40 protein-coding genes and 7 pseudogenes (1 of these 47 running past the window's edge) are annotated in these 57671 nt (G+C 63.2%); 26 read left to right on the plus strand and 21 right to left on the minus strand.

All coding sequences use genetic code 11. The features are described from left to right. Positions 1-184 precede the first annotated feature (184 nt). The 3 genes and pseudogenes from HWX55_RS04020 to HWX55_RS04030 all read left to right on the plus strand — a co-directional run. Positions 185-337 (plus strand): annotated as a pseudogene (locus HWX55_RS04020) (integrase core domain-containing protein); the annotation flags it as partial. A 6-nt stretch (positions 338-343) separates the two neighbouring features. Next, positions 344-475 (plus strand): annotated as a pseudogene (locus HWX55_RS04025) (IS5/IS1182 family transposase); the annotation flags it as partial. Positions 476-1061: 586 nt separating this feature from the next. Then, positions 1062-1730: a response regulator transcription factor gene (locus HWX55_RS04030; RefSeq protein WP_175974162.1), complete on the plus strand. Its 669-nt coding sequence runs from the start codon at positions 1062-1064 to the stop codon at positions 1728-1730. Between the two features lie 49 nt (positions 1731-1779). Here HWX55_RS04030 and HWX55_RS04035 read toward each other — a convergent pair whose 3' ends face one another. Beyond that, complete coding sequence (locus HWX55_RS04035; protein WP_347879623.1) at positions 1780-2169, minus strand: response regulator; 390 nt, start codon at positions 2167-2169, stop codon at positions 1780-1782. Positions 2170-2711: 542 nt separating this feature from the next. Here HWX55_RS04035 and HWX55_RS04040 point away from each other — a divergent pair. The 4 genes and pseudogenes from HWX55_RS04040 to HWX55_RS35990 form a co-directional block, all read left to right on the plus strand. Next, on the plus strand, positions 2712-8225 hold the full coding sequence (locus HWX55_RS04040) for an AAA family ATPase (RefSeq protein ID WP_175974166.1): 5514 nt from the start codon (positions 2712-2714) through the stop codon (positions 8223-8225). Between the two features lie 745 nt (positions 8226-8970). Next, a pseudogene (locus tag HWX55_RS04045) lies at positions 8971-9485 on the plus strand (alpha/beta hydrolase); the annotation flags it as partial. Positions 9486-9650: 165 nt separating this feature from the next. Further along, on the plus strand, positions 9651-10661 hold the full coding sequence (locus HWX55_RS04050) for a bestrophin family ion channel (RefSeq protein ID WP_175974169.1): 1011 nt from the start codon (positions 9651-9653) through the stop codon (positions 10659-10661). Positions 10662-10800: 139 nt separating this feature from the next. Next, positions 10801-11064: pseudogene (locus HWX55_RS35990) on the plus strand (IS3 family transposase); the annotation flags it as partial. Between the two features lie 309 nt (positions 11065-11373). Here the strand turns inward: HWX55_RS35990 and HWX55_RS04055 are convergent. The 13 genes and pseudogenes from HWX55_RS04055 to HWX55_RS04115 all read right to left on the minus strand — a co-directional run bounded on the left by HWX55_RS04055 (position 11374) and on the right by HWX55_RS04115 (position 24537). Next, entirely contained in the window at positions 11374-12477 is a 1104-nt protein-coding gene (locus tag HWX55_RS04055) for an FUSC family protein (protein ID WP_175974171.1), read from the minus strand. A gap of 112 nt (positions 12478-12589) precedes the next feature. After that, a pseudogene (locus HWX55_RS04060) lies at positions 12590-13682 on the minus strand (IS630 family transposase). 224 nt (positions 13683-13906) lie between these two features. After that, positions 13907-14695 carry a c-type cytochrome gene (locus HWX55_RS04065; protein ID WP_175974173.1) on the minus strand — a complete coding sequence of 263 codons (789 nt, stop codon included), beginning with the start codon at positions 14693-14695 and terminating at the stop codon, positions 13907-13909. After that, a complete protein-coding gene (locus HWX55_RS04070; protein WP_175974175.1) occupies positions 14692-16317 on the minus strand; it encodes a b(o/a)3-type cytochrome-c oxidase subunit 1 in 1626 nt (541 codons plus the stop codon). The genes HWX55_RS04065 and HWX55_RS04070 overlap by 4 nt, the downstream gene beginning before the upstream one ends. Next, on the minus strand, positions 16307-16885 hold the full coding sequence (locus HWX55_RS04075) for a cytochrome C oxidase subunit II (protein ID WP_175974177.1): 579 nt from the start codon (positions 16883-16885) through the stop codon (positions 16307-16309). Before HWX55_RS04075 ends, HWX55_RS04070 begins: the two co-directional genes overlap by 11 nt. A 52-nt stretch (positions 16886-16937) precedes the next feature. Further along, positions 16938-17120 carry a hypothetical protein gene (locus HWX55_RS04080; RefSeq protein WP_175974179.1) on the minus strand — a complete coding sequence of 61 codons (183 nt, stop codon included), beginning with the start codon at positions 17118-17120 and terminating at the stop codon, positions 16938-16940. A 41-nt stretch (positions 17121-17161) separates the two neighbouring features. Beyond that, positions 17162-18373 (minus strand): c-type cytochrome, encoded by a 1212-nt coding sequence (locus HWX55_RS04085; RefSeq protein ID WP_244140499.1) that lies wholly within the window; start codon positions 18371-18373, stop codon positions 17162-17164. Between the two features lie 118 nt (positions 18374-18491). Further along, on the minus strand, positions 18492-19097 hold the full coding sequence (locus HWX55_RS04090; protein ID WP_175974726.1) for a c-type cytochrome: 606 nt from the start codon (positions 19095-19097) through the stop codon (positions 18492-18494). A 949-nt stretch (positions 19098-20046) separates the two neighbouring features. Further along, positions 20047-20316, minus strand: a pseudogene (locus HWX55_RS04095) (IS3 family transposase); the annotation flags it as partial. 186 nt (positions 20317-20502) lie between these two features. Then, on the minus strand, positions 20503-21003 hold the full coding sequence (locus tag HWX55_RS04100) for an Ohr family peroxiredoxin (protein ID WP_175974181.1): 501 nt from the start codon (positions 21001-21003) through the stop codon (positions 20503-20505). A gap of 99 nt (positions 21004-21102) precedes the next feature. Then, entirely contained in the window at positions 21103-22104 is a 1002-nt protein-coding gene (locus tag HWX55_RS04105) for a bestrophin family ion channel (RefSeq protein WP_175974183.1), read from the minus strand. Between the two features lie 121 nt (positions 22105-22225). Next, complete coding sequence (locus HWX55_RS04110; RefSeq protein ID WP_175974185.1) at positions 22226-22726, minus strand: Ohr family peroxiredoxin; 501 nt, start codon at positions 22724-22726, stop codon at positions 22226-22228. A gap of 311 nt (positions 22727-23037) precedes the next feature. Beyond that, entirely contained in the window at positions 23038-24537 is a 1500-nt protein-coding gene (locus tag HWX55_RS04115) for a PLP-dependent aminotransferase family protein (protein ID WP_175974188.1), read from the minus strand. Positions 24538-24742: 205 nt separating this feature from the next. Between HWX55_RS04115 and HWX55_RS04120 the strand changes: the two genes are divergently transcribed. After that, entirely contained in the window at positions 24743-25486 is a 744-nt protein-coding gene (locus HWX55_RS04120) for an SDR family oxidoreductase (RefSeq protein ID WP_175974190.1), read from the plus strand. 80 nt (positions 25487-25566) lie between these two features. After that, the gene (locus HWX55_RS04125) at positions 25567-26610 is read left to right on the plus strand and encodes a LysR family transcriptional regulator (RefSeq protein ID WP_175974192.1); all 1044 of its coding nucleotides are present in this window, start codon (positions 25567-25569) and stop codon (positions 26608-26610) included. A gap of 775 nt (positions 26611-27385) precedes the next feature. On the opposite strand, the pseudogene HWX55_RS04130 reads toward HWX55_RS04125, so the two are convergent. Continuing rightward, a pseudogene (locus tag HWX55_RS04130) lies at positions 27386-27715 on the minus strand (transposase); the annotation flags it as partial. A 215-nt stretch (positions 27716-27930) separates the two neighbouring features. Next, a complete protein-coding gene (locus HWX55_RS04135) occupies positions 27931-29370 on the minus strand; it encodes an integrase family protein (RefSeq protein ID WP_175974194.1) in 1440 nt (479 codons plus the stop codon). A gap of 1009 nt (positions 29371-30379) precedes the next feature. Between HWX55_RS04135 and HWX55_RS04140 the strand changes: the two genes are divergently transcribed. The 16 genes from HWX55_RS04140 (at position 30380) to HWX55_RS04210 (ending at position 49030) form a co-directional block, all read left to right on the plus strand. After that, on the plus strand, positions 30380-31525 hold the full coding sequence (locus tag HWX55_RS04140; protein WP_244140481.1) for an ABC transporter substrate-binding protein: 1146 nt from the start codon (positions 30380-30382) through the stop codon (positions 31523-31525). A gap of 42 nt (positions 31526-31567) precedes the next feature. Next, complete coding sequence (locus tag HWX55_RS04145) at positions 31568-35257, plus strand: response regulator (RefSeq protein ID WP_175974197.1); 3690 nt, start codon at positions 31568-31570, stop codon at positions 35255-35257. 61 nt (positions 35258-35318) lie between these two features. Continuing rightward, a complete protein-coding gene (locus HWX55_RS35995) occupies positions 35319-36014 on the plus strand; it encodes a response regulator (protein ID WP_244140482.1) in 696 nt (231 codons plus the stop codon). 48 nt (positions 36015-36062) lie between these two features. Next, a complete protein-coding gene (locus tag HWX55_RS04150) occupies positions 36063-37898 on the plus strand; it encodes an EAL domain-containing protein (protein ID WP_244140483.1) in 1836 nt (611 codons plus the stop codon). 556 nt (positions 37899-38454) lie between these two features. After that, positions 38455-38637 (plus strand): Flp family type IVb pilin, encoded by a 183-nt coding sequence (locus HWX55_RS04155; RefSeq protein ID WP_050013708.1) that lies wholly within the window; start codon positions 38455-38457, stop codon positions 38635-38637. Positions 38638-38726: 89 nt separating this feature from the next. Continuing rightward, entirely contained in the window at positions 38727-39209 is a 483-nt protein-coding gene (locus HWX55_RS04160) for a prepilin peptidase (protein WP_175974199.1), read from the plus strand. Positions 39210-39226: 17 nt separating this feature from the next. Next, positions 39227-40258, plus strand: coding sequence for a Flp pilus assembly protein CpaB (cpaB, locus tag HWX55_RS04165; protein WP_175974201.1), 1032 nt, complete (start codon positions 39227-39229; stop codon positions 40256-40258). A gap of 71 nt (positions 40259-40329) precedes the next feature. Next, a complete protein-coding gene (locus HWX55_RS04170; protein WP_175974203.1) occupies positions 40330-41712 on the plus strand; it encodes a type II and III secretion system protein family protein in 1383 nt (460 codons plus the stop codon). A 14-nt stretch (positions 41713-41726) separates the two neighbouring features. Next, the gene (locus HWX55_RS04175) at positions 41727-42110 is read left to right on the plus strand and encodes a CpaD family pilus assembly lipoprotein (RefSeq protein ID WP_175974205.1); all 384 of its coding nucleotides are present in this window, start codon (positions 41727-41729) and stop codon (positions 42108-42110) included. Between the two features lie 21 nt (positions 42111-42131). Beyond that, positions 42132-43355 (plus strand): AAA family ATPase, encoded by a 1224-nt coding sequence (locus HWX55_RS04180; RefSeq protein WP_175974207.1) that lies wholly within the window; start codon positions 42132-42134, stop codon positions 43353-43355. Beyond that, complete coding sequence (locus tag HWX55_RS04185; protein WP_175974209.1) at positions 43352-44803, plus strand: CpaF family protein; 1452 nt, start codon at positions 43352-43354, stop codon at positions 44801-44803. The genes HWX55_RS04180 and HWX55_RS04185 overlap by 4 nt, the downstream gene beginning before the upstream one ends. After that, positions 44800-45777, plus strand: a complete 978-nt coding sequence (locus HWX55_RS04190) for a type II secretion system F family protein (protein ID WP_175974211.1) — start codon at positions 44800-44802, stop codon at positions 45775-45777. The genes HWX55_RS04185 and HWX55_RS04190 overlap by 4 nt, the downstream gene beginning before the upstream one ends. Then, on the plus strand, positions 45774-46718 hold the full coding sequence (locus HWX55_RS04195) for a type II secretion system F family protein (RefSeq protein WP_050013715.1): 945 nt from the start codon (positions 45774-45776) through the stop codon (positions 46716-46718). The genes HWX55_RS04190 and HWX55_RS04195 overlap by 4 nt, the downstream gene beginning before the upstream one ends. Then, complete coding sequence (locus tag HWX55_RS04200; protein WP_175974213.1) at positions 46715-47572, plus strand: tetratricopeptide repeat protein; 858 nt, start codon at positions 46715-46717, stop codon at positions 47570-47572. The genes HWX55_RS04195 and HWX55_RS04200 overlap by 4 nt, the downstream gene beginning before the upstream one ends. Further along, entirely contained in the window at positions 47569-47997 is a 429-nt protein-coding gene (locus HWX55_RS04205; protein WP_050013717.1) for a TadE family protein, read from the plus strand. The genes HWX55_RS04200 and HWX55_RS04205 overlap by 4 nt, the downstream gene beginning before the upstream one ends. After that, a complete protein-coding gene (locus HWX55_RS04210) occupies positions 47990-49030 on the plus strand; it encodes a TadG family pilus assembly protein (RefSeq protein ID WP_175974215.1) in 1041 nt (346 codons plus the stop codon). Before HWX55_RS04205 ends, HWX55_RS04210 begins: the two co-directional genes overlap by 8 nt. Here the strand turns inward: HWX55_RS04210 and HWX55_RS04215 are convergent. Then, on the minus strand, positions 48994-50181 hold the full coding sequence (locus HWX55_RS04215) for a glycosyltransferase family 87 protein (RefSeq protein ID WP_175974728.1): 1188 nt from the start codon (positions 50179-50181) through the stop codon (positions 48994-48996). The two genes, HWX55_RS04210 and HWX55_RS04215, sit on opposite strands and share 37 nt — an antisense overlap. Positions 50182-50287: 106 nt before the next feature. Then, a complete protein-coding gene (locus HWX55_RS04220) occupies positions 50288-51364 on the minus strand; it encodes a glycosyltransferase family 2 protein (protein WP_175974217.1) in 1077 nt (358 codons plus the stop codon). 610 nt (positions 51365-51974) lie between these two features. On the opposite strand from HWX55_RS04220, the gene HWX55_RS04225 reads away from it, so the two are divergent. Next, positions 51975-52334, plus strand: coding sequence for an avidin/streptavidin family protein (locus HWX55_RS04225; protein ID WP_175974219.1), 360 nt, complete (start codon positions 51975-51977; stop codon positions 52332-52334). 173 nt (positions 52335-52507) lie between these two features. Here the strand turns inward: HWX55_RS04225 and glmS are convergent, their stop codons facing one another. The 3 genes from glmS to HWX55_RS04240 form a co-directional block, all read right to left on the minus strand. After that, a complete protein-coding gene (gene glmS / locus HWX55_RS04230; RefSeq protein ID WP_175974220.1) occupies positions 52508-54325 on the minus strand; it encodes a glutamine--fructose-6-phosphate transaminase (isomerizing) in 1818 nt (605 codons plus the stop codon). Positions 54326-54374: 49 nt separating this feature from the next. Continuing rightward, the gene (locus HWX55_RS04235; protein WP_175974223.1) at positions 54375-55463 is read right to left on the minus strand and encodes a hypothetical protein; all 1089 of its coding nucleotides are present in this window, start codon (positions 55461-55463) and stop codon (positions 54375-54377) included. A 92-nt stretch (positions 55464-55555) separates the two neighbouring features. Further along, a protein-coding gene (locus HWX55_RS04240) for a hypothetical protein (protein ID WP_175974225.1) crosses the window boundary here: on the minus strand, positions 55556-57671 show its 3' portion. The gene runs 32 nt beyond the window's last position; only the last 2116 of its 2148 coding nucleotides appear in the window; the start codon falls outside the window, past its right edge — the gene reads right to left on this strand; the stop codon is at positions 55556-55558.

Here is a 57671-nt window from a genome sequence, read left to right on the forward strand (position 1 = left end):
GAAGCTGAGGCAAACTACTACAGGCAACTCAGAAATGCGGCTGAAGTGCCTGCATTAACTTAAACCAACCGACCTCCACGATTCCCGGTGCGGTTCAAATTCGTCTCAATGCGCCACGCCAAGCGGCTGATTGAGGAATGGCGTATCGAGTACAACACCGAGCGGCCTCATAGTTCGCTCGGCTAACGCCAAGCGGCTGATTGAGGAATGGCGTATCGAGTACAACACCGAGCGGCCTCATAGTTCGCTCGGCTATCTGACGCCTGTGCAGTTCGCCCGGGCGCACGACGCGAAGCAGCAGTTTTTAACCTCGGACTCTAACTGCAGTCCGGACTAAAACCGGGGGCAGGTCAGACAGACCGCGTATCGCGGCATCAAGCGAGTCGACCAGCACTTCAAGCTGACGATGCTGGCGAGCAACCTGACTCGAATGGCTCGAATACTGCCAGCGGTGCCGCAAGGAGTAACGCGATGAGCCGCCCAAGTGCGATCGCCGCGCGGCGACGTATCGGGCAACCCGATCGCCAGCGGGGCATCCGGCACGATACGTCTGCAACTCGGCCGCTAATCGCATACGAAATCCTTTTAAACACTGCCTCGGTTGTCAAAACGAGGCGCTTTTCAACAGCCTGCTAAGGCCTAGGCTTAAATTTGTCTGTCGGTCGCAGAAGGATTCAGGCGCCGAATATCTGCAACCTAGCGGTACTGGCTGCCGACGCGGAGCAACGACCAGACTAGGTTCGTCGTGACGATAGTTCTTGAGCTTTGCCTGCCGCCAAGATGCTGCAAGGCAGACTTGCTGCGTGCCGGATAGGTCCGGTTAGTCGACGGAACACGCCACCCCTGCTGAAAGTTGCGGATCTTGGCGTCCAGGACATGCCCAAAACGGCACTTCATTGTGGCGGCTAGCGGCACGATTCTTACGAAGGAGGTGCAGTACAATCCTGCCCTACATAATCTCGTATGGTTTTTGTAATTTCAAGTGGTAGGCTACCAACCACATGGGGGGAGGTAGCAGGTGGTTTTGCTTACTCACGGCAACGCAGGGCAAGGAGAGGGAAATGAGTTCACGGGCGCATTCGACGTTGCCCCAGTATCACGAAGACCGCATGGACCCGGTGGCTTACGTGGTTGATGACGACGAGTCAATGCGCCAGGCGCTCGACGCTTTGCTGCGCTCCATCGGGCTTCGCGTAGAGACATTTGAGTCAGCACAGGAATTTCTCGCGTTCCCGAAATACCGTGTCCCGAGTTGCCTGATTCTCGATGTCAGGCTCCGCGGAGAAAGCGGTCTAGCGTTTCAGGAGCAGATCGCAAGCAGTGACCTGCGAGTGCCGATCATATTCATGACAGGCCATGGCGATATTGCTATGACGGTCAAGGCGATGAAAGCGGGGGCCATTGATTTCCTGCCCAAACCGTTTCGCGACCAAGACATGCTGGACGCTGTTGCCAATGCGTTGGCGCGAGACGGGCAACGGCTGGCAACTGAGCAGTCAGGTGCGGCGCTTCGTGACGCCTATGCTTCGCTGACGCCGCGAGAAAGACAAGTTATGGAACTTGTTGTCGCGGGCTTGAAGAACAAGCAAATAGCCTTCGAGTTGAACCTCAGTGAGGTCACGGTGAAGATTCATCGCGGGCAGGTCATGAGGAAGATGGTGGTACGGTCAGTTGCCGATCTCGTTAGAACGGCAGAATCGTTGGGCGTTAGTTCGAAGCCGAAGAAGTAGTTGAGAGATGAACTCCTGGCGGAGTGCTTGCGCAACGATTGGCGGTCTGCTATGGCTGGTTCAGTGCTACGTTGAGCCAATGCTCGAGGGCGTCGGGGTCAATTGGCTTACCAAGCACCACCAGCGCGCCGGCGTCGAGGGACTTTGCTTTTAGGGCTGCAGTTGGAAACGACGTGATGAATATGGTCGGTGTGACGTGATCCAGTGCCAGAATCTGAAGCAACATCTCGACTCCTGACATGCCAGGCATCATAACGTCGGAGATCAGGCATGATGTTTCGGCGAGCTTTCCAGAATTGAGAAACTCTTCAGCAGACGCGAACAGGCGTGTTTGCCTTCCGAACGAACGCACAAGACTCCCTGTCGCGAGTCGGAAGGCTTCGTCATCGTCAACTATCGAAACTATCTGAGTGGCACACAAGTGTTCGACCTCGTACATCGGGGAAGGGGCAGCATACGCCGGAGCGTAGCTTGAGCGTCGGCTTTTGCTTTGATGGTGGTCAGCGTATATCCCATACTCCTGATGGGAAATAGTACCTATGTATTAGTTGGCCTGGCTGTCGGTGAATTCGTTCAAGTACTGGGAATTGTTCTCGTTCTGCCGGCATCAGTTGGATGCGCGGCGAGGTTTGCACTGGGTAGGGTGTGCCCCTTGTTGGACGGTGCGCGAGCGGAGTTGCGCCCCTAAGGGGCGGCAGGATGAGCGGCGTGAATCGTGATCGTGCATATGAGTTTCGATCCTCGAATTAGAGGGATGTCGCCCAGATCGCAATTGCGTGTTGCTGGCGGCAACCTGAAATGGCTGCGGTATCATGCTAGCCGCGTACTTGTTTTCGCGATAATTTGTCAACGCAGAGCTGACTGGCTTTCGGCATGTGTCGTGTCGGACTTCGCGATGGGAGCGGGGTTCAGCCGTATTGTTGAACCAAAGCTTGACGGCAGCATGCGGCAGATCAAGATCTACTTAAGGCTCCAGTTCCGATGGGTGAGAGACTTCAGGTTCTATGGGACGATGGTGAGCGCATTGTCTCGCGAGGAACGCGCCAGGGTGGGGATGGCGACGGCAGCGTCCTATATGCGTACCCTTCTGCTGAGCGTCCATTACCTTCCAGCGTAGAGCGGCTCACTCACGAATTCGGCCTGAAAGACCATCTCGATGGTGCGTGGGCGGTGCGGCCGCTAAAGCTGCTTCGCGCCGATAATCGCACAATGCTGATGCTCGAGGACCCCGGCGGCGAGCCGCTGACGCGCCTAATCGGTGCCCCCATGGAGACGGGGGTTTTCTTACGGATCGCTGTAGCGATATCTGAGGCGCTGGTCAAGCTTCACAAGCATGGGCTCCATCATAAGGATCTAAAACCCCCCCATATTCTGGTGAACTGCGCCGACGGGCGGGCGCGTCTTACTGGATTTGGTCTTGCTTCTCGGGTGCCCCGAGAACGACTGGCACCGGAGCCTCCCGAGACCATCGCCGGCTCGCTGGCCTATATGGCACCCGAACAGACGGGACGTATGAATCGTTCTGTTGACTCGCGCAGCGATCTTTACGCACTCGGCGTCACTTTCTATCAGATGCTCACTGGCACACTTCCATTCAGTGCGACCGACGCCATGGAATGGGTACATTGCCATATCGCCAGAAGACCGGTGCCGCCGAGCGGGCGCGTTAGCGTTCCAGCAACACTCTCCCATATCATCATGAAGTTGCTCGCCAAGACAGCAGAGGATCGCTATCAGACGGCTGCCGGTCTCGCGCACGATCTTCAGCGCTGCATGGCCGACTGGGATCGTCAGCGCTGGGTAGATGATTTCCGGCTGGACGAGCATGGCACGCTGGACCGACTCCTGATTCCCGAGAGATTGTACGGACGAGAGCGCGAAGTCGATACTATGTGCGCTGCGTTCGAACGCGTAGTCAACACCAGTTTTCCCGAACTGATGCTGGTCTCGGGCTATTCTGGTATCGGTAAATCTTCCGTCGTCAACGAGTTGCATCGAGTACTAGTGCCGCCACGCGGGCTCTTCGCGTCGGGCAAGTTCGATCAGTACAAACGCCATATTCCCTATTCGACTCTTGTGCAGGCTTTCCAAAGCCTAGTGCGTACGCTGCTTTGCAAATCTGATGGCGATCTGGCGAAGTGGCGAGGTGCATTACGGGATGCACTCGAGCCCAATGCGGCGCTCATGACCGACCTCATCCCCGAGTTGAAGCTTATTATTGGCGAACCGCCACCCCTTCCGATGCTCGAGCCGCAACAAGCGCAGCAACGGTTTCTGCTCGTATTTCGGCGTTTCCTCGGCGTATTTGCCAAGGCGGAGCATCCGCTCGTGCTTTTCCTCGATGACTTGCAGTGGCTTGACACTGCTACTCTGGATTTGATCGAGGATCTGCTTGTCGACTCCGACTTGCGTTACCTCATGCTCATTGGAGCCTACCGCGACAACGAAGTCGATGCCACACATCCATTGACGGTCAGGCTTCAGGCCATTAGACGGGCGGGTGTCAAGATCGGCGAAATTAAGTTGGCACCACTTTCAAAAGAGCACATCGAGCAGTTGATTGCGGAGTCGTTGCATTGTGAGCCAGGGTGTATCGAGCCTCTGGCGCGATTGGTCGGGGAGAAGACCGAAGGCAACCCGTTTTTTTTGATCCAGTTCCTGCAGACGTTGGCAGATGAGGAGCTACTGACTTTCGATCATGACGCGTTGGCTTGGACTTGGGATACGGCTCGCATCCACGAAAAGGGGTACACCGATAACATTGTGGACTTGATGGTCGGCAAGCTGATCCGTTTGCCGGTTGAAACGCAGCTGGCGCTGCAGCAGCTTGCGTGTGTTGGGAACATCGCCGAGACCTCCACGCTGGCAAGCGTTTTCGGTGTTCCGGAATCCGCGGTCCCTGAGGCATTGTGGGAAGCTGTTCGTCAAGAACTGGTTGTGCGGCCGGAAGGCTCCTACGCGTTTGTTCATGACCGAGTTCACGAAGCTGCTTATTCGACGATTCCTGAAGATGCGCGCGCTGAGGCCCATCTACGAATTGGTCGAGTGCTCGCCGTGCAGACGCCGCTGGAACAGTTGGAGGAAGCGATCTTTGAGATCGTGGGACAACTCAACCGCGGTGCTGCTTTGATTACTGAGCGGGATGAGAGGGAGCAACTGGCAGAATTCAATCTGCTCGCCGGCCGACGCGCCAAGGCATCGACTGCCTACGCCTCTGCGCTTACCTATCTCACTACCGGATTGGCGCTCTTGAATGACGATTGTTGGGCGCGCAGACACGAGCTAATCTTTGCGTTGGAGCTGAGTCTTGCCGAATGTGAGTTTCTGACGGGACAGCAGTCGGCAGCCGAAGCGCGTCTGGCGGCGCTATTTAGGCGCGCCAACACGACGGTCGAGCGCGCCCAGGTCGCGTGTTGGCAAATGGATCTCCATCTGATTCTCGACCAGAGCGACGATGCAGTGGCGGTTTGCCTCGCCTTCCTTCGCGGCGTGGGGCTGGAGTGGTCACCTCATCAGGACGAGGTAACGGTCAGAAGTGAATACAAGCGAATCTGGTCATTGCTCGGGGATCGGACTATCGATGAACTCATCGATCTGCCGCCGATGCGGGACGAGGTCGCGCTAACAATCGTCGAGGCGCTGGCCAAACTGATCCCGCCTGCACTATGCACGGATCAGAACCTCGCTTGTCTGGCGATCTGCAAGGCGATCACCCTCAGCCTCGAGTATGGCAATGGTAATGCTTCGTGCGTGGCCTATGCCAATTTCCCTCGGGTTGCTGGAAGATTCTTCGGTGACGCCCCGGCTCGATTTAAATTCAGCCAGCTCGGCTGTGAGCTAGTCGAACGGCGTAGCCTCGAACGTTACAAGCCCAGTACGTATCTTTGCTTCTCCATTTTCGCTGCCCGTTGGGCAGAGCCAGTACGAACCTGCGGTGACCAACTGCGTCGAGTTTTCGACATGGCGAACAGGATTGGCGATCTCCTGTACGGTGCATTCTCACGCAATAGTCTCGTGTCGAATCTGCTTTTCATCGGCGAGCCACTGCTTGAGCTACAAAGGGAGGCGGAATCTGGCCTCGTTTACGCTAGGAAAGTTCGGTTTGGTCTCGTCATCAATTTCATCGAGAATCAGCTGGCGCTGATTCGAATGCTTCGCGGCTTGACACCGAAATTTGGCTGCTTTGACGACGGGCAATTCAATGAAGCTCAAGTCGAGCAGCAATTGGCCAATCCGTCGCTAGCGCTCGCCGCGTGCTTGTATTGGATCCGAAAACTGCAGGCATGCTGTATTGCCGGCGACTATCTGGCAGCGACACATGCTGCATCTCGAGCAAAAACGCTGCTGTGGACTTCGCACTTGTTTATCGAAGAGGGTGAATATCATTTTTACGGCGCATTGGCCCTGAGCGGGCTGTGCGATTCCGGTCCTGGTTCTCTTGAGGCTGGGCAATTGGAGGCCATGACGGTGCATTACAGGCAGCTTCAAGTCTGGACGGAACAGTGCCCGAGTAACTTTGCGGGTCATACCGCGCTTGTGGGCGCCGAAATTGCCCGGCTCGAGGGCCGGGCGATCGATGCCGAGATGCTCTACGAGCAAGCAATTGACCTGGCGCAGGAAAGCGGCTTTGTCCACATCGAGGCACTTGCTAACGAGTTCGCGTCTCGCTTTTATGTGGCCCGTGGACTAGGGAAAATCGCGCGCATGTATATGCAAGATGCGCGCTATGGTTATCAGCGTTGGGGTGCCGATGGGAAGGTACGGCAACTGGAGGAGAATAATCCATCGCTCAGTTCTTGCCGTGGGAGCGACTCGTCAAAGCTAGGACCGACGGCCACGATCGAGACGCCCGTCGAACATTTGGATCTGGCGACGGTGATCAAGGTGTCGCAGGCAGCTTCTGGCGATATCGTCCTAGAAAGGCTGATAGACATGGTTATGCGTACGGCCATTGAGCAGGCCGGCGCGGCACGAGGTTTGCTGATTCTGTCGGTCAAGGGCGAACACAGTATTGTGGCGGAGGCAACTACCAGCGAGAGTGGCATCCAGCTGAAACCGCGCGATGTACCTGTGAGCGGAGAGATGCTGCCTGAAGCGGTTCTTTACCATGTCTTGCGTACCCGAGAGAGCATCATTCTCGATGAGGCTGCTGTTGCACCGGCATTTATAAACGATCCTTACATTAGCGAGCATCGCGCCCGTTCTATCCTTTGCCTACCCTTGATGAATCAGGCGAAACTGACCGGCGCGCTCTACCTCGAAAATAATTTGACTGCGCGAGCGTTCAGCCCGGCACGTATCGCCGTGCTCAAGCTTGTGGCGTCCCAGGCTGCGATCTCGCTGGAGAATGCGCGCTTGTATCGTGATGTCGAGGAGCGGGAGGCGAAAATCAGACGCCTCGTTGATGCCAACATCATCGGAATTCTTGTCTGGAACTCCAACGGCGAAATTTTGGAGGCCAATGATGTATTTCTGCGCATTGTTGGGTATGACCGCAACGACCTCGCGACGGGTAAGTTGCGATGGAGAGATCTAACACCTATGGAAGCGCATCAAGACGCCGATCAAATACTGCGGGAACTTAGGCAGACAGGCCGCGTTGAGCCTTTCGAGAAAGAGTACTTTAGGAAGGACGGATCTCGTGTACCTGTCATTGTGGGCTTAGCCACGTTCGAAGCCCGACGTAACGAAGGCGTCGCGTTTGTGCTTGATCTGACCGAGCAAAAGCAGGCCGAGGAAAAAATTCGCGAGAGCGAGCGGCGCTATCGAGAGGTGCAGACGGAAATGGCGCATGCGAATCGTGTCGCGACTATGGGGCAGCTCGCGGCTTCGATTGCTCACGAGGTCAATCAACCGATCGCCGCGACGGTGACGAATGCTCAAGCAGCGCAGCGATGGCTCAACCTACAGCCCCCAGATATCAACGAGGCTGGTCTCGCGTTGAGCCGAATCGTTAAAGATACCAATCGCGCCTCTGATGTACTCGGTAGAATTCGGCAACTAATTAGGAAAGCGCCACCAAGGAAAGAGCCCGTCAACGTCAACGAGGCGATTCGTGAAGTGATCGAACTCACCCGAGGGGAGGCTAGGAAAAGCGGTGCGTCGGTGGAAATACACCTTACGGACGGTCTGCCGTGCGTCGAAGGTGATCGTGTGGAACTGCAGCAAGTGCTCCTCAACTTGGTTGTCAATGCCCTCGAAGCTATGAACTGTGTCGGAGATGGCGAGCGAAAATTGCACATCAGTACTCGGATTTCCGAGACTGGTAGTGTGCTGGTGACGGTGCGGGATTCGGGCCCAGGTTTTGGTCAAGATAAAACTAAAAGTGTTTTCGCGCCTTTCTACACGACGAAACCCACCGGCTTAGGGATGGGATTGTCGATCTGCCGCTCGATTATTGATGCTCACGGCGGCGAATTGTGGGCGAGCGACAATTCACCTCGTGGCGCTGTTGTTCAGTTCACGATACCCCTGCATCCGATTACGACGACGTAACGGACGAAAGGGGCCCGACTTGCGCCTAGATTTGCCGACCGCGATAAGTGCCGCTGAGCCGCGCTCAAGGTTCACGAGAATGCTTCTTTTACCTAACGTGGCGGCCTTCGACGGGAGGTAAGTCGGAGGGCGCCGAGTTGGTTCAACACGGACATGTCAATATTCATGGCATTGCTCCGAAACGGTGCTCCTATTTTTCCGGTAGTCACTTGTCGTCGGGCGTGTTGCTGCAAAGTTCACCTATATAGGGCACGACGTGTCGGAGCAACCTCCGCCGTCGTGTCCGAGCAACCTCCGCCGTCGTGGCGGAGCGCGTCATCGTGCTTGATGGCGTCGCATTGCATTCGAGTCGACGCACTTCCGTCGAGGCTTTTGGTCAGCCGTTGCCGCATTCCGTTCGTGTTTGACCCACACGATTATGGTGTGCACATTCGTAGTCCGCAACTCGCCCCTTTGTCAAGGTCAAGTGCTACACATTGGTGCCGCTTGAGCAACACGGTGAGCCTCTTTCCGTGGCTACCGTCAAGTTAATGACCGTCCTACGATTCTCGCCGTGCCGAGCGACTGCGATCGCAAGCGGCGGTCTTTCCTTTACCGCTTAGGCGCATTGGTACCTCGCCAACGATATAAGTGAATTTGCCTGGCCAATTTATTGCCCGGCATGACGATTTCTTCCGGAATTGGAGCGTATAGCATGAAACCTGATCCTTACTTGTCTCCCGACGACGCAGGTCGTCGAGATCTAATGCCGGATGGGGTCCTGGCAACTGTCGCCGCCGTGGTGCCGAATGTCGCAGCAGCGGCTACCGAACGCGCGGCAAAGTCCAATGCTACTTCCAGTCCGGTGGGAGCGAGGATTCAATCCTCGGACAGGATTACCACCAAAGACGGCGTCGTAATTTACTATAAGGACTGGGGCTCGAAGGATGATCCGGTTGTCACGCTCAGCCATGGTTGGTCCCTGTGCCGTCGCGGACATGGCAGGTCCAGCCAACCGTGGAATGGCAACGACATGGATCACTACGCTGACGACCTGGCTGCCGTCATCGAGACACTGAACCTCAAACAAGTGACTGTGATCGGCTTTTCGACCGATGGCGGTGAGGTAACCCGATAATCGGCCGCCATAGCTGCTCGCGCGTGGCGAAAGTTGGCTTGATTTCGGCGGTACCTCCACTAATGCTTCGGACCGCGGCCAACCCGAGTGAGGTTCCGATCGACGTTTTTGACAGCATCCGGGCTGGGTTGATCGCAGGCCGACATCATTTTGGAGCGCGTTGCGTCGCGGCAGTACCTTGATCTCTATGTCGCCGTTACTGTGTGCAGGGCTCGGCGATCTCTCGCCTTGGCTGAAGATTCGTTTCGCTCGAGTTGCTGTCTTAGTTTCGGCCCAAAATACCACCCCCTTGCTGTGAGGTGTACTCCATGCACCTAGGAAAATCGTACACGTTGTCCGAGTTCGTATACTGGTCGAGGCGGCAGCTTTACGCCTTACTCGCATGCGGAACGCTACCGATTGTTCTTTACCAATTTCTCGGATTGGAATGGATATCGATCCCGCTGTCGATAGTGGTGCTGCTAGGAACTGCCACGTCATTTATTGTAGGTTTCAAGAACGTGCAGACCTACAACAGGGCATCGGAAGCGCAACAGATCTGGACCGATATCCTGAACGGTAGTCGGTTCCTGGGCGTTATGAGTCGAGATTTCACGATAGGATCGGATGCGGGAAGAGAGCTGATTCTTCGGCATTGTGCATGGTTGACAGCCCTCCGGTATCAGCTTAGAACTCCGAAGATTTGGGAGAGTATGAATAAGATATCGAATGTGGAATACAGAAAGAGGCACTATCGAGTCACGGAGTGGGACGTGCCGTTGGAACAGGCACTTAGTCGGTATTTGCCGGAAACCGAGATCGGACTTCTCATGCAAGTGGAAAATAGAACGACTTGGTTACTAGCATCACAATCCGAGACGATTAAGCGTTTGCGCGAAGTGGGTGAGATTGGCGAATCATATTACATGGAATTTGCACGCTCGATCAAGAGTTTCTTCGAGCAGCAAGGACGAGCGGAGTACATAAAAAACTACCCATATCCTCGTCAATATGCAGTTATCAATACACTCTTTGTTCGCTATTTTTGCCTTCTGTTACCATTCGGAGTTTTCACTGAATTCGCGAAGATTAACGATAGTGTTTCTGGATTCATGCATAATAAGATGATTTGGCTTGTCATACCGTTCAGTGCGATGATCTCTTGGATGTATCTCGTGCTGGAGCAAGTGGGTGAGAGTACTGAAAATCCGTTTGAGGGAAGTGCAAATGACGTGCCGATTACAAAAATTTGTCAGCAGATTGAACGTGAACTCATGAGTATGCTTGGTGATACAAGTCTATCTGCTGAGTCAGTATCGAAGCAGTCGATCGTTCTTTGATGTGCGGTGGGCGTGGCTTGTGGAGAATTTTCATATGGTTGCCTCGTCCGATAATTCGTATGATTCTGACGGTAGAGAGAATCTGGCAGAAAGGAGCCGAGAGACTAACGTTTTGCCAGATTTGGTAGCTAACGTTCGCGTGAGTCGTATTTCGAAGACCGTCTATACGGCTAAGTTTCGCGACGAGGCGGTTAAGTTTGCGTTGATTGACGGAATCGGGGTATTGGAGACCTTCTGGCGACTGTCGATTCCTGTGACGGTGCTCGCGAACTGGGTGCGCAAGGCCGCTGCCGGGAACCTGGGGAGCGACCGTCATCAGTGGAATCCGCTAATAGAATTGGAAGCTGAGTTAGTACAGGTAAAACGTGAGCTAGTGGAGTTCACCGCCGATCGTGATCTGATAAATAGCCCGAGTCGTGTGGTGTGGAGGAATCGAAGTAGGGGACAACGTTATCGAAAAATTTCGGGTACTCTCCGGCGCCTCCGCGACATCGCCGGCGGATTGTATTAGCGGCGGCTATGATGTTTCACGACGAACGGCACAGAAATAGAGTTCGATTAATTGCATGCTTAATGTGCGATCCGCTCCGCAAATGTCAGTGAGGTTAGCCATCCGACGGGTCATCCGCAAGTGAGTGTCGAACATGTTGATTAGGGATCGCGGGAAGTAGATCGTTTTCCTGTTCCACTTATTTGCTGATCCGGGGATGTGTTATTTGCGAGATTGACGCGGTAACGCCAAAACCGGATAGAGAGCAACGATACCGAACAGCACGCCCAGGAAGCGTTCGAAGCCTGCGGACGTATCGCTGGCGGCATAGGTGTCGGGCACCAGCACAACGAGAAAGGCGAGTGCGAACTGCGTTCCTATGTAGTTTGCGCCCGTCCTTGAATTCTCGATATGCCGCCCAATAACGACACCGATAACGACGAAGAGTGCCATCAATGCAGGCGAATGGTGGGACACATAGAGTCCGACCGTCGCAAAGATGCCACCGACAGTGCAACCCGCGAATCGATGTGCCATGCGTCGTACGGTATAGTCGTACGCGGCTGACAATTGCGTCGTCGGAACCATTGAGACCGCGAAGATCGAGACACATGCCTGGGCGGCGGACCGCAGATGCAGCAGCGTTGCCAGAAGCGGGACGATGGCGAGAGCTAGCCCACACTTGCATGCATGCACGGCTGCAGCGTGATTCCAGCGCCTTGTGATGCCTACGCTTTTGGCAACGGGGGAAATGCAGTAATCACCAGCAAGCTGATTGCGGATAGTCGCGGTGGACAGAGCGCTGACCGTAATCCCGCACAGCGTTCCGGTCGTTACTTCAGCTACGCGCGACCAGGCGAATGCGGCAAGGTGGACCTCGGGTTGTTGCAACGCATCGTTCGTCACCATCGCGAAGGTCAGGCCCGCGAATAACCACGCGTAGCCGCTGGCTTCAGTCAGCGCGAGGTATAACGTAATCGTGCCAACGATTGCCAGCGCAACGGCAAGCTCAACCGGTGACAGGAGCTGATACCGATGCATGACATATGCGGCTGCAGAGCCGGCGGCCGTACCAACGATGCGTAACACTCCCCGGGGCACGGTTGATGCGACATGGGCCCGCATCACCATGTACGCGCTGAATGCAGCCCATCCGATGTTGTGCTCGTCGAGTAAATGTGCACAAAGAATGGCTAGCAGGACTGAGGTTACCGTCTCTATCTCATCGAGTGCGCGAGGGGCCGGTACAGGAATACGACACAAGTCGCGCGCGATGTCGGCTGCGAGTAACCGCAGATCGTCGAGAAATCGCGATTCAGGCTTCATCGGTAGCTCTTTCCGGCACGGGGCCGCCACCTCGTACGGGCAAGTAGAGGATGGGCGGCGTGTTGATTGACCTTAAATCCATGTGTCGGCGCGACAACGGGTGGGCGATTTGCTAGTGTCCTGTTCCGCTGATTCGCGAGCAAAGTGGACGCAGCTTTTCGAGGATGGAATCGGCTGACGCGGTCCAGGCAAACGGCTTGCAGTTTTCGTTGTAGTGGGAAACGAACTGATCGATACGCTTGATCAGTTGTTTTACTGAGCCGAACGAGCCTCTGCGGATCGCCTTGTCGGTGATCAAGGCAAAGAAGCGTTCGACCTGATTGAGTCACGAACTGTAGGTGGGAATGAAATGCATGTGCCAGCGGGGGCGTGCCGCCAGCCGCGCCTTGACCTTCAGGATGCTTGTGACTGCCATAGTTATCGACGATGCAATGCACGTCGAGTTCGGCAGGGACAGCCTTGTCGATTTCACGCGGGAACGACGGAAATTCCTGATGCCGGTGACGTGGCTTGCAAGTGGCGAGCACGGCGCCGTTGAGCACGTTCAGAGCGGCAAACAGCGCGGTGGTTCCGTGACGGACGTAATCGTGCGCGACGCCTTCAACGTAGCCGAAACCCATTGGCAGCATAGGTTGTGTGCGCTCGAGCGCCTGACATTGGTTCTTATCGTCGACGCACAGCACCAGCGCGTTCCCCGGTGGACTCAGGTACAAGCCGAACACATCGCGCAGTTTCTCGATGAAGAACCGATCGGTCGAGAGCTTGAAGCTTTCGCTGCGATGCGGTTGCAGGCCCAGCAGCTTGAAGTAATGGTGCACGCACGTCGGCGAGATGACGGTTTCCGCGGCAATCGTGCGCACGCTCCAGTGCGTGGATCCATCTGCCGGTTTCGTGTGCAGGGTCTTGTGAATCAGTTGGGCAAGCCGCTCGTCGTCGATGCTGCGCGGCTTGCCGGGACGTACTTCGTCATAGAGTCCGTTGATTCCCTGTTCCAGAAACCGCAGACGCCATTTGCCCACCGTAGCGCGCGTGAGTTGCAGGTGCTGAGCGATTGCGTTGTTGGGCTCTCCGTCGGCCGCCGCCAACACGATGTGCGCCCGCGCGACCAGCGCAGCCGAAATCGAACGAGAGCGTGCGATCGACATCAGTTGCGTACGCTCGTCTTCGCTCAGCACCAGTTCCGCCTTCGGTCGTCCCATGGCCATGCTGACGTCTCCCGTTCCGTTGGCGTCAACATGCTACGCGAACATAGTCAGTTAACAACGGAACAGGACACTAGCCCGGTTCCGAAACATGAGGTATTGGATGAGAATACCGGCCCACTGACGGTGTGAGGTCGTGGGACCAAACTGAATTGCTAGCCTTTGCAAACGCGCCAAGCTCGCACATCAAGCTTTACAGGGCCTAGTGCGATAGCGGTCAATTCTTTTTACCGATCCGATGCACCCGCATACCAAGTCGCCGCTGTGTCGATTTCCTCGGGAGTCATGTTACGTGCAATGTTGCGCATTTGCCCAAAAGTATCATTGTGGCGCGTGCCGTCCGCGAATGCAGCCAACTGGGCTTTGGTGTAGGCGGCCGGTAGGCCGTCGAGCCACGGGCTGCCCACTTTGTGATCGACGCCGCCGTGGCACGTGGCGCATGCCGAGATGTTGCGCAAAGGAGCACCCTCTGCAACGATCGCTGGCGCGTCGCTGCGAATACGTGTGATCGGTGGTAGCGAAGCGTAGTAGGCCGCGAGGTCGCGAATGTCCTGATCAGAGAGATTTTGCGCCATCGGCGACATCACTGCGTTCCTGCGTGCGCCGCTCTGAAAGTCGAGGAGCTCCTTGTAAACTACGCTTGGAAATTGCCCCGCGAGATTCGGCGAATTAGCTTCACTCATGCCGCGTGCGCCGTGGCACATCGTGCAGCGTAGAGAGAGTGTCGCGCCGCGTCCGATCGACTGGCTCGATGTATCGTCGAACATATGCGGCGTGAGTTCGACTGCGCTCGCCTTGTAGCTGGACGCGATAGTCGATTCGACTGGATGCCATTGGCGCGGCACACCCGCCGCGCTGCAGATCGCGTTCCAGATACCCTGGAACTGCGGATCGCTCTGCGCCGAAGGCAGCCACACGAAACCAATCAGCGCGGACACGACAAATGCAACGATAACCGTACCCACACTCGCGCGGAACCACGGATTGCGTAACGAGAACAAGCGTTCGTCGCTCATCGCGGTGCTCCAATCGGAACTGCGGGCACGTTGGTATCGGACCTCACGAGTAGTTGCGCGATGGGATAGCCATAGTTAGTGATAGTGAGGGCGACCATTAGCACGAGCCACAGCGCGAAGCTATTGAGAGCCGCGGGCAGCGTTGCCGATTCGTGCACGGGCGTGCTGAAGCGGTATTCCTCGGGCGTTTGAACGACGCCACGTTGTCCTTGTAGCAGCACGATAAAGAACAGGATTGCGGACGTTACGAGGATCAGCCCGCCAACGGCCGACATGGTAACGAGGCCTGCCTGCTCGGCCAGCCCGGGATTACTGTAATCGAAGTAGGCCATGCGGCGCGGCATGCCCAGAATGCCGACCAGATGCCAGGGGAACGTCAATATGATCATGCCGATGAACCATAACCACAACTGCCAACGCATCAGATTCCAGTTAGTGAGCGCGCGGCTCGTGATCTGCGGCCATAGATCGTAGGCGATGGCGAAGTACATGATGACGATCGCGCCGCCGAATATCAGATGGAAGTGGCCCGTGATCCATTGCGTGTTGTGAATCGGCTGATCGAGCTGGTAGCTCATGTTGATGAGGCCGCCCGCGCCGCCGAACCCGAGCATCACGAACGAGAACGCAACGGCGAGCATCTGCGGGTTATGCCACGGGAGCTTCGCGATCCAGCCAAACACGCCTTTGCCGCCCCGCAGCCGCCCTGCGATTTCCAGCGAGGCGCAGATCGTGAACACCGTGAGCAACGTAGGCACAGCCACGAGCGCCGTGAATACCGACTGGACGAACTTGAAGCCTGCGCCGACCTGCGGGTCGGTGAAGAGGTGGTGTAGTCCGATGGGCATGGCTACCACGAGGAACAGGATGAACGAGATACGCGCCATCGAGTCGCTGTAGAGTCGCCCTCCGATCGCGCGCGGAACGATCGTGTAGTAGCAGATATAGGCCGGCATGAGCCAGAAGTAGACGATGGCGTGCAACGTCCATGAGAAGAAGATGCGCGCGAGGCCCGCGTCGATGGTGTTGCGCCAGCCGAGCGCAACAGGCAGGATCTGGAACAGTACTTCGATTGCCGCACCCACTGCGGTCCAACCCCACAGATATGCGCCTGCAGTGGTCGCGAACATCGCGAGCGGCACTGGCTTGCTGCGGTTTTCGCGTTTCCATGCTGTGAAGTTCACAGCCATCAGCGCGACCCAGACCCACGAGCCCACCACCACGAGCACGACGCCGATGTAGTAGAACGCATTGGCTATCATCGGCGGATAGAACGTGTAGAGTACCGACGCTCGGCCTAGCGCGATCGGCACGGTAGCGGTGACGGCGCCAAGCGCGAGCAGGATGAATCCGAGCCACGCCCAGCGAACGCCGAGCAGTGGCCGTTTAAGCGAAAGCTCGGTCACGGCATAGCCGAAGCCCATGGCGATGAGCGTGGGGAACGCGTAGCCCATCACGGTGCCGTGTTCGGTGACCGAACGGTAGTAGAGCTCCGGATTGTGCAGCCACGGATGCAGTGGGCTGCGCACAAGCATCTGCCAGGCGCCGAGCAGCAGCGCGATTCCAAAGAGGACGAACGCGAGCCAGAAGTGGGCGAGCACGAGGCGCTTGTTATTTAACACAGTTCAGTCTCCGCAGTTGATTCTCCGGAAGCGTGGCCATTTGCATGAAGGCGGCGCGATCGATGACCTGAACGTGTGCCCACATGCCCTGGTGACCCGTGCCGCAATATTCGTGGCAGGGCATGAGGTGATCGCCGGGCTTGTTGAAGGTCGTGTGGAAGGTAGAGATGTAGCCGGGCTCGACCATCGAGTTGAGGTTCGTACCGGTCACCAGAAAGCCATGCACGACGTCTGCGCTGGTGGCACGGAACGTGATAGGGACGTCTGCCGGCACGACGATGCACTGTGGGGTGAATGAATACTGTTGCGCGAGCACGCGCACCGTGACGGAGCCATCGGACTCCAGTGCGCTGCCGAGGTTGGCTTCGACGAATTCGCCGGAAACGTGCAGCTTGTTCGGATTGACGACTTCGACGCGCGAAGGCGGCATCATGGCCCAGTGCAAGCCGGTGAAGATTGTCATTGCCACTAGAATGACAATGATCAACACCATGGCGGTGGCCCAGCGGCGCTCCGCGCGCGCGGCCACTTCGGCGCTGACATGGGAATCGGATGGATTCGTGGACATATGTGCAGTATGCGCAGGGGTTAAATTGAGTAGTTGCGAGGTTCTCGCAAAGTTACTGAATGACACCGCGAGGCAGGAAGACGATTAAGTAGAACGCAAACCAGAGCCCGATCACGATGGCTACGGCGATGCCGGCGAGCGCGAGTGCGCCGCCTGGGCCGTGACGTACGATATCGTCGACTTGCTCGTGCTGCGAGCGGTCATCTGGTTGTTCTGGAGCGGGAGTTTCGATCATCGCAATCTCCGTCTAAAACCTGAGAGGTTCAGCGCAGAAGTTCAGAAAAGCGGTGCCGAACGCAGCGCATTCACTTCCTGCACGGAAATTGCCGTGCCGTGATTGCCCCACGCCGTGCGGATATAGGTGACTACGGCCGCCACCTCCTCGTCGGAGAGCGACTGTGCGAACGGCGGCATGCCATACGGCATTGGATTTTTCTTGGTGCCGGGTGCATAGCCACCGTTGAGCACCATGCGGATGGGGTTGACGGCGGAATTCATCTGTATCGATTGGTTGTTTGCAAGTGGCGGGAAGTGCGGTAGCTTTCCCTGGCCTTCGGTCGCATGGCACACTGCACACTGCGCTTCGTAGATCTTCTTACCTAGCGGCGTGAGGCGATGTGCTTCCTCGGTCACGAATTGACTCTTGGGTGACTTGTCGACCTCGGTCGTGTGGCTTGGCAGCGACTTGAGATATACGGCCACGGCGCGTACGTCGTCATCGGCAACATACTGGAAACTATCGTAGACGACTTCAGCCATGGGCCCGTAGACGGCGCCGCGATTCGACACGCCGGCTTGCAGCAGGTCGACGATATCGTCGATGTTCCAGTCGCCGAGGCCCGCTTCCTTGTTCGAGGTGAGCGAGGGGGCATACCAGTTCTGCACCGGGATCAGGCCGCCCTGGAACTCCTTCGAGGTCGCATTGCCACCAAGCGCGTTGATCTGCGTGTGGCACATCGTGCAATGACCTAGACCCTGGACTAGATAGGCACCGCGGTTCCATTCCACCGACTGCTTCTGATCGGGTTTGAATTCGCCGGCGCTGAAGAACAGTGCGCGCCAGCCACGCAGCAGCTGCCGTTGGTTATACGGAAAGCGCAACGTGTGAGCGCGATTGGCCTGATGGACCGCTGGAGTGGAGAGTAGGTACGCGTAGATCGCATCGGAGTCTGCGCGCGTGACCTTCGTGTACGAGGTGAACGGCATTGCCGGATAGAGCAACGTGCCGTCACGGGACTTGCCTTCGTGCAGCATGCGATAGAAATCGTCGGCGCTCCATCTACCAATGCCATACTCCTTATCCGAGGAGATGTTGGGCGTATAGAGCGTGCCGAACGGCGTTTCCATCGGACGACCGCCACCGAACATCGTCTGCGAGGGCACTGTATGGCAGGCGATGCAGTCGCCCACGCGCGCGAGATATTCGCCGCGCATGATCGTGTTGGCATTGCTTGTGCCAGACTGGGAGGTGGCAGCGAGTGCATCGATCTGCGCGTGAGTCAAAGTGCTAAACGTGGCAAGTGAGCACAACAGCGCGGCGCACAGAGTCAGGGGCCACGCGAGCGTCAGGATGAGGGATCGAAGTCGGTACACGTCGAGGCCTCGTCTATTGGGGGACGCTGCCGCACGCGAGGGGCAAGGGCGAGCGCGGTTTGGGTGTCGAATTGGCAGGCGCGGGCTGCGCAGCGAGCCACGAGGCGATAGCGACAATGTCCTGCTCGGACAGCCGTGAGGCCACGTCGTGCATGCAGTCCGGGCTCGTAGCGCGGCGCGTGCCGTAACGGAACGCGCCTAGCTGCGCGCTGATGTACTCGGCCCGCAAGCCTACGAGTCCGGGAATAGTAGGCTCCATGCCGGTTAGTGCGGCGCCATGGCAAGCCACGCACGCGGGCACCTTGCGGCTGGACTTGCCGTTCGTGACCAGCGACTTGCCGAGCGCGAGCATTATGGCACTCACTTTGGGTGCTGTCGGCGGCGGATACGGCGGCCTCTCGTGCGCGAAGAACTCGGCGATCTGCTTGAGATAGACGTCGGGTAGATACGCGAGCAGATAGTTCATCGGTGGGTAGCTTCGGCCGCCGTCTCGAAATGCGATGAGCTGATTGTAGAGATAGCCGGCGGGCTTGCCGGCCAGGCGTGGGAAGTAGTCATTGTCGGTGCCTTCACCGTGCGCGCCGTGACACGCAGCGCACCCCATCACGCGGGCCTGCATCGTATTAGGTGCGCGCTCCGCAGGTGACGCAGCAAAGGGCGTGGCACATGGAAGCACGAGCGTAAAAGCGCAGAGGACAACGCGGATGATGCTCTTTCTCAATGATTTCCTCGTTGCGGAACATGAAGCCACAAAGATGCTGACATCGTCATCACATCCAGTCTTTCGCCATTCATCGGAAAGCCAACCGGGAAAAATGGAGATGGACTGGTCTATTAGATATCGTTATGAAAAGTGCGATCGTCAGTGACGAAGATCACCACTACCTCGAAACTAAGCATATCTAGCATCAGAGGCAGAGATGCTAGATGCGTCCGACAACTCGAATTGCGGGTGAAAATGGTGACCTTTACTGACTGTGACTTTTCCCTTTACGAGTCACCCGGAGGGACGCAGATGGCAAGCATCGATATAGTCCGGAGGGTAAGTGTAGGTCAATTAAGATGTGCTGCAGGCCCGCGCATCACGAACTGGGCTAGCGCTCAAGGCCGAGACCAGTGCGAACCGATTGCGCAAATGGGTACGGTGGCGTGAACGACGGGAGAATGTCGTCGGTGGACAAAGCGTTGTCGAGCTGCGGCCTTCGACTTTCGTGACAGTCGTCATGATCGACGACGCGCCGGAGCTGAAGCCCACAGAAACGATCCCACCAGATCCGTAACAGGCTACTGAGCTCGATAGGCTTATTCGACAGATCGGGAGATTGCTGAAAGAAGTTGACACGTTGTGTCATTGTCGCTCCTGCTGGAATGACGGGTTACATTCTCCGTAACTGCGTCGAACACCGTATAGCCCTTACTGCTTGTAAAGAATCTTAACCTTTGAGTTGATTGGCGAGTAGGGGCGGCAAGGTGCGCACTCTGTTGTCGGTCCGACACCAATCCGGCCATCACGTATGCACCGCTGTAGGTTGGAAGATCGATTGGACAGGCCAGAGTTTCATAGACACTCACGAGCCGTTTAGCGCGTAGCGCCGCTCAAACTCAATCGGTGAAAGATCGCCGGCGGAACCATGCCGACGAACCGAGTTATAAAACATTTCGATGTAATCGAACAGTTCCGAGGTCGCGGTCGCCCGACTCGGATAGATGCGCCGCTTGATTCGCTCCTTTTTTAGGGCGCTGAAGACGCTCTCGGCCACGGCATAGTCGTGGCAATTACCGCGCCGACTCATGCTTGGCACCATATGGTGCGCCTTCAGGAATGACTGCCAGTCATTGCGACATGATCCGTTCTCCTGATGTGTTGACGTGGGTACTGCTGGCCCTGCGTATCGCGATTGATCGCACGACCCGCTTGGCAGCCATCGTAATCGCGGGTCCCGCGGGCCAGTAGTACCGGGCGCGTGTGCACTCTGTTGTTGCTTCGGCACCAATCGTTCGTCACGCATGCCGGCGAGATTCAGTCACGCCGACACGGCGAGGACACTGCAGATTCCCTGCCGCGCCATCTTCGTATAGGGGCACAGGCGTTCTGTGTCGCGGACAAGACGTTCCGCGAACTGCCGGTCGATACCCGGCATGCGGACGGTGATATTGGCGATCAGCGCATATCCGCCATCCATCGGATCACGACCGAACGTGACTTCGACGGCCACGGTGGCGTCGCGAATATTGATCCGCTCGCGTCGCGCGAGCAGGCTCAGCGCGCCGTGAAAGCACGCGGCGTAGCCGGCGGCAAGAAGCTGTTCGGGATTGGTCCCGCCGCCCGGACCACCGAGCTCGGTCGGCAGCCGAAGATCGAGGGCGAGACAGCCGTCGTCGGAGCGCGCGACGCCCGAAGCACGGCCGTGCCCGGATTCGCCTCCGGAGACGGTGACCGTCGTCGTATAGAGCGGGGCGAATTCCCGCCCCGGGTATTTGTCGAGCAGCGTCAGCGGCGGAGGTTGCAACCTCTCGTTCTCCATACGTCTCCCGGTCTGTAATCGGCGAACGCGAACGTTCCGAATCTTGCGTATCCGGACGGTGCGTGGTGCGTCGACGCACATCGGCAACTGCCCGGTACCCTATAGCGCGATGATCGTGTGGTCGCACGGATGGTCGGCAGGATCTCCGAGCATCGCTTTCAGATCGCGCTCGATCGTGACGCACAGCGTCGAAATGGGAACGTCGTTCGCACCGCCTTCGAACGGATTCTCGGTGCTTTCGCCGACCGGGTCGAGCGACGTATACATCCACGACACCGCGACGCTGCATGGCACGACCAGCCATACCATGTTGCCGTGCATGAAGCCGCTCACGCCATCGTTCAGCCGGTTGAATTCGCTCAGAAGACCGAATGGAAGCGAAAGGCAGAAGAACCGGACGAACAGCGAGCTGACGGTCGCGTACTGTCGCGGATACGGGAAGTTCTTGAAACGTTCCGATCTCGACTGGAGCGCGATGAAATCCCCGATCGTCTTGTGAAGCTCAATATAGAAGCTCGCATTCAGCTGACCGGCCGCGTGAAGCGTCCTGAGCGCACTGCATTGCAGGTTCAGCACGAATGTCGCGATGGACGTAGAAGAGAGCGCCTGTGTCGTCTCAGACGGTGACAGGTATTTCAGCAACACTTCCCTGATGTCCTGTTCCCACTCCGGAACGCGATAGAACCGGCGGTACTCCGCGTTGTAGAGTTTGGTCGTGCTTTCCCAGACCCGAGGGCGACGCAGTTCGTATCGCAGCGCGGTCAGCCATCCAAGGTGTCGATCGATCAACGTGCGGGAAATCGCTTCGTCGCCGGCAAAATCGCGCGCGAGCTGGCCCCAGCGACGGCTCTTGCCCACGATTTCGGTCCAGATTTCCAGCGCGTCCGTTGCGCGGTTGTACGTCTGGACATTCTTGAAGCCGACGATGAACGACGTCGCGGTTCCGAGGAGAACCACGATCGTCAGCGGGATCGACAACCATGTGACGCACAGGAACTTGTACAGAATGACCGGCACAGTCCCGAAGACGAAAAGCGCGTAGATGTTCCAGCGTGTCCAGATCAGGAACTCCGACAACTTGTACGATTTTCCGAGATGCATTTCATTTGCCTCATCGAGGACTCGGCGCGTCCCCGAATGCACGGCGCAGCGGCCACGCGCGACAGAGCAGCAACGAAGGTCTTCAGCGGACAGGTGCCGCTACCGCCCGACGGGCGTCGCGTCAATCAACGACAGTCGCGATATTGACGGTGGCTTGTCTGGCCATCTTTGCGTACGGGCACAGGCGCTCCGCGGCTCGAACCAGTTCTTCCGCGATGTCTTGATCGACGCCGGGCATCCGGACGCGGACGTCGACGAGCAATGCATGGCCGCCGTCCATCGGATCGCGGCCAAATGAAACCCGCACCTCCACGACCGTATCGGCGGGTTCCATGCTGGCGCGTTGCTCGAGCAGGTTCAGCGCACCGTGAAAGCACGCGGCGAAGCCCGCCGCGAACAATTGCTCGGGGTTGGTCCCATTGCCGGGGCCGCCCAACTCGGTGGGCAGGCGCAGATCGACGGCGAGGTTCCCGTCGTCCGAGCGCACGACGCCGGATGCGCGGCCGTGTCCCGTCTCGCCACCGGACACGGTGACGCTCGTCGTATAGAGCGGCTGGAAATCCCGACCCCGATACCTGTCGAGGAGGGAGAGCGGAGGGGCCTGCAGCGTGTTGTCATTCATGATGCGTGCTCGAGTTCAGCGACGCTTCGATTCCCGGTCGTTCATTTGTCGAAGCGTGTTGCAAAGGTGGGCTGCACGGCTCGGGCAGATGGCGTCTTCACGAACAGGTGGAGCGAACGATCGTATGCGGAGCGCGGCGATCTTCCGGTGCAGCCCGAATCCAGGTTCGTCCATGGAGAAGGGCGTCCCTATGCTAGCGGAGCGCACCGTGCGACGGTATGGCCGTCGCGGGCGATTCAATGTTTCCCGTCGGACACCAATTGGGGCCGTGCCGCACGTCGGTGACACCCCACCGGGCTGCGGCCCGCGCGTCAGCGGCCGACGCAGGCGCGCAGCGTTGTCGCGTGACGCTGCGCTTCGTCCGCGTCGACGATGTTCGCGAACCCGATGACGAGGCCGCGCGGCGTGAGCCGCGTGTGGCTGTTCGCATACCAGATCGAGAGCGGCACGACCGCGAGCCCGGCGTCGCGCGCGCGTGCGGCGACGGCGACGTCGTCGACCGGCCCATCGGGCCCGTCGGTGAATCGCACCGCGAACTGGATGCCGCCCACCGGCAATTCGACGATCAGCCGCTCGCGGAACGCCTGACGCAACGCATGCACGATCAGCATGCGGCGCTCGCCGTACAGCGCGCGCATGCGCTTCAGATGGCGGGCAAAGTGCCCCTGTTCGATGAAATCGGCCAGCGCCGCTTGCAGGAGCGGCGGCGACCCGGCATTCATGCTGCACGCCACGCGTTCGACGCGCTCCACGGCGCGCTCCGGCACGACTGCGTAGGCGAGCCGCAAACCGGGGTACATCGCCTTGCTGAAGGTGCTGCAATAGATCACGCGATCGCGCCGGTCGAGACTCTTCAACGCGGGCAGCGGGCGGCCGAGATAGCGAAACTCGCTGTCGTAATCGTCCTCGACGATCCACCCCGACATTTTTTCGGCCCAGTCGAGCAGCGCGATGCGGCGGGGCAGCGACAGCGTATGCCCGAGCGGACTCTGATGCGACGGCGTCACCACCGCGAAGCGTGCCTGCGCGTCCAGCTGCATGCCGCGTTTGACGTCGATCCCGTCGGCGTCCACCGGCACGGGGACGAGTTGTACGCCGGTCTCGGACAGGAACCCGCGTGCGAGCAGATAGCCGGGATCCTCGAACCACACGCGCTCGTCCGCCCGTGCGAGGCTGCGCAGCATGAGTTCCAGCGTGGCGCGGTAGCCGCCGGTGACGAACACTTGTTCCGGCACGCAGGTGACGCCGCGCGACAGCGTCAGATAGGTGGCGATGTGTTCGCGCAGCGGCCGGTAACCGGCCGGATTCGGGTAGCCGAGCAGTGCGCGTTCGCTGCTGCGTGCGCGCTGCGACACGAGCCGGTGCCAGACCTTGCGCGGAAATGCGTCGAGCGCCGGGAGCCCGGGTTGCAGCGGGCGCGGCTCGCCGCTAAGCGCGACGGCGATCGGCTGCGCCCGGCGTGGCGGCGGAGTGTCGTTCGATCCGACTGACGCACGTTGCGCGTCGGTGTGTTCGGCGGGGGCGGGCGGCGGCTGCCTCAGCGAGACCGGCAGGGACGGCGAGACGAACGTGCCTGCCGCGCCGCGCATTTGCAGATAGCCCTCGTCGACCAGGATCGTGTAGGCCTGCTCAACCGTGCCGCGTGCCGTATTCAGTTGCGTCGCCAGGCCGCGCAGCGCGGGCACGCGATCGCCGGGGCGCAGATGACCGGCGGCGATCGCAGCCTTGAACCGCTCGCAAATCTGCAGATAGACGGGCAACTGGTGTTGCCGGTCGATTTCGATGGACAGCGGGGGCGTCTGCGCAGACATCACGGTCTCTCGGGTGGCGCGAACAGGACAGGGACAGATGCGGTATGGACCAGTCCGATCGACGATTCTTGGCACTTATGGATAGGACATGATTCTTCCACAATTGCGGCACGCCATGCGACGGTCATGACCGACTTTCAACGGATCCGACGCCGTCGCGTACCCCTCGCAGTCCAATGCAATCCATTCGTCGGGAGATTTTGTGATGAAGATCGTTGTAATCGGTGGTTCGGGCCTGATCGGCTCACGTGTCGTCACGCTGCTCGAAGAAGCGGGTCATCAGGCGCTGGCCGCCTCGCCGAGCACCGGCGTCAATACCGTCACGGGAGAGGGCCTGGCCGATGCACTGACGGACGCGGATGTGGTCGTGGACGTGGCGAACGCGCCGTCGTGGGAGCCGCAGGCGGTACTGGATTTCTTCCGCACGGCGGCACGCAATCTCGGCAAGGCCGAAGTGGCCGCGGGCGTGCGCCATCACGTCGCGCTGTCGATCGTCGGCTGCGACCGGATGCCGGAGAACGGCTATTTCCTCGCCAAGGTCGCGCAAGAACAGGCGATCGAAGCGGCGGGCGTGCCGTACACGATCGTGCGGGCGACGCAATTCATGGAATTCATCGGCGGCATTGCCGACTTCAGCACGCAAGACGGCACGGTCCGCATTGGCGACGGCCTGTTTCAGCCGATCGCTGCGGAAGACGTGTCGGCGCTCGTCGCGCAGATCGCGCTCGCCGCGCCGCGGAACGGCACGGTCGAGATCGCGGGCCCGGATCGCGCGCCGTTCGCGGAGGTCGTCGCGCGCTACCTGAAATCGGTCGGCGATCCGCGCGCGGTGGTGACCGACCGCGAGGCTCGCTACTACGGCGGCCGCGTCGAGGAAACCTCGCTGGTGCCGCTCGGGAATGCGCGACTCGGCCGCATCGGCCTCGACACCTGGCTTGCACGAGGCTGATTCGCGTTCGCACGTGCGACGGTTCGCGGGCACCCGCGGATAGCGGGCAATCGGGATGATCGGCATGGGGGCAGCGGGAAATGAATCATTCGGGACCATCGGAGTACGGCGTGCGGCGCGACCTGGCCGGTCGCGCCAATGCCCTGTCGGCGAGCTTCGGTGCGAGCTATGCGGGCATCCTGGCATTCGTTGCCGTGGCGAGCGAGGGAAGCTTCACGAAGGCCGCCGAACGGCTCGGCGTCGGGCGGCCGGCCGTGAGCCGGAACGTCCAGAAGCTGGAGGCGCAACTGAGCACGCGGCTGTTCCAGCGGACCACGCGCACGACCGAACTGACGTGCGAGGGACGGCGATTTTTCGAGAACTGCCATCAGGGCGTGGCGCAGATCGTGGAAGCGATGAACGACATGCTCGAGTTGCGGCAGGGGCCGCCGCGCGGCCTCATTCGCATCAGCTCGGCCGTGGGATTCGGCAGGAAGGTCGTGGCGCCGCTGCTGGCAAAATTCGCGGACGCGTACCCGGACATCGACATCGACCTGGTGCTCGACGACCGGCCGATCGACCTGGTGTCCGAGCGGATCGACGTGTCGTTCCGCAACGGGCGCATCGAGGATTCCAGCATCATCGCCCGCCAGTTGATTCCGATGCAGATGGCGCTCTGCGCGGCGCCGTCATACGTGGCGACGCATGGTCTCCCGAAGAGCCTGGAAGACCTCGATCGGCACGCGTGCATCAATTTCAGGTTCGCGAGCGGGCGCCTGTTCGAATGGGAGTTCAATGTCGACGGCCGCCTGCAGAAGTACCTGCCGACCTCGCGCCTCACGTTCAACGACGCGGACCTGGTATTGCGCGCGGTGCTGAACGGAGCGGGGATCGCGCAGATGGCCGGCTACCAGATTCGCGACCATCTCGCGTCGAACGAACTCGTCGTCGCGCTGGCGAAGCACGTGCCGGAAGATCGCGGCCACTACATCTGCTATCTCAGTCGGCAACATCTGCCGACACGTATTCGGATCTTCGTCGACTTCATGACCGAGCAGATACGCGCACTTGACCTGAACTGCATGACCCGTTTCAACCCGAACCTGGATGTCGCGGATGAATCATCGCCGGCATTAGCTGCTTGAAGGATCCAGGAAGGAAGACGTTGAGGGCGCGCGATTGATCTGTCGAGCATCGGGTACGGGTGAGCAGATGGATGTTGAGCCCGCGTCAGGTAGGAGTGACCTTGATTTCAGTGCAATTCACCGGTTAGAGCGATTCGCACTGCCAACACCGGTTCCCCGGACGACTACGTTTGCGCGACGTCAGTCCAGCCGCACCAGATTCCCGGTGCCGCGTCGCTAGCCGTTCGATCTACCGGACCGTTAGGCCCAGTCGTCCGGAAGCGCCGTCAGGCTTCAGATCCAAATCCACTACAACCTGGATTACCTTCAGACGGTCGAGTTCTCCCATGTTCAATATCACCAGTGCTGTTCGGTGAATCGCCGGCTCCATGAGCTGCCGGGGAGCCGGCAAGCTTACCGAGGTCCAAACGCGACATTACAACTTTGCTCTTACAACTAAAAAATTGCTAGACTTCATAATATAAAATGGAATCCTAATAATATGTGAACCGCGGCCCCACACCCTGACAAGGATGAGGATTGCGATGCGGACAGCGGAGACGCACATCGATCCATGGACCTCAATTTCCTAAGAGGGGCCAAATGCGAGGGATGATATGTGTAAGGCTGCACTAGACCAAACAGACAGCGTCAGATCGTGTGACTCAGTTCGGCCGAAGCTGTGTAAAAACGCCTGAACCATACAGTAGAGCACTCGTGCGAGCGCGTTTGCGTGGGGGTCGGATTGCGGGCTGGTGACCTGATCGTGCTACGCCAGTTAGGGGCGTCAACGCGTGAACTCGGCAATGGTCTTGAAGTCTGGTGCGAGCCGGCCAGTCAGCCACATCAACTCGACGTTGCGCTGGCACTCTCACTTCAGACGTCGGCTCGACTGCACGCGATTGAGATAGCCGTAGATGTAGATCTTGAGCAGCGCCGCCGGATGGTAAGAGGGCCGGCCAGTCGCCGCTGGTGTGGCGCCCGGGAATCCGAGCGAGACCAGTTCAAGCTTCTCTACAAACGCATCGATGATCCTGACTGGGTTGTCCTCGGCGATGAAGTCATCGAGACATTCTGGAAGCAATGTTACTTGATTGCGGTCCTCGCCTTCGACAAAACGCCCCATCATCGCCTCGCATAGGAACGGGTTGATTCAGTCTAGGTGATCGCGTACGTTTTCACACAGCCTCGGTCGGTAACGGCCCGTCCTCGAAAGTGCGGGCATAGGTCTCGGCGTAGCTTTGTGCGCCGAGCCTTGTCAGATTGGGTGCAGGTACAGCTGAATCATCGGGCCGTGTGCAGCTTCCGCTGTAAGCAGTCTTGTGTAATCGCCGGTGGTTATCAACTTCCCGACACCGTCTTTGCCTCTCCACCGCTCGCGTAAGTCTCGGCAATAGGCGTAAGGAGATGATCGAGGCCGGCTTGCTGCAGCATCCACGATTCAATTTTATCGTGCCACATGCGCAAAAGATCCAGCGACCGACGTCGATAGTGTTTCTCGGCCAGCGCAGACGGCTTGTGGCCTTGGATCTGCGCAACAACACCGACAGGGACTTCAACCCATTCCGAAAGCGTACCGAACGACCGGCGCAGTCCATGCAATGTAAGGTGCGGCAGGCCGGCAGCTTCGATTGCACCATTGTGGGCCTTTCTGGGCTCGGCGATCTTTCCGCCCTCTGATCTGTTGCTGGTGAACACCCATTCAGAGGGTGACCAAGATTTTCCCTTTTCGGTGAGGCTGGCCAACTGCCGTCTGTTCGGCGGCATCTCGTTCGTCTGCTTGAGATTCGTCAGGAGGCTCGCTAGGTACGGTGTGAGTGGGATAGTGCGACCGCCGGTCCCCTCGATCTTGTCGTTCATGGTCAGACTGCGCCAGCGGAAGTCCACGTCCTTCCAACGCAATGCGGCGAGTTCTTCGCGGCGAGCTCCAGTAAGCAGGAGCCCCTGCAAGTATGCGCTGATAACCGCATTGTCTATTTGACGTACGGCGCTGAACCATGCAAGCAGCTGTTCTCTCTGGAGGCAATCGCTTTTTGCCTTGGTGCGTGGTACTGCTGCGCGCACGGCTCGAGCGGCATACGCATTTGGAGCAATAGATCCTGAGTATTCCGGCGTGTCATCGCACCACCGAATGAATGCACGCAGTTTGCGGTAACTCTGCTCGGCGTTCGTTGGTCGCTTTTCTGCTTCGGCTTCAAGCCAAGTAGCCACTCGCTCGGCATTGAGATCCGTCAGCTTCAGCGGCATTAGTGTCGCCAGCGGCCCAGGAATCGTCGTCCCACGTCCACGCTTCCAAGGTAGGCCGCCTGCTTGTGCGAGCTTCTCGTGATCGTAGTAGTGTCGATCACTCCATTTGCTGCGGTGTGCGTCCAGATATGCCGACCACGCCTCCGATACAGTTGCGTTTTGCCTGAGGGATTCGAGTTTGCGGGCTTCATGCTCAGCACGCTGTTCCGCTCTTTCTTCGCGAGGATCAATGCCGCGATCCATCAGCGCTTTAAGTCGGGCCGCTTCCTGTCTCGCACCGAGGCGTTCGATCGTTTTTCCGGTGGCTGCGTCGGTCGTGGCGTGTCGCTCGAGTAGCCACGCGTTGGGCGAGCCGATGGTGATGCGAACGGTCTTGCCAAACAAGCGGCCCTCGAATACGTAGGACTTCACGCCCGAAGCCGTGACGCGAAGACCGAGCCCTTGCTGCTTCTTGTCCCAGTAGATCGTCTGTTGTCGTCCAGGTGCACACTCGTAACCCGTCACGCGTTCGATCGTGAAATTTTCCTTTGTCACCGGTAGTCCCCGCTTGTAGTGCCATGTAGGCGCCGTGTAGGGGAATTCTAGGGATATTGGTCAATCCGAGTCAACATCGTAGGGTGGCGAATGATTAAAATATCGTTATATTTCAAGCGGATGGAGAAATGTGGGGATGTCGATCAATCTTGATCCAAGTGATGGCGCTCGGCCTTCTAAGCCGTAGGTCACACGTTCGAATCGTGTAGGGCGGGCCAATGAAATCAATGCATTGGCTGATATTTTCAATTTGCCTTTTTCCTTTATCGAGTTGCGTGTTCACGCAGCGTGTGGCTTTTATAGTCAACCCGGATCGTACCCAGTCCATGTGAGAACGGCGATGCGCGCATAGCGTGTCCAATTTGCACGGCAAGCAGAAAGGCGTTGCTTGTCCGAGCAGTATGTCGGCCGTAGCCGCGCTATCAATTTGTTTGGCAGTCCGTTGCTTATCCCTCGTCGAACCGGCTTGCGGCATTCAACCGACACACCAACGACGGGCGCGGCCAAGTTGCCGATCGACAAGATCGGCAACGCGCGGCCTGGCTACGCGACGCGTCGGCGTATCGCCGCAAGTCCGCGCGCTGCGCATTCCCTCTTCCGAACGCCGGAATCGGCCGCGCGACATCGCACGGGCGTCCGGCTCTTGCACACCAATTCCCGCAACAAACCGACGCACTGACGACCGCATCGAAATGCCGCAAACGCGATCCCACACAGTCGCGCCCTCCCGCATTCGATCGCCGCAGCGCAACAATCCGCAACAACCCGCGACAACGGCCTTGCCCCGCGCCTCCGCCTTGCAGTCGCAACGGATGCCACCTATATATATGACTAATCGACTCGTACCACGGCAGCGGTGCGGCACGCGGCGGGGCGCATCGTCAGATCAGAACAACCGGGTGCCGAACGGGAGCCCTACATGGACGAGAGTGTGTCAGTCGCACCAATGTATTCCCGCACCTGGTCTTCGAACCTACTGCGCGCACTCGCGCGTCCCGGCGGCAGGCAGGTGTTGGCGCTGATCGCATGCTGCGCCGCACTGGGCGGCCAGGGCGCCGGATTCGCGGCGGAGCCCGGCGTGACCGGCGACACGATCCGCCTAGGCATGGTCAACGCGCAATCGGGCAATTCCGCCGGCCTCGGACATGGGCTGCTGATCGGCGCGCAAGCCGTATTCGACGACGCGAACGCTCGCGGCGGCGTGCACGGGCGAAAAATCGACCTCGTCGTCGCCGACGATCGCTACGAACCCGACCGGACGGTGGACAACACGCTGGACATGATCGAGCGGGGCAACGTGCTGGCGCTGTTCGGCTACGTCGGCACGCCGACGACCACCGCGGTGCTGCCGATGATCCGGGACGCCGGCATTCCGCTCGTCGGTACGTTCAGCGGCGCGATGGCGCTGCGCAAGCCGGTCACGCCGGAGGTCTTCAACATCCGGGCGAGCTATGACGACGAAACGCGCGCGCTGGTCGATCATTTGATCGCACACGACCGCGCGACGCGTTTCGCGGTGTTCTACCAGGACGACGGCTTCGGGCTCGCGGTGCTGGCGGGCACGCGGCTCGCGCTGCGCCGCCATGGCCTCGACGTCGTCGCCACCGGCACGTTCCGCCGCGGCACGACGGCGGTCGACACGGGTCTCGCGGCCGTACTCGAAGGGCGGCCCGACGTCGTCATCATGGTCGGCCCGTATACGCCGGTCGCCGCATTCGTTCGCGCCGCGCACCGCGAAGGCCTCACGGCCCATCTCGCGGCGGTGTCGTTCGTCGGCTCCGACGACCTGTTGCGCCTCATCGGCGACGAAGGGAATGGCATGCTGATTTCGCAGGTCGTGCCGCTGCCGCAGAGCGATCGCCCGGTAATCCGGGACTGCGCGCGGCTCATCGCCCAGCGCTTTCCGGACGAGCACATCGGCGTGGTGCACATCGAGGGCTGCCTCGACGCGAAGGTCGCGCTGATCGGGCTGGAGCGCGCGGGGCCGGCGCCCACGCGGGCAACGCTGAAGCAGGCGCTCGAATCGATCCGGCATCTCGACCTCGGCGGCCTGGTGGTCAACCTGAGCACCGACGATCATCAGGCGCTGAACGACGTGTTCCTCACCGAAATCGCGCACGGGCACGTCACGCCGCTGGCCGTGCCGGCGCAATGAGCGGCGGATGGCCGTCAGGCCATTCCGATCCTGGAGGGCTGCATGGACATCAAGGCGAAGCTCGTCACCAGTACCAGCCTGATGCTGCTGGGCGCGGTGGCGATTTCGGTGACCAGCCTGATCGCGGTGCACGGCATTGCGTCCGGTGTGCGCACGCTGACGACGGAATCGCTGCCGCTGCAGGTGCGCAGCAACGAACTCCAGCGCGCGTATGCGGAACTCGCGGTGGAGTTCGGCCGGCTCGAGCACGCACAGGATGCGTCGGAGCGGCAGCAGTCGTCGTCGCAGATCGAAACGCAATTGCAGCGGATCGCCGGCATCACGGCCGCCGTGCGCGCGATCGACCGGCACGGTATCGACGAACCGTCCACCGATCTGCGGACGATGCTCCAGTCGATGAACGAAGGCGTCGACAAGCGGCTGCGCGGCGATGCGCAACTCGTCGCCGAGCGCCGGCTGATCGAACGCGTGCAGGCGCGGGGCGCCGCGCTGCTGACCGAGATCGGCAAGGAAACCGAGCGGCTGGACAACGACGCCGATGCGGCGGTGAGCGGCGCGCTCGCGGCCAACACCGCATACAACCGGACGATTCATGCGCTCGACCAGGTTCGCACGAACGTCAAGGACATCATCACCGTCACCGGCCGCGTCGACGTCGCGCCGAACCGATACCGGCTCGCGCCGTTGCGCGAGCGCATGCAGGCGTCGATCGACGGTGCGCGCCATGCGCTGGCGCTCGCGGTGCCGAACCTCGAGGCCGCCACCGCACAGGGCGTGACGACCGCACTCGGGCGCGTGGCGGCCGACATCCTCGACGGCCACGAGGGCCTCGTCGCGCTGCGCGGCGCCATGTTCGCCGAGCCGTCCGTCGCGGCCCGCTACCGCGCGAAAGAGGACAGTGTGCTGCAGTCGCTCGAGGCGCTGGACGCAAAGCTCGCGGAGATCGCAGATCCGTTCGCATTGCAGATCGTCAAGGCGCGACAGCGTCTCGACGAGGCGATCGAATTCCGGCGGCGAGCCGCGCGGGTCGCGTCGCTGTCGGCGATCGTGAACGGCGGCATCAGCGCTTTGGCGTTCGACCTGCGGATGATCGCGCAAAGCGACGGCAACGACCGTCTGGCGCGCGGCGACGACGAGCTGCACAAGAACATCGGTGCGCTCGCCGCATCCGCCGGCGCACTGCGCGATGCGCTCGCCGCGGACGGCCCGGGCAACGTGAAGCGCGCCCAGGAGGTGGTCGGACTGACCACGGAGCTGTCCGGATCCGCGCGCCGCATCCTCGCGGTGAAGTCCGACATGCTGGCCAACGACGTGGCCATGCAGGGCATCGTCGCGGACGTCGACACGACGGCCAATCGCCTCGCGGCCTACACGGAGCAGGAGGCCGTGCGCGTCGACCTTCAGCAGCGCGGCATCGTATCGGACGTCTACCGGGCCGTGGCGACCGCGATCCTGATGATCGTGGGCGTATCGTTCCTGCTCGCGATCGGCGGGCTGCTGATCAGTCATCGGCTCGGCGCGTCGATCTCCGGGCCGCTGTCGCGCCTGACGCGCACGATGGCGCGCATTCGCAGCGGCAGCGACCTGTCGTTGCGCATGACGCACAAAGGCCGCGACGAAGTCGCGGCGCTGGTCGCCGGCTTCAACATGATGCTCGACGAAATCGAACGCCGCGACGTCGATTTGAAGGCGGCGATCGCCACGGCCGAAGCCGCGAATTCGGCGAAATCGGAGTTTCTCGCGCGGATGAGCCACGAGATCCGCACGCCGATGAACGGCGTGCTCGGCATGACCGAGCTGCTGCAGCGCACGCGGCTGACGTCGAAGCAGCGCAAGTTCGTCGACACCGTGTATCGATCCGGGCAGACGCTGCTCGTGCTGATCGACGACATTCTGGATTTCTCGAAGATCGAGGCGGGCAAGCTGACGCTGGAGCGCATCGATTTCAATCTGCATCAATTGCTCGACGATGTCGTCGCGCTGCTGGAGCCGAACGCGCAACGCAAGGCGCTTGCGCTCGTGTACCGGCGCGGCGACACCGTTCCCGAATGGATGCGCGGCGACCCGGTGCGGTTGCGCCAGGTGCTCACGAACCTGCTGGGCAATGCGATCAAGTTCACCGAGCACGGGCACGTCGCGCTCAGCGTGTCGTATGCGGACGACGGCCGCATCGTGTTCACGATCGCCGACACCGGCATCGGCATCGCGCCCGAGGTGGCCGCGCAGTTGTTCCGGCCGTTCCAGCAGGCCGACAACTCGACCGCGCGCAAATACGGCGGAACCGGGCTCGGCCTCGTGATTTCCCGGCAGCTGGCCGAGATGATGGGCGGCGCGCTCACGCTCGAATCGACACCCGGCCAGGGCTCGGTGTTCACCGTGACGACCCCGTTCGAGCCGGCGTCCGGGGAGGTCGGCGTCGCATCGGAGGCACGGCCGTCGCTCGCCGGCCTGAAGGTGCTGATCGTGGACGACAGCGAAACCGATCGCAGCGTGCTGCTCGAACATGCGATCGAATGGCAGCTGTGCGTCGCCACGGCGATCGGCGGCGACGACGCGCTGGCGCAGTTGCGTGCGGCGGTCGCCGACGGCGCGCCGTTCGATCTCGCGATCGTCGACGTGCGGATGCCGGGCATGGACGGCATCTCGCTCGTGCAGTACATCCGCCGCGATCCGTCGCTGCGTGCGCTCAGGATCATCACGCTGACCGCGTTCGAGATGATGGACAGCGTGCTGGTCGCGCACGAACTCGACATCGCCGCCCGGCTGACGAAGCCGCTCCATGGCGCCGATCTCCATGCGGCCATCGCGTCGGCGATGCACGTGATGCCGCCGCGGCTGACGTCTGCTGAGCCGGTGTCCGACGACGCCGCCGCGGGTCCGCGCCGGCCGCTCGACGAGATCGCGGCGCGCGTGCTGCTGGTGGAGGACAACGTCGTGAATCAGCAGATCGCGCTCGCGATGCTGGAGGACACCGCCTATCAGGTCGACGTGGCCGACGACGGCGAGCAGGCGCTGCAGCGGCTGGCGGACGACGGTTTCGACGTCGTTCTGATGGACTGCCAGATGCCGAAGCTCGACGGCTTCGAGGCGACGCGGCAACTGCGCCGTCGCGAAGCCGAAGCCGGCGCGCCGCGCATGCCGGTGATCGCACTGACGGCCAATGCGCTCAGCGGCGACCGCGAGCGCTGCCTGGCCGCCGGGATGGACGACTATCTCGGCAAGCCGTTTCGCCGCGATGCGCTGCTGCAGATGCTCGCGCGCCATGTCGGCGGCGCGGCGTGCGCGCCGGCAACCGAAAGCGATGCGGCGACGACAGGCGACGACATCGATACGCGTCCGGAAGCGGGCGGTGGCGCGGCCCCCGATCTGGACGACGACGCCAGCGTGATCGACCAGAAGGCGCTCGATGCATTGCGCGCGCTTCAGCGGCCGGGTCGCCCGGATGTCCTGACGCGGATCATCGATCAATTCGCGGCGGATGCGCCGCGGCTGATCCGCGACATGCATGCGGCGGTCGAAGCGGGCGACGCCGATGCGCTGAAGCTGGCCGCCCATACGCTGAAATCGAGCAGCGCGAACGTCGGCGCGCACCTGCTGTCGGCGCGTTGTCGCGCGATCGAGCAACTGGCGCGCGCCGCCGACGTCGGCGCGGCGGTGGAGCTGGTCGCCGGTACGGACGCGGAATTCGGGCACGCGCACGCGGCGCTGATCGCGGAGCGCGTCGAAGGTTGAACGGACGGCCGACCGGCCGATCGCCAGGGCGATCGCGCGGCGGCAAAACAGGAGGATGCTCGTGAACCAGGAACATGCCGATGTGCCGGCGATTCTGATCATCGACGACGACGCCATGACGCGCATGCTGGTCGTGGAGACGCTCGAACCCGAAGGCTTCCGCGTCGAGGAAGCGACGGGGCCGCAGGAGGGCATCGACGCGTTCCTGCGCCATCGTCCGGTCGTGGTCCTGCTCGACGTCGAAATGCCCGGCGGCGACGGGTTCGACTGTTGCCGCGCATTGCGCGCGTTGCCCGAGGGCCGCCGCGTGCCGATCGTCATGCTCACGGGCAACGACGACGACGCATCGATCGCCAGCGCATTCGACGCCGGCGCGACCGACTTCGTGTCGAAGCCGATGCGGTGGAAGCTGCTCGGGTATCGGGTCCGCTATCTGCTGCGCGCGGCCGCGGCGGTCGAAAAGCTGGCGACGACCGAGATCAGCCTCACGCATGCGCAGGCGCTCGCGCACCTCGGCAACTGGGAATACCAGGCCGGGCGGACGGACGGCTACTGGTCGCCGGAGCTGTACCGGATTCTCGGGCTCGACGCCGCCCACACGCCGCCGACCTTCGAGCGCCTAGTGCAGGCCGTGCCGCCCGACGAGCAGCCGCTCCTTGTGCAGTCCTACACGAGCCTGCGCACCGAAGGCGTCGCGTTCTCGATCGAGCATCGGCTGATCCATGCGGACGGCACCGAGCGCTGCGTGCTGCACTAGGCGGAGTCCGGCCGCGATCCGAACCACGCGATCATCCTGCGCGGCATCGTGCAGGACATCACCGAACGCAAGATGCAGCAGGGGCGGATCGAATACCTCGCCAATCACGACGCGCTGACCGGCCTGCCGAACCGCAACCTGCTCGGCGACCGGATGGAGCAGGCGATGTCGCAGGCGCGGCGCACCGGGCAGTTGATCGCGGTGATGGTGCTCGACCTGGACCGCTTCAAGCACATCAACGACAGCTTCGGTCACTCGGCCGGCGACGGGCTGCTGCGGGTCGTCGCCGCGCGCCTGAAGAGTTCGGTGCGCGACGGCGACACGGTCGCGCGGCTCGGCGGCGACGAGTTCGTCGTGATGCTGGTCAACCTCGCGACGGCGTCGGACGCGGACGCGATCGCCCGCAAGATCCTGGACACCTTCCTTGCGCCGTTCGTGCTCGACGGCCACGACCTGCACGTGACGACCAGCGTCGGCGTCAGCCTTTACCCGACCGACGGCACCGACGCGGAGACGCTGCTGAAGACGGCCGACGCCGCGCTGTATTGCGCGAAGGAACACGGGCGCAATTGCTACAGCTTCTATACGCGTGAACTGGGCGCGCGCGTCGAAGAGCAGACCATCCTCGAAAACGCGCTGCATCAGGCGGTCTCGAACGGCGAACTCGAGCTGTACTACCAGCCGAAGGTCGATCTCAAGACCGGTCAGATCAGCGGCGTCGAAGCGCTGATTCGCTGGCGACGTCCGGGAATCGGCGTGATTCCGCCCGACCGTTTCATCCCGATCGCCGAAGAAACCGGGCTGATTCTGCCGATCGGAGAATGGGTGTTGCGCACCGCGTGCGCGCAGGCCGTCGCGTGGCGCCGGGAAGGGCATCCGCCGATCCGGATTGCCGTCAACCTGTCCGCGCGCCAGTTCCGGCAGCAGGACGTGGCCGACATGGTGCGCACGGCGCTCGCGGAAACCGGTCTCGAGCCCGACTCGCTCGAACTGGAGCTGACCGAAAGCGTGCTGATGGAGGACTCCCATGCGATCGCACATACGCTGCGCGAACTGAAGGCGCTCGGCGTCGTGCTGTCGCTGGACGATTTCGGCACCGGCTATTCGAGCCTGTCGTACCTGAAGGACTTGCCGATCGACGTCGTCAAGATCGATCGTTCGTTCCTCAGCGACGTCACCACCAGCGCGGAAGGTGCGTCGTTGACGCGCTCGATCATCGCGATGGCCGAGTCGCTGCACATGGAAACCGTGGCCGAGGGCGTGGAGACGGAGGCCCAGCTGTCGTTCCTGAACCGGCATCGCTGCCATGCGATGCAGGGCTACTACTTCAGCCATCCGGTCACCGGCGACGAGATCGCCGACATGTTGTCCGCCGGCTCGGAGTTGCCCGAGCACTGCCGGCAGCGCGAACTGCTGCACCGTACGCTGCTGCTGGTGGACGACGACCGCGCGGTCCTGCAGATGCTCAGGCAGGCGCTCGGCCGCGACGGCTACGAGATCCTCGCCACCACCGATCCCGACGAGGCGCTCGACCTGCTCGCGCAGCATCGCGTCGGCGTGATCGTGTCGGATTTCCGGATGCCGAGCGTGTCCGGGCTCGACTTGCTGCAGCGTGTGAAGGCGCTGTACCCGGACATCGTGCGCATCCTGCTGTCCAGCTACGGCGACGGCGCGTCGATCCCGGACGCGTCCGGCAACGGGTCCGTTCAGAAGGTGCTGATCAAGCCATGGGATGTCGCGCTGCTGCGCAAGCACATCACCGAGTCGTTCCAGCGGTTCGAGCACACGTCGATGAGCGGGGCGGATCTCGGCGTGGCCCGCCTCGGCATCCGCCCGTCGCCGCTGCGCTCGCTCGGCGGGGCGGAGCCGCGCGATCGCCGTTGACCGGAACGCGCCGACGCGCTCGCGGAACGCGTTTCGCGCGACGCCGGGGGCGGCTATCGGAATTCGATACCCGGGCAATAAAGAGGACTGCCCGGCAATCGAAAATGGAACAAATGCGTAAATTGTGCGCGATTCGGAAAATCATTCCGGCCGACGCCGTAAGACTATTAACGTAGCTAGCGACCACATAATGCGGAGGCGCGATAATACGCCGACTGCCGGGATCTCGATTCACGTGTGAACAGGCTTTTTCATAAATACATTTCGACGCTAAATTATTTGAAAACGCCAAAAAAATTGTCTATACCCTAGACGAACGACTGGATCCGCATCATGCCGATGCGGGGCGGGCGACAAGCGAGCGTGGGTAATGGAGGATTCCATTGCCGCCGAACTCGCGTTGCAGCGATCGAAGGGATTCCGGGGGATGCGAACGGCCCGTTGCCAGGCCTGCCGCATGAGTCATGAATGGGCGAAACGCAGTGAACGCCACCGAAGCAACGCCGCGTCTTTACATTCAACGGTCGATCAACGACCCCGTCACACGGAGGTTGTCATGCTGCACTACGTCAAATCCCTGCTGCGCGATGAACGCGGCGTCAGCTCGCTCGAATACGCGGTCCTCGCCGGCATCGTCGTCGTCGCGCTGGCTGCGGTCGGGGTGATCCTGAGCAGCAACACCGGCGGTCTGCCGGCCGTGTTCACGTCGCTGATCAACAAGGTCACGGCGCTGATCTGATCCCCCTGAACCCGCGCGCCGCCGACGGATACACGGATCCTCAGCGGTACGACGTATCCAGCCGGGGCGCGCCGACGGACGGCTCTCCGATGCTCCATCTCGTACAGTCGGCGGCGACGCTCGTGCTGATGTCGCTCGCGCTGCAGGACGTGCGCGCGCGGCGCCTGTCGAACCGTGCGGTGCTCGCGTTCGCGATGCTGTATTTCGTCGCGGCCGCGCTCGCGCGCGAAGGGCTCGCGCAACTCGCCGCGCACGTCGCGACCGCCGCGGCGATGCTGCTGCTGTTCGCCGGACTGCGTCACGCCGGCTGGATCGGCGGCGGCGACGTGAAGCTGGCGGCGGCCGTGTTCCTGTGGGCCGGCCCGGCGCTCGCGTTCCCGGTGTTGACGATCGTCGGGGCGAGCGGCGTCGCATGCGGCGTCGCGATGCTCGCGGCTGTGGCGTGGCAGCGTCGCCGCATCGCGCCGGCACCCGCGATCGACACGCGTGGCGTGCCGTACGGCATCGCGCTCGCGCTCGGCGGCGCACTGGCCGTCTGGGCGCCATTTCCTCACGCGGTTTCGCTCACCTAGCGGGGACGCACGCCGCCATGCCCAAACCCCTGAGAATGGCCGTGCTGATCATCGCTGCCGCCATCGGTGCGTTCCTCCTGCGCCAGCTCTATGTCGCCGCGTCGACGCCGCCGGCGCCCGGCGCGGCGAGCGACGTCGACGTGCGCGTCGCGGCGGCCGACCTGCCCGAAGGGCTGCTGCTGCGCGACAACGATCTCGCGTGGAAGCGCATGCCGCGCGCGCAGGTGCCGGCCGGCGCCTTCGTCGAGTCGCAGCCGGGCGCGGACCTCAAGGGCGCGCTGCTGCGCAACCGCGTGGACGCCGGTGCGCCGATTCGCGCGGACAACGTGATCCCGGCCGGCGCGCCGGATTTTCTCGCGGCCGCGCTGCAACCCGGCATGCGCGCGATCTCGGTGCCGGTCGACGACGTGTCGGGCAACGCGGGGCTGATCCAGCCGGGCGACTTCGTCGACGTCGTGCTCACGCAGCAGATCGGCGGTTCCGCGACGACGCCCGGCACGTTCGAAGCCGAGACGGTCGTGCGCCGCGCGCGCGTGCTCGCGGTCGGCTCGGAATTCCAGCGTGCGAGGACGGCCGCGAGCGCGCCCGACGCGCCGGTGCGCGCCCGCACGGTCACGCTCGAGGTCGCGCCGCGCACCGCGCAGGTCGTGCTGGTCGCGACGCGCCTCGGGTCGCTGTCGCTCGCGCTGCGCAGCTTTGCGACGAGCGACCGCCGCCAGGCCGCGGGCGGCGACGAACAGGAGCCCGATACGCCGCCGGTGTGGGCCGGCGACGTATCGCGCGCGTTCCGCGACGCGACGCGCTCGCCGTCCGCGAAGACCGACCCGGGCATGCGGCCGGCACCGCAGGGCAACACGGTCGTGATCTATCGCGGTTCGTCGGTGGACGACGGCTCGCGTGGCAGCGGCGGCGGGGGCGTCGGCATGCCGGGCATTCCGCCGCTGCCGTCCGGCTGGCCGGGCACGCCGGTTGCACCGGCTGCGCCCGCGGTGGGCAATGCGGCCACCGACGCGACGGCGCAAGTGCCGCGGGCGGCGGTCGCGCAGTGACGCGAGGACGAGGTGTCGAGGTGTCGATTCGGAACCGGCCTCCCGGCGGCCGGCATTTGACGGGAACACGGATGGTGCGCATGGTTCGTTGGATCGCTTTCTGGTGCGTGGCCGCGCTCGTCGCGCCGGGGGCCGCGCTCGCGCAGCGCGCGCAGGCGGCGGACGCCGGCGCGGCGTTGTCGATCGCGACCGGCAAGGGCGAGATGCTGTCGCTGCCGGAACCGGCGACCGCGATGTTCGTCGCGGACCCGGGCATCGCCGACATCCAGGTGCCGTCGCCGCGCACCGTGTTCGTGTTCGGCAAGAAGGCCGGCACGACCACGCTGATCGCGCTCGGCGCGAATCATCGGCCGATCCTGCGCCGGACCGTGATCGTGCAGGTCGACACCGCGTCGCTGCAGACGGTGCTCGACGGCCGCTTTCCGCAATTGAAGCTGTCGGTGTCCGGCGCGCCGGGCTCGCTGATGGTGTCGGGCAAGGTGCCGAGCGCGGCCGACGCGGACGCCGTGATGCAGTCGCTCGCGCCGTATGTGAGCGACAAGGAAAAGATCGTCAACCGGCTCACGCTGTCGCGCCCGATCCAGGTGAACCTGCGCGTGCGCGTGACGGAAGTGAGCCGCAACATCACGCAGCAGCTCGGCATCAACTGGAGTTCGCTCGGCGCGGCCGGCAACTTCATCGGCGGGCTGTTCAACGGGCGCACGCTGTTCGATTCGACGAACCGGCTGTTCAACCTGTCGCCGACCGGCGCGTATTCGGTGGTGGGGGGCTTCCATACGGGGCGCTGGTCGATCGACGTCGTGCTCGACGCGCTCGATCAGGAAGGGCTGATCACGATGCTCGCGGAGCCGAACCTCACCGCGATGTCCGGTCAGACCGCGAGCTTCCTCGCGGGCGGCGAGATCCCGATTCCGGTCGCGCAGGCCGGCAACACGACCGGCGCGATCACGGTCGAGTTCAAGCCGTTCGGCGTGTCGCTCGACTTCACGCCGACCGTGCTCGCCGACAACCGGATCAGCCTGAAGGTGCGCCCGGAGGTGAGCGAGGTCGATCCGAACAACAGCGTGACGACCGGCGGCGTCACGGTGCCGGGGCTCTCCGTGCGGCGCGTGGAGACGACGGTCGAGCTATCGAGCGGGCAGAGCTTCGCGATCGGCGGGCTGCTGCAGAGCCAGACGGCCAATACCGTGTCGCAGATCCCGGGGCTCGGCCGGCTGCCGATCATCGGCCGGCTGTTTTCGTCGAAGAACTTCCAGGACAACAAGACCGAGGTCGTCGTGATCGTGACGCCGTACATCGTGCAGCCGACCGGGCCCGGCCAGCTCGAGCAGGCGCTCGACACCGTCGCGCGGCCGAGCAGCGACCTCGAGTTCGCGATCCAGCGCAATCTCGGGCTCGACCTGCTGACCGGCGACACGCCGCGTCTCGTCGGCGCCGCGGGCTTCGTGTACTGACCGGAGGAGCACGCATGCGACTTCGAACCCTGTTCACCGCGCCGTTGCCGTTGGCGCTCGCGGCCTGCCTGTCGACGCCGCCGCCGATCAACCTGCCCGATGCGCGCGCGATCGGCTTCGACGGCGTGCGTGCGGTGCCGCCCGACTGCGCGAAGCTGATGCAGCCGTCGCATCTCGTCGACGCTGGCTTCGGGCGGCCCGGCGTGCCGTTCGGCTGCGCGACCTACACGAATCTCGCGACGATGCTCGCGCGGCCGGAAGACCTCGTCGCGCCCGTGCCGTACGGCGGCGCCGACGCGCAGGTCGCGGCCGACGCGGTGCGCCGCTACGTCGAGGATCGCGTGAAGCAGCCCACGCCGGGCAAGACGCTGACGACGACCGGCTCGCCCGGCCATTGACCCCCTTCCGATGCGATCGCGATGCCGCCCATGAACGTCCTCGACCGCCAGAACGCCAAGCACGCCGCCGCAGCCGGTGCGGCGGACCTCATCGCGGTCGTGTCCGACGCCGGCAGCGAGGATGTGATCCGCCGCGTCGCGCAGGACCTGTCGATCGCGCGCGCCCACGTGCAGCCGGGCAACTGCGACGACGCGATCCGGCTGCTGCAGCAGCACGAGCGCTCGCCGCGCCAGCTGATCGTCGACGTGTCGGATTCGGTGCTGCCGGTGTCGGACCTGATGCGGCTCGCGGATGTGTGCGATCCGTCGGTGCGGGTCGTCGTGATCGGCACGCAGAACGACGTCGGGCTGTTCCGCAACCTGCTCGGCATCGGCGTGCAGGACTACATCGTGAAGCCGCTGACCGTCGAGCTGATGCGGCGCGCGCTGACCACGACCGAGGCGGTCGTGCAGGTGCGCACCGGCAAGATCGTCAGCTTCGTCGGCGCGCGCGGCGGCGTCGGCACGACGACGATCGCGGTCAGCCTCGCGCGCTGCCTGGCGGGGGAGAAGCGGCGACGCGTCGCCTACGTCGACCTGAACCTGCACGGCGGCGGCGCGAATTCGATGCTCGGGCTGTCGAGCAACAACGGGCTGATCGAATTGCTGAACATGGAACTGCGCCCCGACGACGCGCTGTTCGACCGCATGTTCGTCACGAAGGGCGACCGCCTGCACGTGCTGTCGGCCGAACTCGCGTACGGCGAGGATGCGCTGCTGCGCGACGATGCGATCGCGCAGCTCGTCGACATGCTGAAGGACCGCTTCCATTACGTGCTGTTCGACGTGGGCGTGCGTGCCGGCAAGCTGTTCGAGGATGCGCTGACGGCGTCCGATCTCGTCTATATCGTCGCCGACCGGTCGGTGCACGCCGCGTACGAAGCCGCGCGGCTGGCGCGCTTCGTGAAGGAAATGCCGGGCGAACGGTTGCTGTCGATGGTGCTGAACAATCCGCTCGAGCCGGTCAAGGGGCGCGTCGCGCAGTCCGATTTCGAGGACGCGTTCGGCGGTGTGCGGCTGCGCGAGCTGCCGCACGACGCGCAGTCGCTCGCGATCGCCGAGAACCTCGGCGAGCCGATCGAAGGCGCGAAACGGCGCGGCTTCCTCGACGAGATCCGGCTGCTCGCGAACGGCATCACCGGCGAATCGATGGCCGTCGCCGAGCCGTGGTATGCGCGCTTCGTCAAATGGAGGAAGGGATCGTGACGTTCGGTACCCGCAAGCGGCGGACGCCGGACCCCGCGCCGGCGGGCTCCCGTGCCGCGCCGCGCGACGACGCGCCCGCGCCGGCGCCCGCGCCGGCCGCGAGCCCGGTGCCGGCGTCGCTGTCCACGTCCGCATCCGCCGCATCCGCGGCCGCGCGCGCGGCGGCGACGGCCGATACGCAGGAGGCCCTCATCCGTTCCGGCAAGTTCGACGCGATCCGCACCGCGGTGTTCGCGTCGATGAACATGTCGGCCGCGCTGATGAAGACGCGCGACGAAGTGCGCGCGGGCATCGAGCAGGTGGCCGCGCACACGGTCGAGCGCGAGCGCCTGAAGATCACCGCGGGCGAGCAGGTGCTGATCGTCGACGCGATCCTGAACGACATGTTCGGCGTCGGGCCGATCGAGCCGCTGCTCGCCGACGACAGCGTGTCCGACATCCTCGTCAACGGCCCCGACCAGGTATACGTCGAGCGCGCGGGCCGGCTCGAGCTCACGCCGCTGAAGTTTCGCGATAACGCGCACGTGACGAGCGTCGCGCAGCGGATCGCGGCGGCGGTCGGACGCCGCGTCGACGAGAGCAGCCCGATGGTCGATGCGCGGCTCGCCGACGGCAGCCGCGTGAACGTGGTGCTGCCGCCGATCGCGATGCGCGGCGCGTCGATCTCGATCCGCAAGTTCGCGAAGCGCGACATCACGCTCGCGCGGATGGCGCATCAGGGCAACATCTCGCACGGGATGCTTCAGGTCCTGAAGATCGCGTGCGCATGCCGGCTGAACATCGTGATCTCGGGCGGCACCGGGTCGGGCAAGACGACGCTGCTCAACGCGCTGTCGCAGCACATCGAGGAGCACGAGCGGATCGTGACGATCGAGGACGCGGCCGAGCTGCAACTGCTGCAGCCGCACGTGGTGAGCCTCGAGACCCGCCCGGACAATACGGAAGGGCTCGGCGGCATCTCGCAGCGCGATCTCGTGCGCAACGCGCTGCGGATGCGGCCGGACCGCATCATCCTCGGCGAAATCCGCGGCGCGGAGGCGTTCGACGTGCTGCAGGCGATGAACACGGGCCACGACGGCTCGATGACGACGATCCACGCGAACTCGCCGCGCGACGCGATCAGCCGGCTCGAAAGCATGGTCATGATGGCGAATGCGAACCTGCAGCTGCTGTCGATCCGGCGTCAGATCGCGAGCGCCGTGCACCTGTTCGTGCAGGTCGAGCGGATGCGCGATGGCGTGCGCCGCGTGACGCGGATCACCGAGATCGTCGGGATGGAAGGCGAGGTGGTAATCACGCAGGACCTGTTCGCGTTCCGCCAGGAAGGCGACACGACGCGCGACGCGGTGAAGGGCGTGTTCGAGGCGTCGTCGCTGCGGCCCGCGTTCGCGCCGCGCGCCGCGTACTACGGCGTCGAGGACGCGCTTTCCGAGGTATTCCGGCAATGAGGGCTGCCGATCTCTTCACGCTCGGCGCGTTCGTCGCGATCCTCGCGATGGGCCTCGGGCTGTCCGCGTTGCTCGAGCGTGCGCGCCATACGCCGGAGCAGCGCATTCGCGCGCGGCTGCAGCGCCTTGCGCCCGCGCTCGCGGGCCGGGACGCCGGCGAGGCCGCCGGGTCCGGTGTCGCGCTGTTCAACCTGCCGCGCCGGCAAACCCGCGTACGTGCGTGGATGCAGCGCTACGTGACGCGCGTGCGCGCCGTCGGCGGCGAGCGCGGGCTGCGGATCGTCGTCGCGAGCACGATCGCCGGCGCGATCGCCGGGATCGTCGCGGTGAAGCTCGTCGCGCTGCCGAGCGTCGTGCATCCGGCGATCTATGTCGGACTGCCGCTGATTGCGATGCGCGCGAGCTACCGCATGCTGGTCGAGCGTTTCCGGCTGCGCTTTCTGGAGGCGTTCCCCGACGCGATCGACCTGATCGTGCGGGCGGTGCGCGCGGGCATTCCGGTCACGCAGGCGATCAGCACGGTCGGCGACAGCGCGGCCGAGCCGGTGCGCTCGACCTTCCGCACGATGGGCGACAGCCTGCGCGTCGGCGCGGATCTGAAGGACGTGCTGACGCACGCGGCGGACCGGCTGATGATCGCGGACTTCTCGTTCTTCACCGTCTACCTGCTGCTGCAGCGCGAGACCGGCGGCAGCCTCGGCGAGACGCTCGACGAGCTGTCGAGCATCATCCGCACGCGCCGCGACATCCGCCTGAAGACACGCGCGCTGACGGCCGAAGGGCGGATCACGACGAAGATCATCTCGGCGGTGCCGTTCGTGATGATCGGCGCGCTGTTCCTCGTGAACCGCGCGTACGTGATGCTGTTGTTCGACACGCATGCCGGCCGCGTGATGCTGACGATCGCGGCGGGGCTGCTGACCATCGGCCTGCTGGCGATTCACAAGATTTCGAAACTGGATACCGCGCGATGACGATGTCGATGCTGGCCGCCCGCGGCCTCGAACTGTTGCTGCTGATCGCGTGCGTCGCGGCGGCGCTCGCGACGCCGGGCGGCGGCACGCGCAAGCGGATTGCCGTGCGCGTGCAGCAGGCCGCCGGGCAGCGGCCGCCGTCGCTGGGAGGCGGGCGTTTGCAGCCGGGCGACGTGCGTCAGGATCTGACGCGACGGCTCGCGCAGCTCGGCGAGCGGCTGCCCGTGCTCGATCCGATGCAGCGCGTGAAGCTCGGGCTGCAACTGACGCGCGCGGGTTTTCGCGAACGGCGCGCGGTGTCGTCGATGATCGGCATCAAGCTCAGCTGCGGCGTGCTGTTTGCCGGCGTCGCGATCGTGTTCAGCCCGTATATTCCGCGTTTCGGCGAATATTTCGTGATCCGGGCGGTCGCGATGATCGCGGCGTTCGTGATCGGCGTGATCGTGCCGGAATACGTGCTCGGCGCGATGATCCGGCGGCGCCGGCGCATCATCGCCGCATGCTTTCCGGATGCGCTCGACCTGCTCGTGATCTGCACGATGGCCGGCAACAGCCTCGTGTCGGGCGTGCGGCGCGTCGCACGCGAACTCGAGCGCATCTGCCCGCCGCTCGCCGACGAGTTGACCGTATGCGCGGACGAGCTGACGCTGAGCGGCAACGTATCCGAAGCGCTCGCGCATTTCGCGCTCCGCGTCGATTTCCCGTCGGCGCGCTCGCTCGCCACGACGCTCACGCAATCGCAGCGGTTCGGCACGCCGATCACGCAGGCGCTGCGAACGCTGTCGCGCAGCGAGCGCACCGAGCAGATCGTCGCGCTCGAGGAACAGGCCGCGAAGCTCGCGCCGAAGATCACGCTGCCGATGATGCTGTTCATCCTGCCGACGGTCGGGCTGATCGCGGCAGGCCCGGCGGCCATTCGTCTGCTCGAGGTGTTCAAATGAAAGGCTCCGCGCGACGCGCGTTCGCATTCGCGGCCGTGCTGCCGCTGCTGGCCGGCGGCTGCGCGCCGGGCATCCAGACGCGGCCGGCGCTGTCGCACAAGAGCGACGACCCGCAGGCCGAATTGCGCATTGCCGACAGCGCGCTGGTCGGCGGCAACGTCGATCTCGCGTCGACGCTGTACGGCAAGGTGCTCGCCCGGCATCCCGACTCGCTCGCGGCGCAACTGGGGCTCGCCGACGTCAACTACCGCGCCGGCGATCTGGAGCGCGCACGCGTGCTCTACGAGCAGGCGCGGCAGCAGGCGCCCGCGGAACTCGGGCCGCAGGTCGGGCTCGCGCGCGTCGCGTTGCGGCAGCGGCGGCTCGACGAGGCCGCCAGCCGCTATCGCGACTTGCTCGCCGCCCAGCCGAACCTTCCGCTTGCGGCGGAAGGGCTCGGCACGGTGCTCGACCTGCAGGGCCGCCACGAGGACGCGCAGGCCGTGTACCGGGACGCGCTCCGCGCCCATCCCGACGCGCAGGGGCTGCGCGTCGACCTCGGGCTGTCGCTCGTGCTGAGCAATCGTCCGCGCGAGGGCGTGAACGTGCTGCTCGACGTGGCCGGGCTGCCCGATGCGCCGTGGCAGGCGCGCCAGAATCTCGCGTTCGCGTACGGCGTGCTCGGCAACACCGATTCGGCGAAGAAGCTGCTGTCCGCGGATCTGCCGGCGTCGGCGGTGGCCGACAATCTGCGCGTGTACCAGGCGGTGCGTGCGCAGCTCGCGGCGCGCCCGGTCGCCGATGCAGCGCGGCCGTTGAAGGGCGCCGCGCTCGAGCCGCATGCGGTGCCGTCCGCCGCGGGGGCCGCAAAATGACACGCGCGGCGATGCGCGGCCGCCACGCGCGCGGCGTCGTATCCCTCGAGTTCGTCTTGATGCTGCCGTTCCTGCTGATGGTGCTGATCGGCATCATCGACGTGAGCCTGCTGCTGTGCGACAAGGCCGTGATCACGAACGCGAGCCGCGAAGCCGCGCGCGCCGGCGTCGTGCTGCGCGTGCCGATGCTGACCCCGACGCAGATCGCCAACGTCGCGTTGAGCTATACGCAGAACAGCCTGATCACCGGCGGCACGCCGACGACGCCGACCGTGACCGTGACGCAGGCGAACGGCACGACGGCGGGCACCGCGCTGACGGTCACGGTGACCTACACGTATTCCGGGATGGTGCTCGGTTCGGCATTCAGCGCGCTGACCGGCCCGGTGACGCTCACGGCCAGCTCGGTGATGCTCTATGAATGACGCGGCCGGCAAGCCATCCGGCGGCACGGCGCGCGAACGCGGCTCCGTCGCGCTGTTCTTCCTGATGTTCCTGATTCCGCTGCTGTCGTTCGGCGCGCTGGCGATCGACATCGCATGGATCGCCACGGTGCGCAACCAGCTGCAGAATGCCGCGGACGCGGCCGCGCTCGCGGCGGCCGATGCGATGATGTCGCCGACCGGCGGGCCGCTGAACTGGTCGCAGGCCGCGCCGGCGGCGAACGGCGTGATCGCGCTGAACTCGGCGGCGGGCGCACCGCTGGCGACCGGCACGGTGACGACCGGCTACTGGAACGTGACGCGCACGCCGGCGTCGATGCAGCCGACGACGATCACGCCGGGCCCCTACGACGTGCCGGCCGTGCAGGTGACCGTGTCGCGCGCGCCGGGCATCAATGGCGGATCGATCCCGCTGCTGCTCGGCGGGCTGCTCGGCATCCCCGGTGCGTCCGGCGGCGCGACCGCGATCGCGGTGCTCGCCGCGCCGGGCGGCGTCGCGGCGGGCGGGCTCTTTCCGATCGCGATCGACCAGTGCGTGTACAACCAGTACTGGAACGCGCAGACCAACCAGCCGCTGATCAATCCGCTGACGGGCTTGCCGTACGAGTTTTCGATCACGAACGGCCAGACGTATGGCGCGCTGTGCATGGGCGGCCAGTGGACGTCGTTCCAGTCGACCGCGACCGACACGACGACGATGGGCGGCCTGATGGTGACCGGCAACCCGACCACGCTCAATATCGGCGACAGCATCAATCTCGCGACCGGCGTGAAGGCGACGCTCTACACGTCGGTGCCGGTCGGCACGACGGTCGTGCTGCCGGTCGTCACGCAGACGTCGAGCAGCACCTCCGTGCCGATCGTCGCGTTCGCCGCGTTCCGCATCGACGTGTCGCTGGGCGGCACCTACAAGTACATCCAGGGGCACTTCGTCGCCGGCGTCAAGATGACCGGCGTCGCGACCGGCGTCGGGCCGTATTACGGCGTGTACGTGCCGCCACGGCTTGCGCTGTGAGCGTTGCGCGAGTCGTGCCGCGCGCGGCGCAGCAGCATCAATAGCGCGAAGAGCGTCACGGCCGGGCCGATCTGCGGCAACTGCAGCCACGGGTTCAGGTATTCGGCGATCGGCAGTGCCCACATCAGCGCGATCGCCGCCTGTTCGCCGCGCAGCCAGCCGTCGCGCCAGCCGATCGACAGCATGCAGGCGATCGCGATCGCGAGCCACGAGAGCTCGTAGTGCCACACGTACGGGTTCGCCACGAGCGTCGCGACCGCCAGTACGGCCGCGCGCACGCGGGTGTCGCGCGATTGCGTCCAGACGACGCAGGCCGCGGCGAGCGCGATCGCCGCGATGCCGGCATGGGCGACATACGCGGCGTCGAGCGGCACGCCCGCGAGGCGGAACGCCGCGAACGGCGTCGGCGACGCGAGCCAGAACACGACGCCATGCTCGAGGATGATCGAGCGGACGAGGCTGGCGCTCGCGACGAACAGGCGCAGTGACCCGACGCCGCAGACGAGCACGCTCGATGCGACGAATGCGCCGGTCGCGAGCGCGGCCCACATGATCGTGCGCCATGCGCGCACGGCGACCAGCACGAACGGGAACAGCAGTGCCATCTGCGGCTTGACCGACAGCAGCGCGATGCAGAGGCCGGCCCACAGCGGTCGCCGGTCGGCCCAATGAACGGCGAGCGCCGCGCACGATGCGGTCAGGCACGCGTTCTGCCCGAGCGTCGCGGTGACGAACACGCACGGCGCGGCGATCAGCGCGAAGGCGCCGGCGCGCGATGCGCCGGGAATCGCGCGGAGGCCGGATACGCGCCACGCGGCGAGGCCGAGCATCGACACGCCGAACGCGACGAACAGCGGATACCCGAGCGCGAACGGCAGCAGCGCCAGCGGCGTCACGAGCAGCAGATAGGTGGGCGGGTACAGCCACGGCGCGAAGACATCGCGCGGAAGGTGCGGGAACAGCGCGGTCGTCAGCCGCGAGAAGGCGGAAAAATCGTACGCGTGCGCCGGCGCGCCGTGCAGCATGACGTACGACGCGGACCAGAACACCGAGAAGTCGGCGCCGGGCCGCGGCATCACGCCGCCGGTGACGGACGCGTGACGCGCGACCGCCGTCCAGATCGCCATGAACACCGCGTACGACACCAGCATCAGCGCGCTGTACAGGACGACGCGTCGCGACGTGAGCCATGCGACGACCGGCCGCTCGGCCGGGCGGGTCGATTGCCGGAGGATGTCCAATTGACGCGGCCCGGTGCTACTTGAACGACGTCTTGCGGGCGGTGATGCTCGCGGCGGCCGGCGTTGCGGCCCGGCGGCGCGCCGCGTGCGCACGCTTGAGCGGAAACTGCAGCAGCTTCGATGCCGGTCGCGCGGCCGCATCGCGCTCGGCACGGTAGTGCCGCCTCACCAGATAGACGGGGCGTTGCTTCGATTCGTGATAGATCCGGCCGAGGTATTCGCCGATCACGCCGATGCCGATCAGCTGGATGCCGCCGACGAACAGCACGACGGAAATCAGCGACGGGTAGCCGTGCACCGGATTGCCGTACAGCAGCGTGCGCGCGACGATGAACGCGCCATACGCGAGCGACAGCATCGCGAACGTGAGGCCGACATAGGTCCACACGCGCAGCGGCACCGTGCTGAAGCTCGTGATGCCCTCGAGCGCGAAATTCCAGCGCCGCCATCCGGAGAATTTCGAGCGGCCGCCGCTACGCGCCGCACGCGTGTATTCGACGATCTCGGTCCGGTAGCCGACCCACGCGAACAGCCCTTTCATGAAGCGCCGCCGTTCCGGCAACGCACGCAGCGCGTCGACGACCTCGCGGTCCATCAGCCGGAAGTCGCCGACGTTCTCCGGCATCTCGACTTCGGAGAGCCGGTTGTGCACGCGGTAGTAGAGCGCGGCGGCCACCCGCTGCATCAGCGGGTCGCACCGGCGGTCGGTGCGCTTCGCGGCGACGACCTCGGCGCCCGCGCGCCAGCGTTCGAGCATCGCGGGAATCAGCGCGGGCGGGTCCTGCAGGTCGGCGTCGATCAGGATCACGGCCGCGCCGGCCGCTTCGTCGAGGCCCGCGGTGAGCGCCGCTTCCTTGCCGAAGCGGCGTGTGAGGTCCAGGACGTGCACGCGCGGGTCGCCGGCGGCGACCGAGCGCAGCCGGTCCAGCGTGCGATCGCGGCTGCCGTCGTTGACGCAGACGATCTCGAAGCGTACCGACGCGACCGACTCGAGAACGGGCAGCGTTTCGGCAAAGAACGCGTCGATCGTTTCTTCTTCGTCGTGAAACGGCACGACGAGCGATATCAACGGCTTCCTGGCTTGCGTGGACATCCTGCGGTCTCCCGAGAGATCTGGCCTGCGCTGCACCGTATGGTTCCAGTTGTCGTTTGCTGCACGGGTCGGGCCTGGGCCGGCGCGAATTCGGTTCCGGGCTGCTCGTTTGCCCACGAGCACGCTGTGCGGTTCAAATATCGTACGAAGAACTTGAAGATTCAAGCACGATTTTTGACGGTGCATGCGACATCGTGCTTTTGCGATCAACCTGGTATCGAATTTTCTTCGGAATGACCCATGACGCTCAGCGCAGAAGAAGGTTCGCGACAGCTCGCGAAGTCGCCGCGGCGACCGAGGCGACGACTTCGCGCCGTGCGCGATGTTACGGCGAATAAGGTAGGGAACAAGAGCGTACGAGCTGCCCGGATCGCGACATGCAGCCCTTCATATCGTCTGACGACCATCTATACTTTCCGTGGTCATGCCGGATCGCGGGCGCCAGCAATTTTTTGCTATTGCTCGATTCGCATCGGGCTTCACTCGTCACAACGGCGCTCGCCTATGCACGGCGCTGGCTCGAGCGCCCATTTTGCCGCCGGAAGAAGAACGACAAGCACGCGCGGCCGCCTGGCAGGCGATCAAGTGTCCGGGGCTCAGGAGGTGCGTTATGAACTGGATTGGCACGTGGCGTAATCAATATGGTTCTACACTGACCATCGCGGATGACAAGAATGGCGTCATCCGTGGCGTATTCAGCACGGCGTTGCGGGACAGCGCGTTCTTTGGTCATGATCTGCCCGTCTCCGGCGTCGGGTATGGCGATTGCATCAACTTCGCTTTCGGCATGTCGAACGACCTGGTGTCGGCGATCTGTTCTTTCACCGGCATGCTGCGTGAAGGCAAGCTGCAGACCGTATGGCATGTGGTGACCAGCAAGGCGCCACGGCAAGGCTCACGATCATCGGAGTTCGGCTGGGCACACGCCGTTCAGACCAATGCGGATACATTCGACAGAGTCGCCGATTAACGTACCCGGAAGTGGATGATTCGGGGCAGAAGGGCGGGCCGGTCAGCGGGATGTCCGGGCAACCGAGGGCCGTTCCCGTTGAAAGCGTCAATCGTCCCTGCTCGAATCGTGTACGGCGGGCCCGTTTGATCGCCAGGCGACCTCCGCGGGCCAGCCCCTCGTCACGCCAACCCTCACTCGACCGTCACCGATTTCGCCAGGTTCCTCGGCTTGTCGATATCCGCACCCCGCAAGCACGCCGCGTGATACGCGAGCAACTGCAACGGCACGACGTGCAGAATCGGCGACAACAACCCGTAGTAATCGGGCATGCGCAGCACCGACACGCCTTCGCCGTTGTCGATCCGCGTATCGGCGTCCGCGAACACGTAAAGCTGGCCGCCGCGCGCGCGCACTTCCTGCATGTTCGACTTGAGCTTTTCGAGCAGCGCATCGTTCGGCGCGATCGTCGCGACGGGCATCGTATGCGTGACGAGCGCCAGCGGCCCGTGTTTCAGCTCGCCGGCCGGATACGCTTCCGCGTGGATATACGAAATCTCCTTCAGCTTCAACGCGCCCTCGAGCGCGATCGGGTAGTGCAGCCCGCGCCCGAGAAACAGCGCGTTTTCATGCTGCGAGAATTCCGCCGCCCAGCGCTCGATCTGCGGCTCCAGCCCCAGCACGTCTTCGAGCGCGCCAGGCAGCCGCCGCAACTGTGTCGTATAGCGCGCGAGTTGCGCATCGTCGACGTAGCCGCGCAGCCGCCCGAGCGTGACGGCGAGAATGAACAGCGCGGCGAGCTGCGTCGTGAACGCCTTGGTCGACGCGACGCCGATTTCCGGGCCGGCCCGCGTCAGGAAGCGCAGGCCGGTCTGGCGCATCATCGCGCTGGTCGGCACGTTGCAGATCGCCAGCGTGTCGATGTGGCCGAGCGCCTGCGCGTACTTGAGCGCGGCGAGCGTGTCGGCGGTCTCGCCGGATTGCGACACGCTGACCACCAGCGTATTCGGCATCGCGAGCGCGTCGCTGTAGCGGTATTCGCTCGCGATCTCGACCTGCGCGGGGAGGCGCGCGATCGTCTCGAGCCAGCGGCGGGCAGTCAGGCCCGCGTAGTGGCTCGTGCCGCATGCGAGGATCAGCACGTTGTCGATCTGCTCGAACGCGCGCGGCGCGTCGGGGCCGAATACGGCCGGATCGAACAGTCCGGCATCGGGGATCGTCGCGGCCACGGCCTGCGGTTGCTCGAAAATTTCCTTCTGCATGAAATGCCGGTACGGCCCGAGCTCGACCACGCCCTGCACGGACGGAATGGTTTGTATCGCGCGTTCGATCGGCGTGCCGCTGCGATCGAGCACCCGCACGCCGCCCGGCGTCAGTTCGACGATGTCGCCTTCCTCGAGAAAGATGAAGCGGTCGGTGATGCCGGCGAGCGCGAGCGCGTCGGACGCGAGAAAGCATTCGCCGTCCTTCACGCCGACGACGAGCGGCGAGCCGGCCCGCGCGCCGATCAGCCGCTGCGGCTCGCGCTTGCTGAACACCGCGATCGCATACGCGCCGTGCAACTGCGAGGTCGCGTCGCGGACGGCGGCGAGCAGGTCGCCGCGATACTTGCTGTGGATCAGGTGCGCGACCACCTCGGTGTCGGTCTGGCCGTCGAACTCGTAGTGTTCTTCGGATAGTTGCTTGCGCAACGTTTCGTGGTTCTCGATGATGCCGTTGTGCACGAGTGCGATTTCGTCGCGCGAGAAGATCGGATGCGCGTTGCAGGTCGCCGGCGCGCCGTGGGTGGCCCAGCGCGTGTGCGCGATGCCGGTGCTGCCGGCCAGGCCGGCGCTGCGCACGTGCGCGTCGAGATCGGCGACGCGCGACATGCTGCGCTCGCGGCGTGCCTGGCCGTTGACGACCGTCGCCACGCCGCATGAATCGTAGCCGCGATATTCAAGGCGGCGCAAACCTTCGATCAGAATCGGGACGATGTCCCGTTGCGCGACCGCGCCGACGATGCCACACATGACACGTCTCCTTCCCTGTAGATTCCCCCGGACCGTGCGCACGCGTGGATCAGCGTGACGCGGTCTCCGTTGTCGCCGCCGTCGTGAAGCCGCATTTCGCGGGCGCGACCGGGTCGGCCATCCGGCTTTCGAATGCCAGATAAAGCGCTTCCTCCAGGACATTCCAGTGTGCGCCGTGCCGGTACGGGCCCGATAGCGCATGCCAGCACGCGACCGTGTTCCGGTCGTTCATCTTGAATGCGACCAGTGCGATCAAGCCCCACGGATAATCGGAGCTGGCCAGTTGCAGCCAGGTCTTGCCGTACTTCTGCATCCACTGCGCGTAGAACACATCGTTCGATTGCTGCGGAACCTGAATGCCCGACAGGAGCGGAAAGATCTGCGCTACTTTCGCCGGATAGAAGGTCGTGTCGCTGATGCGCTGCGTGCTTGGGCGAAAGCCCGACTGCGTGCCGCGCCAGAACACCTTCAGGATCGCGGACGCGAGCCGGTCGGCGCGCTGGCTCCACGGGGCGGCGCGCGTGGAGTCGCCACGCCGCACGTAATACGCGGCGAGCGCCTGGAACGCGCTGTGTACCTCGACGTTGTCCATCAGCAGCGCGACGTGCAGCGTCGACGAGATCTGATAGACGCCCGTGGGCTTGCTGAGCAGCGTATCCAGATGCGCACCGGCGCGATTCAGGCTGAGCTCCCATGCGGCGGGCATGCCGTCGGGCGGCGCGAAGCGGGCGAGCAGTTCGATCCAGGTCGCCATCATCGCGTCGTCGGCGTCGGCTTCGGCGCATGAACTGTACTGGCCGCTCTTCACGCAATAGCGATCGAAGCCGCCGTCCGGACGCTGGCGCGGCAACAGCCACGCGATCCATGCGAGCGCGGCCTGATGGGCGTCGAGCCCCGCATCGGTGGCGCCGAGCAGGGCTTTCGCCGCGAAATACGGATCGATGCCGGCGCCGTTCAGACGCACGGTGATCGCTCCGTCGGGGCGTTGGTAGAGCCCATTGAGCTGGAGTTCGGCGGCGCCCGCATGCGGTGCGACGCCGCATGCGGCGACACAGCAGGCGATGCACCACAGGCGGCATAGCCGGGCGGTGGCCGCCACGCGTGCGCGGGCGGCCGGGAAAAGCGCGGGCCGGTTCATGATGGGGGGCTCCTGCGCGGTGGTCCTGCGCAAAATCCGCCGGGCGCGGCGTTGGCCGCGTCGCGCGCCGGCGGGTGGGTCGATGTCGCGGCTCAGTGCAGCTTGGCGCTGGTGAACTTGAGACTGGTCCCGCTGTTCGCCGTCACGAGCCAGTACGTCGAGTCGGTGATGACGACGCTACCGAGGCCTTGCGTGATCAACGGCAGCGCGAACGCCTTCTTCGGCAGCAGCCACGTCATGTTCGCGAGGCTGGTCGGGTGGCTGGCGGCGAACGCCCAGCCGCTGCCCGTATCGGTGGCCGACCACGTGACGTTCAGGCGTGCGCGGTCGAACACCGTGATGTCGGTCATCGTGTACCACTTGAACTGACCCGTGAGCTTCAGCATGTTGGCTTGATTGAAGATCGCGGACAGCGTCGACGTGTAGGACGACGCGCCGAGCGGGTGCGCGTAGATCAGCCGGCTCGTGCGGTTCGCGACGACGAAGTTCATCAGCGATGCATACCAGTTGTTCACGTCGCTCGTCGGCACCGCGTACTGCTGGAACTCCTCGAACGTCGCGTACTTGCCGAACGGCATCACCGGGTAGGCCCACAGGCCCGGGTTCAGCAGCGCGCCGTTGCGGTAGGCGCGGGTCGGCGCCGAGCCGGTGTGGCCGGTGAAGTAATAGCCGTTGAAGCCGTTGCTTTCGAGCCAGTTGACCGACCACGTCGGCGTGTTGCCTTCCGGCGCCGCGTACTCGACGTCGGGCAAGGCCGTCGTCGCCTGGACGGCCTGATGGTTCATCACCAGGTACTGCGTGAACGTGCTCGCATTCGTTTCACTCGCATTCGCTCCCCAGTAGTCGTGAATCCAACCGCCGTGGCTGCCGACGCGATGGCCCTTGCTCACGAAATACTTGAGGAGATTCTGCGCGGACGGGTTGTTGGCGAGATTGATGCCGCCACCGTCGCCGAACGCCGCTTCATCGGGGCCGGCCGTGACCACGAGCGAGAACGGCCCGTTGTTCCACACGCCGAGGCTCTTCAGGTAGAGCGCCGGCTGGATCTGGTCGCCCGCGCAGAAGTGCCAGTTGAACACGAGCCCGGCCATCGCCTTCGGCAGCGGCGACAGCGACGGCAGGTTCAGCATCTGCGTGCCGAAATAATGCAGGTAGCCGTGAATCAGCATGCCGTCGGTCTGGCCGTCGAGGTAGGCGAGCGGCAGGTTGACGAACAGCACGCCGCCGTTGCCGTACGTGTTGTAGCCGGACACCAGCCCGAACGTCGGCGAGGTCAGGATCGTCGTGCCGGTGTACGTCCCCTGCGTGACGAAGCTCGGATAGCTGAGGAAGCCGTACACGTAGCCGGAGATGCCTTCGAGCGTGTCGGTGGTGGTGGCCAGCGTCGACGCGAGCGCGTTGGCCGTCTTGCCGGTCGACGTGCTCAGCAGCGAATTGGCGCTATACGTCGTGATCTTCTTCAGCTTGCCGGTCACGGTGCCGGTCAGCTTCGGGGTCGTCTGGTTCAGCACGCCGCTGCCGGTGGACGGCGTCGTGTACTGGAACCATGCGCCGTGGTTGTAGTTGGCGAGACCGCCGGGGTTCGACGGGCTCGCGGCCAGGAACTGTGCGCTGCCCGACGTCGAATTCGTCGACGTGCCCGACGTGCCCGACGTGCTTGTCGAAGCGAACGCGCTGGCGGCCGTGACGGTCGACGAAGTCGTGGTCCACGCCATCGACTTGCCGGGGGGCACCTGGAGCGTGCGCAGCCAGCTGCTCATGCCGGTTACATTGCCGAGACCGATCATGTTGCCGCCGTATTGGTCATACAGCACATAGTCCACGCCAGCCATGCTGCTGAAGCGCGATTTCGGGCTGACGTAGAAGCCGGCCGAATTCAGCACGCCGAAATCGTAGACGAGCATCACCTTGCCGCCGTTCAGCGCGTAGTTCTGAATCGCGGTCACGAGCGCGTCGGCGGCCGTCGTATGCACCTGATCGGGCAGGATCAGGCCCGGATACTGCGACAGCGTCGCGCCGGCCGCCATGAACTGGCTGTCGGTCATCACCTTGATCTGCAGCCCTTCTTCCTGGGCACTGTCGAGCCATGCGGATACGCGCGAATCGGGCAGCGTCAGCGTATCGGGCACCAACAGCAGAAGCTGGTTGGTGGCCGCCTGAACGCCGCCCGGACTGAATGCGAACGCGAGCGCGAACAGCGCGAACAGG

The organism is Burkholderia sp. BCC1047 (assembly GCF_902833155.1).
GTDB lineage: Bacteria > Pseudomonadota > Gammaproteobacteria > Burkholderiales > Burkholderiaceae > Burkholderia > Burkholderia sola.

Bases quoted from the DNA above. Each gene is read 5' to 3' on its own strand.
- HWX55_RS04030 (WP_175974162.1), top strand. From the start codon at position 1,062: ATGAGTTCACGGGCGCATTCGACGTTGCCCCAGTATCACGAAGACCGC.
- HWX55_RS04035 (WP_347879623.1), bottom strand. From the start codon at position 2,169: ATGTACGAGGTCGAACACTTGTGTGCCACTCAGATAGTTTCGATAGTT.
- HWX55_RS04040 (WP_175974166.1), top strand. From the start codon at position 2,712: ATGGGTGAGAGACTTCAGGTTCTATGGGACGATGGTGAGCGCATTGTC.
- HWX55_RS04050 (WP_175974169.1), top strand. From the start codon at position 9,651: ATGCACCTAGGAAAATCGTACACGTTGTCCGAGTTCGTATACTGGTCG.
- HWX55_RS04055 (WP_175974171.1), bottom strand. From the start codon at position 12,477: ATGAAGCCTGAATCGCGATTTCTCGACGATCTGCGGTTACTCGCAGCC.
- HWX55_RS04065 (WP_175974173.1), bottom strand. From the start codon at position 14,695: ATGAGCGACGAACGCTTGTTCTCGTTACGCAATCCGTGGTTCCGCGCG.
- HWX55_RS04075 (WP_175974177.1), bottom strand. From the start codon at position 16,885: ATGTCCACGAATCCATCCGATTCCCATGTCAGCGCCGAAGTGGCCGCG.
- HWX55_RS04080 (WP_175974179.1), bottom strand. From the start codon at position 17,120: ATGATCGAAACTCCCGCTCCAGAACAACCAGATGACCGCTCGCAGCAC.
- HWX55_RS04090 (WP_175974726.1), bottom strand. From the start codon at position 19,097: ATGCAGGCCCGCGTGATGGGGTGCGCTGCGTGTCACGGCGCGCACGGT.
- HWX55_RS04100 (WP_175974181.1), bottom strand. From the start codon at position 21,003: ATGGAGAACGAGAGGTTGCAACCTCCGCCGCTGACGCTGCTCGACAAA.
- HWX55_RS04105 (WP_175974183.1), bottom strand. From the start codon at position 22,104: ATGCATCTCGGAAAATCGTACAAGTTGTCGGAGTTCCTGATCTGGACA.
- HWX55_RS04110 (WP_175974185.1), bottom strand. From the start codon at position 22,726: ATGAATGACAACACGCTGCAGGCCCCTCCGCTCTCCCTCCTCGACAGG.
- HWX55_RS04115 (WP_175974188.1), bottom strand. From the start codon at position 24,537: ATGTCTGCGCAGACGCCCCCGCTGTCCATCGAAATCGACCGGCAACAC.
- HWX55_RS04120 (WP_175974190.1), top strand. From the start codon at position 24,743: ATGAAGATCGTTGTAATCGGTGGTTCGGGCCTGATCGGCTCACGTGTC.
- HWX55_RS04125 (WP_175974192.1), top strand. From the start codon at position 25,567: ATGAATCATTCGGGACCATCGGAGTACGGCGTGCGGCGCGACCTGGCC.
- HWX55_RS04145 (WP_175974197.1), top strand. From the start codon at position 31,568: ATGGACATCAAGGCGAAGCTCGTCACCAGTACCAGCCTGATGCTGCTG.
- HWX55_RS04155 (WP_050013708.1), top strand. From the start codon at position 38,455: ATGCTGCACTACGTCAAATCCCTGCTGCGCGATGAACGCGGCGTCAGC.
- HWX55_RS04160 (WP_175974199.1), top strand. From the start codon at position 38,727: ATGCTCCATCTCGTACAGTCGGCGGCGACGCTCGTGCTGATGTCGCTC.
- cpaB (WP_175974201.1), top strand. From the start codon at position 39,227: ATGCCCAAACCCCTGAGAATGGCCGTGCTGATCATCGCTGCCGCCATC.
- HWX55_RS04170 (WP_175974203.1), top strand. From the start codon at position 40,330: ATGGTGCGCATGGTTCGTTGGATCGCTTTCTGGTGCGTGGCCGCGCTC.
- HWX55_RS04175 (WP_175974205.1), top strand. From the start codon at position 41,727: ATGCGACTTCGAACCCTGTTCACCGCGCCGTTGCCGTTGGCGCTCGCG.
- HWX55_RS04180 (WP_175974207.1), top strand. From the start codon at position 42,132: ATGCCGCCCATGAACGTCCTCGACCGCCAGAACGCCAAGCACGCCGCC.
- HWX55_RS04190 (WP_175974211.1), top strand. From the start codon at position 44,800: ATGAGGGCTGCCGATCTCTTCACGCTCGGCGCGTTCGTCGCGATCCTC.
- HWX55_RS04195 (WP_050013715.1), top strand. From the start codon at position 45,774: ATGACGATGTCGATGCTGGCCGCCCGCGGCCTCGAACTGTTGCTGCTG.
- HWX55_RS04200 (WP_175974213.1), top strand. From the start codon at position 46,715: ATGAAAGGCTCCGCGCGACGCGCGTTCGCATTCGCGGCCGTGCTGCCG.
- HWX55_RS04205 (WP_050013717.1), top strand. From the start codon at position 47,569: ATGACACGCGCGGCGATGCGCGGCCGCCACGCGCGCGGCGTCGTATCC.
- HWX55_RS04210 (WP_175974215.1), top strand. From the start codon at position 47,990: ATGAATGACGCGGCCGGCAAGCCATCCGGCGGCACGGCGCGCGAACGC.
- HWX55_RS04215 (WP_175974728.1), bottom strand. From the start codon at position 50,181: ATGCTGGTGTCGTACGCGGTGTTCATGGCGATCTGGACGGCGGTCGCG.
- HWX55_RS04220 (WP_175974217.1), bottom strand. From the start codon at position 51,364: ATGTCCACGCAAGCCAGGAAGCCGTTGATATCGCTCGTCGTGCCGTTT.
- HWX55_RS04225 (WP_175974219.1), top strand. From the start codon at position 51,975: ATGAACTGGATTGGCACGTGGCGTAATCAATATGGTTCTACACTGACC.
- glmS (WP_175974220.1), bottom strand. From the start codon at position 54,325: ATGTGTGGCATCGTCGGCGCGGTCGCGCAACGGGACATCGTCCCGATT.
- HWX55_RS04235 (WP_175974223.1), bottom strand. From the start codon at position 55,463: ATGAACCGGCCCGCGCTTTTCCCGGCCGCCCGCGCACGCGTGGCGGCC.